Annotated in this window: 58 protein-coding genes (1 of these 58 running past the window's edge); 19 read left to right on the top strand and 39 right to left on the bottom strand. The window is 56.5% G+C overall.

Going from position 1 to position 55,179, the window contains the following annotated elements; translation table 11 throughout:
• Positions 1 to 4: 4 nt before the first annotated feature.
• From IMQ56_RS12215 to IMQ56_RS12170, 10 genes are all read right to left on the bottom strand, one after another.
• Positions 5 to 1,915 carry a PRD domain-containing protein gene (locus IMQ56_RS12215; protein WP_017383912.1) on the bottom strand — a complete coding sequence of 637 codons (1,911 nt, stop codon included), beginning with the start codon at positions 1,913 to 1,915 and terminating at the stop codon, positions 5 to 7.
• Between the two features lie 19 nt (positions 1,916 to 1,934).
• The gene (locus IMQ56_RS12210) at positions 1,935 to 3,071 is read right to left on the bottom strand and encodes a lactonase family protein (RefSeq protein ID WP_196064028.1); all 1,137 of its coding nucleotides are present in this window, start codon (positions 3,069 to 3,071) and stop codon (positions 1,935 to 1,937) included.
• Between the two features lie 115 nt (positions 3,072 to 3,186).
• Complete coding sequence (locus IMQ56_RS12205; RefSeq protein WP_017694646.1) at positions 3,187 to 3,927, bottom strand: KDGP aldolase family protein; 741 nt, start codon at positions 3,925 to 3,927, stop codon at positions 3,187 to 3,189.
• Positions 3,924 to 5,042, bottom strand: a complete 1,119-nt coding sequence (locus tag IMQ56_RS12200; RefSeq protein ID WP_023295814.1) for a DgaE family pyridoxal phosphate-dependent ammonia lyase — start codon at positions 5,040 to 5,042, stop codon at positions 3,924 to 3,926. Before IMQ56_RS12200 ends, IMQ56_RS12205 begins: the two co-directional genes overlap by 4 nt.
• Entirely contained in the window at positions 5,026 to 6,159 is a 1,134-nt protein-coding gene (locus IMQ56_RS12195) for an amidohydrolase/deacetylase family metallohydrolase (RefSeq protein ID WP_023302980.1), read from the bottom strand. The genes IMQ56_RS12200 and IMQ56_RS12195 overlap by 17 nt, the downstream gene beginning before the upstream one ends.
• A gap of 42 nt (positions 6,160 to 6,201) precedes the next feature.
• Entirely contained in the window at positions 6,202 to 6,843 is a 642-nt protein-coding gene (locus IMQ56_RS12190; protein WP_047364826.1) for a DUF4310 family protein, read from the bottom strand.
• Between the two features lie 13 nt (positions 6,844 to 6,856).
• Positions 6,857 to 7,633, bottom strand: a complete 777-nt coding sequence (locus tag IMQ56_RS12185) for a DUF4311 domain-containing protein (RefSeq protein WP_006810337.1) — start codon at positions 7,631 to 7,633, stop codon at positions 6,857 to 6,859.
• 22 nt (positions 7,634 to 7,655) lie between these two features.
• A complete protein-coding gene (locus tag IMQ56_RS12180) occupies positions 7,656 to 7,955 on the bottom strand; it encodes a DUF4312 family protein (RefSeq protein WP_006810338.1) in 300 nt (99 codons plus the stop codon).
• Between the two features lie 2 nt (positions 7,956 to 7,957).
• Positions 7,958 to 8,320, bottom strand: a complete 363-nt coding sequence (locus tag IMQ56_RS12175; protein ID WP_006810339.1) for an SFCGS family glycine-rich protein — start codon at positions 8,318 to 8,320, stop codon at positions 7,958 to 7,960.
• A 10-nt stretch (positions 8,321 to 8,330) separates the two neighbouring features.
• On the bottom strand, positions 8,331 to 8,669 hold the full coding sequence (locus tag IMQ56_RS12170; protein ID WP_026080657.1) for a PRD domain-containing protein: 339 nt from the start codon (positions 8,667 to 8,669) through the stop codon (positions 8,331 to 8,333).
• A 416-nt stretch (positions 8,670 to 9,085) separates the two neighbouring features.
• Here IMQ56_RS12170 and IMQ56_RS12165 point away from each other — a divergent pair, with 416 nt between their 5' ends.
• Positions 9,086 to 9,241, top strand: a complete 156-nt coding sequence (locus IMQ56_RS12165) for a Hok/Gef family protein (protein ID WP_017383916.1) — start codon at positions 9,086 to 9,088, stop codon at positions 9,239 to 9,241.
• A 70-nt stretch (positions 9,242 to 9,311) separates the two neighbouring features.
• Here IMQ56_RS12165 and cybC read toward each other — a convergent pair whose 3' ends face one another.
• A complete protein-coding gene (gene cybC, locus IMQ56_RS12160) occupies positions 9,312 to 9,698 on the bottom strand; it encodes a cytochrome b562 (RefSeq protein ID WP_032652320.1) in 387 nt (128 codons plus the stop codon).
• Positions 9,699 to 9,740: 42 nt separating this feature from the next.
• Positions 9,741 to 11,093 (bottom strand): metalloprotease PmbA, encoded by a 1,353-nt coding sequence (gene pmbA, locus IMQ56_RS12155; protein WP_015572506.1) that lies wholly within the window; start codon positions 11,091 to 11,093, stop codon positions 9,741 to 9,743.
• 95 nt (positions 11,094 to 11,188) lie between these two features.
• Here pmbA and yjgA point away from each other — a divergent pair, with 95 nt between their 5' ends.
• The gene (gene yjgA / locus IMQ56_RS12150; RefSeq protein WP_017383918.1) at positions 11,189 to 11,740 is read left to right on the top strand and encodes a ribosome biogenesis factor YjgA; all 552 of its coding nucleotides are present in this window, start codon (positions 11,189 to 11,191) and stop codon (positions 11,738 to 11,740) included.
• Between the two features lie 104 nt (positions 11,741 to 11,844).
• Here yjgA and mpl read toward each other — a convergent pair whose 3' ends face one another.
• Positions 11,845 to 13,218, bottom strand: coding sequence for a UDP-N-acetylmuramate:L-alanyl-gamma-D-glutamyl-meso-diaminopimelate ligase (gene mpl, locus IMQ56_RS12145; RefSeq protein ID WP_032608369.1), 1,374 nt, complete (start codon positions 13,216 to 13,218; stop codon positions 11,845 to 11,847).
• Positions 13,219 to 13,397: 179 nt separating this feature from the next.
• Here mpl and fbp point away from each other — a divergent pair, with 179 nt between their 5' ends.
• Positions 13,398 to 14,396 (top strand): class 1 fructose-bisphosphatase, encoded by a 999-nt coding sequence (gene fbp, locus IMQ56_RS12140; RefSeq protein ID WP_003856070.1) that lies wholly within the window; start codon positions 13,398 to 13,400, stop codon positions 14,394 to 14,396.
• 37 nt (positions 14,397 to 14,433) lie between these two features.
• Here fbp and IMQ56_RS12135 read toward each other — a convergent pair whose 3' ends face one another.
• The 5 genes from IMQ56_RS12135 to ytfQ all read right to left on the bottom strand — a co-directional run bounded on the left by IMQ56_RS12135 (position 14,434) and on the right by ytfQ (position 20,682).
• The gene (locus IMQ56_RS12135) at positions 14,434 to 16,002 is read right to left on the bottom strand and encodes a methyl-accepting chemotaxis protein (protein ID WP_015572503.1); all 1,569 of its coding nucleotides are present in this window, start codon (positions 16,000 to 16,002) and stop codon (positions 14,434 to 14,436) included.
• Positions 16,003 to 16,095: 93 nt separating this feature from the next.
• Positions 16,096 to 17,097 (bottom strand): galactofuranose ABC transporter, permease protein YjfF, encoded by a 1,002-nt coding sequence (gene yjfF, locus IMQ56_RS12130; RefSeq protein ID WP_017383921.1) that lies wholly within the window; start codon positions 17,095 to 17,097, stop codon positions 16,096 to 16,098.
• Positions 17,084 to 18,109, bottom strand: a complete 1,026-nt coding sequence (gene ytfT / locus IMQ56_RS12125) for a galactofuranose ABC transporter, ATP-binding protein YtfT (protein WP_162270633.1) — start codon at positions 18,107 to 18,109, stop codon at positions 17,084 to 17,086. The genes yjfF and ytfT overlap by 14 nt, the downstream gene beginning before the upstream one ends.
• Positions 18,110 to 18,119: 10 nt before the next feature.
• The gene (gene ytfR, locus IMQ56_RS12120; RefSeq protein WP_017383923.1) at positions 18,120 to 19,622 is read right to left on the bottom strand and encodes a galactofuranose ABC transporter, ATP-binding protein YtfR; all 1,503 of its coding nucleotides are present in this window, start codon (positions 19,620 to 19,622) and stop codon (positions 18,120 to 18,122) included.
• Positions 19,623 to 19,725: 103 nt separating this feature from the next.
• Positions 19,726 to 20,682, bottom strand: coding sequence for a galactofuranose ABC transporter substrate-binding protein YtfQ (gene ytfQ, locus IMQ56_RS12115; RefSeq protein ID WP_017383924.1), 957 nt, complete (start codon positions 20,680 to 20,682; stop codon positions 19,726 to 19,728).
• A 309-nt stretch (positions 20,683 to 20,991) separates the two neighbouring features.
• Here ytfQ and ppa point away from each other — a divergent pair, with 309 nt between their 5' ends.
• A complete protein-coding gene (gene ppa / locus IMQ56_RS12110; protein WP_006810347.1) occupies positions 20,992 to 21,522 on the top strand; it encodes an inorganic diphosphatase in 531 nt (176 codons plus the stop codon).
• A gap of 157 nt (positions 21,523 to 21,679) precedes the next feature.
• On the opposite strand, the gene IMQ56_RS12105 is transcribed toward ppa, so the two are convergent.
• From IMQ56_RS12105 to tamA, 3 genes are read right to left on the bottom strand one after another with little or no spacing between them, the layout of a single operon-like run.
• Positions 21,680 to 22,024 (bottom strand): gamma-glutamylcyclotransferase, encoded by a 345-nt coding sequence (locus IMQ56_RS12105; RefSeq protein WP_017383925.1) that lies wholly within the window; start codon positions 22,022 to 22,024, stop codon positions 21,680 to 21,682.
• 2 nt (positions 22,025 to 22,026) lie between these two features.
• Positions 22,027 to 25,803 (bottom strand): autotransporter assembly complex protein TamB, encoded by a 3,777-nt coding sequence (gene tamB / locus IMQ56_RS12100; protein WP_196064027.1) that lies wholly within the window; start codon positions 25,801 to 25,803, stop codon positions 22,027 to 22,029.
• Positions 25,800 to 27,533 (bottom strand): autotransporter assembly complex protein TamA, encoded by a 1,734-nt coding sequence (tamA, locus tag IMQ56_RS12095; RefSeq protein WP_017694656.1) that lies wholly within the window; start codon positions 27,531 to 27,533, stop codon positions 25,800 to 25,802. The genes tamB and tamA overlap by 4 nt, the downstream gene beginning before the upstream one ends.
• A gap of 223 nt (positions 27,534 to 27,756) precedes the next feature.
• On the opposite strand from tamA, the gene msrA reads away from it, so the two are divergent.
• Together msrA and IMQ56_RS12085 are read left to right on the top strand one after the other, a co-directional pair.
• Positions 27,757 to 28,398, top strand: coding sequence for a peptide-methionine (S)-S-oxide reductase MsrA (msrA, locus tag IMQ56_RS12090; RefSeq protein ID WP_006810351.1), 642 nt, complete (start codon positions 27,757 to 27,759; stop codon positions 28,396 to 28,398).
• A 211-nt stretch (positions 28,399 to 28,609) separates the two neighbouring features.
• Complete coding sequence (locus IMQ56_RS12085) at positions 28,610 to 29,947, top strand: hemolysin family protein (RefSeq protein ID WP_006810357.1); 1,338 nt, start codon at positions 28,610 to 28,612, stop codon at positions 29,945 to 29,947.
• Between the two features lie 76 nt (positions 29,948 to 30,023).
• On the opposite strand, the gene IMQ56_RS12080 is transcribed toward IMQ56_RS12085, so the two are convergent.
• Positions 30,024 to 30,230: a DUF1107 domain-containing protein gene (locus tag IMQ56_RS12080; RefSeq protein WP_003856054.1), complete on the bottom strand. Its 207-nt coding sequence runs from the start codon at positions 30,228 to 30,230 to the stop codon at positions 30,024 to 30,026.
• 324 nt (positions 30,231 to 30,554) lie between these two features.
• Between IMQ56_RS12080 and IMQ56_RS12075 the strand changes: the two genes are divergently transcribed.
• A complete protein-coding gene (locus IMQ56_RS12075; protein WP_017383934.1) occupies positions 30,555 to 31,112 on the top strand; it encodes a YtfJ family protein in 558 nt (185 codons plus the stop codon).
• On the opposite strand, the gene cysQ is transcribed toward IMQ56_RS12075, so the two are convergent.
• Positions 31,106 to 31,846, bottom strand: coding sequence for a 3'(2'),5'-bisphosphate nucleotidase CysQ (gene cysQ / locus IMQ56_RS12070; RefSeq protein WP_015572488.1), 741 nt, complete (start codon positions 31,844 to 31,846; stop codon positions 31,106 to 31,108). The genes IMQ56_RS12075 and cysQ overlap by 7 nt on opposite strands.
• Positions 31,847 to 32,036: 190 nt before the next feature.
• Between cysQ and IMQ56_RS12065 the strand changes: the two genes are divergently transcribed.
• Positions 32,037 to 33,980 (top strand): bifunctional 2',3'-cyclic-nucleotide 2'-phosphodiesterase/3'-nucleotidase, encoded by a 1,944-nt coding sequence (locus IMQ56_RS12065; protein ID WP_060460249.1) that lies wholly within the window; start codon positions 32,037 to 32,039, stop codon positions 33,978 to 33,980.
• 93 nt (positions 33,981 to 34,073) lie between these two features.
• Here IMQ56_RS12065 and IMQ56_RS12060 read toward each other — a convergent pair whose 3' ends face one another.
• Entirely contained in the window at positions 34,074 to 34,460 is a 387-nt protein-coding gene (locus IMQ56_RS12060; RefSeq protein ID WP_032671494.1) for a helix-turn-helix domain-containing protein, read from the bottom strand.
• Positions 34,461 to 34,544: 84 nt separating this feature from the next.
• Between IMQ56_RS12060 and IMQ56_RS12055 the strand changes: the two genes are divergently transcribed.
• The 3 genes from IMQ56_RS12055 to IMQ56_RS12045 all read left to right on the top strand — a co-directional run bounded on the left by IMQ56_RS12055 (position 34,545) and on the right by IMQ56_RS12045 (position 37,340).
• Positions 34,545 to 35,393, top strand: a complete 849-nt coding sequence (locus IMQ56_RS12055; protein ID WP_032671495.1) for an SDR family oxidoreductase — start codon at positions 34,545 to 34,547, stop codon at positions 35,391 to 35,393.
• An 81-nt stretch (positions 35,394 to 35,474) separates the two neighbouring features.
• Positions 35,475 to 36,299: an AraC family transcriptional regulator gene (locus tag IMQ56_RS12050; protein WP_196064026.1), complete on the top strand. Its 825-nt coding sequence runs from the start codon at positions 35,475 to 35,477 to the stop codon at positions 36,297 to 36,299.
• 75 nt (positions 36,300 to 36,374) lie between these two features.
• Positions 36,375 to 37,340 carry a DMT family transporter gene (locus IMQ56_RS12045; RefSeq protein ID WP_017383939.1) on the top strand — a complete coding sequence of 322 codons (966 nt, stop codon included), beginning with the start codon at positions 36,375 to 36,377 and terminating at the stop codon, positions 37,338 to 37,340.
• Positions 37,341 to 37,419: 79 nt separating this feature from the next.
• Here the strand turns inward: IMQ56_RS12045 and IMQ56_RS12040 are convergent, their stop codons facing one another.
• Positions 37,420 to 39,069, bottom strand: a complete 1,650-nt coding sequence (locus tag IMQ56_RS12040) for a methyl-accepting chemotaxis protein (RefSeq protein WP_039271950.1) — start codon at positions 39,067 to 39,069, stop codon at positions 37,420 to 37,422.
• A 245-nt stretch (positions 39,070 to 39,314) separates the two neighbouring features.
• On the opposite strand from IMQ56_RS12040, the gene ytfE reads away from it, so the two are divergent.
• On the top strand, positions 39,315 to 39,977 hold the full coding sequence (gene ytfE / locus IMQ56_RS12035; RefSeq protein WP_017383941.1) for an iron-sulfur cluster repair protein YtfE: 663 nt from the start codon (positions 39,315 to 39,317) through the stop codon (positions 39,975 to 39,977).
• 86 nt (positions 39,978 to 40,063) lie between these two features.
• On the opposite strand, the gene cycA is transcribed toward ytfE, so the two are convergent.
• Together cycA and fklB are read right to left on the bottom strand one after the other, a co-directional pair.
• Positions 40,064 to 41,473 carry a D-serine/D-alanine/glycine transporter gene (gene cycA / locus IMQ56_RS12030; RefSeq protein ID WP_015572483.1) on the bottom strand — a complete coding sequence of 470 codons (1,410 nt, stop codon included), beginning with the start codon at positions 41,471 to 41,473 and terminating at the stop codon, positions 40,064 to 40,066.
• 314 nt (positions 41,474 to 41,787) lie between these two features.
• Positions 41,788 to 42,408, bottom strand: coding sequence for an FKBP-type peptidyl-prolyl cis-trans isomerase (fklB, locus tag IMQ56_RS12025; protein WP_008502892.1), 621 nt, complete (start codon positions 42,406 to 42,408; stop codon positions 41,788 to 41,790).
• Between the two features lie 231 nt (positions 42,409 to 42,639).
• On the opposite strand from fklB, the gene IMQ56_RS12020 reads away from it, so the two are divergent.
• Positions 42,640 to 43,278 (top strand): OapA family protein, encoded by a 639-nt coding sequence (locus tag IMQ56_RS12020; protein WP_062938338.1) that lies wholly within the window; start codon positions 42,640 to 42,642, stop codon positions 43,276 to 43,278.
• Between the two features lie 46 nt (positions 43,279 to 43,324).
• Here IMQ56_RS12020 and IMQ56_RS12015 read toward each other — a convergent pair whose 3' ends face one another.
• From IMQ56_RS12015 to rpsF, 5 genes are all read right to left on the bottom strand, one after another.
• Entirely contained in the window at positions 43,325 to 44,254 is a 930-nt protein-coding gene (locus IMQ56_RS12015) for a DMT family transporter (RefSeq protein ID WP_032646988.1), read from the bottom strand.
• Between the two features lie 152 nt (positions 44,255 to 44,406).
• Positions 44,407 to 44,856, bottom strand: coding sequence for a 50S ribosomal protein L9 (gene rplI, locus IMQ56_RS12010; RefSeq protein ID WP_006810372.1), 450 nt, complete (start codon positions 44,854 to 44,856; stop codon positions 44,407 to 44,409).
• Positions 44,857 to 44,897: 41 nt separating this feature from the next.
• Positions 44,898 to 45,125 (bottom strand): 30S ribosomal protein S18, encoded by a 228-nt coding sequence (rpsR, locus tag IMQ56_RS12005; protein ID WP_000135199.1) that lies wholly within the window; start codon positions 45,123 to 45,125, stop codon positions 44,898 to 44,900.
• Positions 45,126 to 45,129: 4 nt separating this feature from the next.
• Entirely contained in the window at positions 45,130 to 45,444 is a 315-nt protein-coding gene (gene priB, locus IMQ56_RS12000) for a primosomal replication protein N (RefSeq protein ID WP_003856035.1), read from the bottom strand.
• Between the two features lie 6 nt (positions 45,445 to 45,450).
• A complete protein-coding gene (gene rpsF, locus IMQ56_RS11995) occupies positions 45,451 to 45,846 on the bottom strand; it encodes a 30S ribosomal protein S6 (RefSeq protein ID WP_003856034.1) in 396 nt (131 codons plus the stop codon).
• A 340-nt stretch (positions 45,847 to 46,186) separates the two neighbouring features.
• Between rpsF and yjfY the strand changes: the two genes are divergently transcribed.
• On the top strand, positions 46,187 to 46,462 hold the full coding sequence (gene yjfY / locus IMQ56_RS11990) for a DUF1471 family protein YjfY (protein ID WP_017383944.1): 276 nt from the start codon (positions 46,187 to 46,189) through the stop codon (positions 46,460 to 46,462).
• A gap of 135 nt (positions 46,463 to 46,597) precedes the next feature.
• On the opposite strand, the gene IMQ56_RS11985 is transcribed toward yjfY, so the two are convergent.
• Genes IMQ56_RS11985 through ulaA form a run of 6 tightly spaced genes read right to left on the bottom strand, consistent with a single transcriptional unit; the run spans position 46,598 to position 51,005 of the window.
• Entirely contained in the window at positions 46,598 to 47,284 is a 687-nt protein-coding gene (locus tag IMQ56_RS11985; protein WP_032620832.1) for an L-ribulose-5-phosphate 4-epimerase, read from the bottom strand.
• Positions 47,277 to 48,137, bottom strand: coding sequence for an L-ribulose-5-phosphate 3-epimerase (locus IMQ56_RS11980; RefSeq protein WP_015572478.1), 861 nt, complete (start codon positions 48,135 to 48,137; stop codon positions 47,277 to 47,279). The genes IMQ56_RS11985 and IMQ56_RS11980 overlap by 8 nt, the downstream gene beginning before the upstream one ends.
• Positions 48,138 to 48,146: 9 nt before the next feature.
• Positions 48,147 to 48,797, bottom strand: coding sequence for a 3-keto-L-gulonate-6-phosphate decarboxylase UlaD (gene ulaD, locus IMQ56_RS11975; RefSeq protein ID WP_017694667.1), 651 nt, complete (start codon positions 48,795 to 48,797; stop codon positions 48,147 to 48,149).
• A gap of 12 nt (positions 48,798 to 48,809) precedes the next feature.
• Positions 48,810 to 49,277 (bottom strand): PTS ascorbate transporter subunit IIA, encoded by a 468-nt coding sequence (gene ulaC / locus IMQ56_RS11970; RefSeq protein ID WP_017694668.1) that lies wholly within the window; start codon positions 49,275 to 49,277, stop codon positions 48,810 to 48,812.
• Positions 49,278 to 49,286: 9 nt separating this feature from the next.
• Positions 49,287 to 49,592, bottom strand: a complete 306-nt coding sequence (ulaB, locus tag IMQ56_RS11965; protein WP_003856022.1) for a PTS ascorbate transporter subunit IIB — start codon at positions 49,590 to 49,592, stop codon at positions 49,287 to 49,289.
• 12 nt (positions 49,593 to 49,604) lie between these two features.
• The gene (ulaA, locus tag IMQ56_RS11960) at positions 49,605 to 51,005 is read right to left on the bottom strand and encodes a PTS ascorbate transporter subunit IIC (RefSeq protein ID WP_017694669.1); all 1,401 of its coding nucleotides are present in this window, start codon (positions 51,003 to 51,005) and stop codon (positions 49,605 to 49,607) included.
• Positions 51,006 to 51,364: 359 nt separating this feature from the next.
• Here ulaA and ulaG point away from each other — a divergent pair, with 359 nt between their 5' ends.
• Positions 51,365 to 52,429: an L-ascorbate 6-phosphate lactonase gene (gene ulaG / locus IMQ56_RS11955; RefSeq protein ID WP_006810379.1), complete on the top strand. Its 1,065-nt coding sequence runs from the start codon at positions 51,365 to 51,367 to the stop codon at positions 52,427 to 52,429.
• Positions 52,430 to 52,539: 110 nt separating this feature from the next.
• Positions 52,540 to 53,295: an HTH-type transcriptional regulator UlaR gene (gene ulaR / locus IMQ56_RS11950; protein ID WP_003856014.1), complete on the top strand. Its 756-nt coding sequence runs from the start codon at positions 52,540 to 52,542 to the stop codon at positions 53,293 to 53,295.
• Here the strand turns inward: ulaR and yjfP are convergent.
• The gene (gene yjfP / locus IMQ56_RS11945) at positions 53,292 to 54,014 is read right to left on the bottom strand and encodes an esterase (RefSeq protein ID WP_023302960.1); all 723 of its coding nucleotides are present in this window, start codon (positions 54,012 to 54,014) and stop codon (positions 53,292 to 53,294) included. The genes ulaR and yjfP overlap by 4 nt on opposite strands.
• Before the next feature lie 137 nt (positions 54,015 to 54,151).
• Here yjfP and bsmA point away from each other — a divergent pair, with 137 nt between their 5' ends.
• The 3 genes from bsmA to IMQ56_RS11930 form a co-directional block, all read left to right on the top strand.
• Complete coding sequence (gene bsmA, locus IMQ56_RS11940; protein ID WP_032670720.1) at positions 54,152 to 54,481, top strand: biofilm peroxide resistance protein BsmA; 330 nt, start codon at positions 54,152 to 54,154, stop codon at positions 54,479 to 54,481.
• A gap of 148 nt (positions 54,482 to 54,629) precedes the next feature.
• Entirely contained in the window at positions 54,630 to 54,905 is a 276-nt protein-coding gene (yjfN, locus tag IMQ56_RS11935) for a DUF1471 family protease activator YjfN (RefSeq protein ID WP_003856009.1), read from the top strand.
• A gap of 170 nt (positions 54,906 to 55,075) precedes the next feature.
• Positions 55,076 to 55,179, top strand: partial view of a methyl-accepting chemotaxis protein gene (locus IMQ56_RS11930; RefSeq protein WP_063407832.1) — the beginning only. It continues 1,828 nt past the right edge of the window; only the first 104 of its 1,932 coding nucleotides appear in the window; the start codon lies at positions 55,076 to 55,078; its stop codon lies beyond the right edge, outside the window.

The following is a 55,179-nucleotide window of genomic DNA, read 5'->3' as shown; positions in this document are numbered from 1 at the left end:
AACGTCAAAACCGACTCAAACTCTCCATCGCCTCAGCCTTAAACGCCGCAAAATTCTCGCACTGGCACAGGCGCGCCATCGCGCGTTCACGCAGGAAGGTGACAAAGATGTCGTAAATCGCCATTGCCTCTTCGTACTCGCTTTTGCTGATGGCGAGCAGGAAGATGACATGGGCGGTTTCATCTCCCCACTGAATGCCCTGCGGCGCCAGCACGGTGTAGACCACCGTTTTTTGCGCCAGCAGCCCGAGGGAGTGCGGCAGCGCGATGCCGTCGCCGAGCATGGTGCTGACAATGGCTTCACGCTCGATAACCGATTCCAGAAACTCCGCGCCGACAAAACCTTCCCCTTCAAGCTGCCCGCACAGTTCGCGGAACAGCGTTTGCTGGTCGACAGGCTTGTCGAGAATGCGGAAATGGGCCGCGTCGAAGTATTTTTCCAGCATCCACGGGCGGGTGCGATCCACCAGCACCAGCTTGCCGATCTGCTCTAACTGATAATCGGTCGGGAACGGGGCGATCATCACCACCGGTTTGGATTTTTCGCTCACGCGGGCGGTGGAGATCACGAAGTCTTCGCCAATGGCATCGGCAAGCTCGTACTCACGAAGGGTGAGCGTGCGCGTCACCTCAATCTGCGGATATTTACGCTGAAGTACCGCCTCGATCATGCGCACCATCGCGTTACCGGCATCGCATACCAGCAGCACCCGCGGCTGGCGCTGGTAGCCGATATTGTAATGGCGCTCCAGCCCGACGCCGATATGCAGCACCAGAAAACCAATTTCGTTTTCGCTGATCACATACGGGGTGTATTTGCCCCAGCTCGACACCGCCGCGAGGGTCATATCCCACGCCATCGGGTAGTGCTGCTTGATGTTATCCAGCAGCGGATTGGGGATCATGATTTGATACCGCACGCGGGTGATCATGGTTTTGATGTGCGTGAGCAGATCTGCATGCAGTTGCTCATCGCTCAGCAGGTTGTAGTTATAGTGGGTGTTGATGTAGCGCAGAATGTAGTTGACCAGCGCTTCATCGTCGTCGGCGTTAATCGCGCTGGGGGCGATCTCCTGGATCTGCCGCGCCGCAATGTGCACACACAGCCAGCTCTCTTCTGACGGCGAAAGCGCTTTGCCCGCCAGCTCCTGGATAGCCACCGCGATATCTTTCGCCGCCTCACGCACGTTCTCTTCCACGTCCTCCGCGTGGAATTCCGGCAGCGGATACCCCTCGCTGATGCGCCGCACCGACACCGCGCAGTACAGGCGCAGGAACAGCTCGCCTTCATCGGTCAGGCGAATGTGATGGCGCGTCAGCGCATCGTGCAGCACCGGCACCATCTTTTCCGCCACCCCCGCGTTCAACGCCACGTCGGTCACCAGCGGGTTCAGGCTGTCCTGCTGCGCCAGCTCCCACAGAAGGTCGGTCAGGCAGGCGCGGATCGCCATCTCGCTGCCAAACAGCTTCATCCCGTGGCGCGGGCGGGTTTCCAGCGTCAGGTTGTAACGGTGAAACCACTCACGCACTTCCACCATGTCGCTCTGCAACGTGGCCCGGCTGACGAACCACTCATCGGCCAGATCCTCCAGCTTGAGGGAAAAGGCTGACGTCAGAAAACGCACCACCAGATAGTGCACGCGCTCCGGTCCGGTTCGCGGAATACGCAGCGCGCGCGGGTGGGACGCCTGCAATTGTTGATAGCGCACCACATCATTAATTTTGAGCTGATAGCCGTTGCCCCGGCTCAAAATGAACTGCGCGCCGTGGCTGGCCAGCAGCGCGTTCAGGGCGGTGATATCCGCCCGGACGGTTCGCGTGGAGACCGACAGCCGCTGCGCCAGCTCGTCCTGCGGCAGCGTCTCGTTTTGCAACAGATCGAAAAGTTGCGCTAAACGTTGGTTCGGAAATCGCACGTCGTTGTCCTCTTACTGCTCAGGGTGAAATGACCATCTGGGATGGGCTGCCGACCGGGGTATAGTCTGGCTCGGCGCTCAGCTTGCCGTCCGGCGCCACGCGGAAACGGGTAATGTTGTCGCTGCGCTGGTTCATGACGTACAGCCAGCGACCCTGCTTATCCAGCGTCAGGGTGCGCGGATAGTCGCCGCGCGTCCAGACATCATTCTGATGCGTCAGCGTACCCTCTGCCGTTACGGTAAAGTGCCCGATGCTGTTATGCAAACGGTTAGCGACATACAGCTGTTTCCCGTCGGCGCTTAGCGCCAGCCCGGCAGCAAAACTGGTGCCTTTATAACCGTCCGGCAGGGCTGAAACCGTTTTACCCTCTTTCAGCCTGCCATTACTGTCCAGCGCATAATGGGTGAGCGTAGACGCCTCTTCGTTAATCAGCCACAGGGCATCGCCTTTCGGCGTAAAGACGAAGTGGCGCGGCCCGGCCCCTTTTGAGGAGGCGCTGATAAATGGCGGATCGTTAGGAGTCAGCTTCCCGGTTTGATCGTCAAAACGGTACTGATAGATGCGATCCAGCCCCAGATCGGTGGAAAAAACGTATTTCCCGTCCGGATCGGCGGCGATCATGTGCGCATGTGGGCCGTTATGATCGCTGATGGCGAAACTGCCCTCGACGGCAGCTTCCGGCTTCGCCGCGCCCGGTTCGCCTTTGTCCTGATGGGTGTCCGTAGCATCGCCCAGGCTGCCGTCTGCGTTAACGGGCAGCACCGCGACAGTTCCGCTGACGTAGTTTGCCACCAGCAGATGTTTGCCGTTCGGCGTCAGGGAAAGATACACCGGCCCCGCGCCGCCGGAGGACACCTGATTCAGCTCGCTCAGCGCGCCGTTATCACCGATGCGCAGCGCCTGCACCACGCCCTGCTCCACTTCGCTTGCCAGATACAGCGTTTTGCCGTCGTGTGAGACGGTTAACTGCGCGGCGTTCGGCAGTTTGCTCACCAGTGTTTTATCGTTCAGCGCACCGGTTTGCGGATCGACGGTAAAGCGGTACAGCCCTTCACCGTTCGGATTATAGGTACCCACCCAGGCGTACTGGGTTTGAGCGATTGCAGAGGTAGCAAGTAAAGAGAGTGAAGCGACAAGCAGGGTACGGGTGTGCATGGTGGCTCCTTCGGGTGTGTGCGGTTTGTTTCCCCTCACCCCAGCCCTCTCCCAAAGGGAGAGGGGGTAAAGGTTCCCTCTCCCGGTGGGAGAGGGTTAGGGTGAGGGGCAGGTTCTACTTAACCAGCTTCTTCGTCATCGCCAGCAGCGTACGCACATCTTCCGGACGCGTATCACCGCTGGCTTTATCGATAATCGAGCTGTAGATATGCGGGATGATTTTGCTCACGCCCGCATCCAGGGCGATCTGCAAGATCGCCTCGAAGTTCTCCAGATCGATTCCCCCGGTCGGCTCCAGCCAGAAGTCGTGACGGGCGCAGGCTTCCGCCACCGCCTGGTATTCGTCACGGCATTTCAGGCCGCCCATCGGGAAGTACTTGATGGAGCTGCCGCCGAAATCTTTCAGCAGGGCGATAGCGGTTTCAACCGGCACTATGCCGTCCGGCGCTTTGCTGCTCAGCGGGCCGGTGGAGATTTTCACCATGCCGACGGTGCCGGTCGGGGAGACCAGACCGTTGACCACGGACTCATTCTGCCCCAGCAGCGCGCGGCTGGTGGCCACGCCGGTAAAGACCTGGTTAACGTGCTGCGGCTGCACCTGGCGGGAGATTTCACTCACCATCGCTGACTGGTTCGGGTCGCCCGCGCCCAGCCCCACGGAGAGCGCATTATCAATCAGGGCTGCGTATTCGCGCATGTCCGCAACCGCGCTCGCCACGTCCGGGTAATTTTTGGAGAGCACGCCCACCAGCACATGACCTTCCGCCGCCTCGTAAATGGCGCTGGCGTTGGCCTTTGAGCCTGCCAGCACGTTCAGGCAGACGCGGTCACGGTAAAAGTTGGGGGTCAGTTTCATGCTTTTTTCTCCTGTCCTAATACTTCGCTAATGCGGCGGTACACGATGTTCAGCTGGTCAGCATTCACGCTGCGCACGTCCGCCTCGATAATCCCTTCGTTGGCCTTATAGCCACGGAAGTAAATGGCGTATTCGCCCTGTTTCAGCGCGTTCACCAGTTCACCGGTGCCGACGCCGGTGGTGGCTTCGTCAAACTTAATCTCGGTGCGGGCGATGTCACGCCCGGCGCTGTCCCAGACCACGCGCGCGGTCACGCCGTTCAGGGTGTTCAACGCGTCGATAAACGGCGTCATCTTCGCCACCATCTCGGCCCCGCTCTCTTTGGTCGCCGTCAGGTAGTGTTCGATGGCGCAGGTCAGGCCCAGGATACCCTCTTTGCCCACTTTCATCGCGCGACCAATGCCCGCCGTCTGGCGCTTCACCCACTCAACGTACTGGGTTTTGCCGATCACCAGCCCGCTGGTTGGCCCTTCGATCGCCTTCGCGCCGCTGTAGATCACCAGATCGGCACCGGAGCGGTAGTAGGCGTGCAGATCTTCTTCCGCCGCCGCATCGACGATCAGCGGGAGATCGTGCTTGCGCGCCACGACCGCCGCCTGCTCGACGCTGAGCATGCTTTTCTGCACGCAGTGGTGCGATTTGATGTAGAGGATCGCCGCCGTGCGCGGAGTGATCGCCGCCGCCAGCTGATCGGCAGAGCATTCGTTGGCGTAGCCCGCCTCCACCAGCTTGCCGCCGCCCAGCGCCACCATGGTGCCCACCGGCGCGCCAAAGTTCACGTTGTGGCCTTTCGGCAGGACGATTTCGTTGTTTTCAATCGGTGTGACGTGCAGGTTTTCCAGCAGCCAGTCGCTGTCTTTCACCAGCACCGCCGCCACGGACTGGGCAATGCCCGCCGACGCGCAGGAGACCACCGTCGCCCCTTCCACCTCCAGCAGCTTCGCGATGTATTCCCCGGTTTTATTGACCAGATCCTTCATCTCGAAATAGTGATTCATGCCGTCCATCGCCGCCTGCACCACTTCCGGGCGCGGCGTGGAGACACCCAGCGCCGTCATGCGGCCAGAGGTGTTGATAACCTGCTTTAAGTTGTACTTCTCATAAATCGAAGGCATGTTCCGTGCTCCCTTGTTCGGTCATGTAGCCCTTGCCCGCGCGGATCGCGGCAAGCGGCATCAGAATGTGTTCAGCCTGTAGGCTGTCGTTTTCGGCATCCGTCAGCACCGTCGGCTGGCGCTTGAGCGTAAACAGCGTCAGATCGGCGTCGAGGCCAGGCTGAATGCGGCCTTTGCGCGCCAGGCGCAGGCCGTCGGCGGCGTTGGCCGTGACACAGTCAATCACCTGCGGCAATGACATGCCGATGGCGAGGAATTTCGACATCACGCTCGCCAGCGAGCCGACCGGGCCGTTGATGCGGTTGCGGCAGTAAATATCCGAGCTGATGGTATGCGGCAGAATGCCCATCGCAATGGCGCGCTTCGCCACTTCAAAGCTGAAGCTCGCCGTGCCGTGGCCGACGTCCAGGCGCACGCCGCGCTTCAGTGCAGACGTAATGGAGGCGCGTAGCTCGCCGGAGGGCGTCAGAATGCGGTTAGGCTTGCCGTTGTAGCAGTGGGTGATGATGTCGCCGGAGCTCAGCAGTTCGGCAATCTCATCGAGGTTAGGCGGGTTGTTGCCGATGTGCACCATCAGCGGCAGGTCGCCGTTCTCTTTCTGAATCGCTTTCGCGCGCTCCAGCGGGGTGATGCCGTTTTCACCGACCACGCTGCTGCTCATGCGCGCCTTCAGGCCAACGATAAAATCCGGGTGGCGCGTCACCGCCTGCTTCACCGCATCGGCGTCAATGTTCGCCATGTTGGCCAGCTCGTTCTGGGCGATCAGCCCCACGCGGGAGATGTTCAGCAGGGCAAACACCTCGGTGGAGGCTTTGCGGGTGATGGCGTAAAAATCGTCCACGTCGTCGGCTCCGGTACTGCCCGCGTCCACCACGGTGGTGACGCCGGTGGCAATGCCCACGCTGTCCGGCTCGTCGTGGTAAATCGGGGAGTTCGGGTAGCAGTGGACGTGGGAGTCAATCCAGCCCGCGCTGACGAACACGTCGCCGTTCAGCTCAACCGTTTTGCGGGCGGGAGCGTCAATGTCGCCTGTCGCGGCAATCTTCCCGTCCTGGATGGCGATATCGGTCAGGGTATCGTCGGCGAGGCGCGCACGGCGCAGGAGTAAATCAAACATGAGGATCTCCTGATAAAGCGGGCACCGAAGCGCCCGCGGGTATTAAAGGGCGACCGGGAACAGCCAGCCCAAAATCATTGCGCCGAGGATGGCGCCACCGGTAATCGGCTTCTGCCAGATGTAGAACAGCAGCGCGCCTGCCAGGGAACCGACGCCGATTGGAATGGAGGCGGTCATGGCGCTGAGGATAATCAACGGCCCGAGGAAGCGGCCGGAGGCGTTACCCGCGCCCATCATCACATCTGCGCCGTAGGTGGAGTTGCTCTGATTGATGGTGAACTTACGCGCCAGGATGATGACGTAGCCAATCGCCAGGCCAATCACCAGGCCGGTAATCAGCGCGGCAATGAAGTTGGTCACCGGGAACATGATCCCCGCGCCCAGCAGCAGCGCCGGAACGCCGAGGCCCACGCCGGTCTGGATCGCACCGCCGATATCGAGAATACCCACCAGCGAGCCTTCGATAATACGGGCGAACAGGAAGCTCGCGCCAAATGCCGCCACCGCGCCGTAGACGCCGGTATCGATTCCCGCTTTCAGCATCGCCACGAAGGCCACTTCGTTAAACGCGCCGATGCCGTAGAGGTAGTACATGTGCGTCCCGGCGAAGACGCCGGAGGAGAGCAGGCCAACGAAGATCGGGAACGACCAGTCGGCATACCAAAAACCTTTATTCTGTTCCATTTAGAGGCTCCTGTTATTTACCGCTGAGCGAGTTGTGGATCATGTCGAGCCAGTTCGGCACGGTCAGATGGAAGGATTCGATCATCTTCATGTCGAAACCGCGGAAGAAGCCGCTCAGCACGAAGAGCAGGACGATCGCCGCCATCATCACTTTGGTGACGTGGTTCCAGCCACTCTCTTCAACACCTTTACCAATCAGAATACCCAGTACCAGACCCGGTACGGCGTTACCCATGATCAGCTGTGCCGCGCCGCCAAAGATGGTGGCCCAGAAGCCCGATTTTTTACCCGCGTCGATGGCCGCCAGCCAGAAGATCACCGGCATCACGGTGTTGACCAGCAGGTTCGCCGCCGGTACCAGCACCTTCACGGCGGTCACCTGAAGCGCTGCCGGAACGGAGGAGGCGGTCAGGTTAAGGAAGGTCACGACAATCATGCCGATGATGCCGCAGGCAATCGCCATTTTGCGCGGGTCATGCAGCGTTTCACCGACGTTACGGTTTTTAATCATCAGTGCAGCAGCACCCCAGTTCGGGATGATGCGGTGGTCAACGTCCTGTGTGAAGGCACCTGCGGCCACGGAAGAGGCCCAGGCGTTAAAGAAGAAACCTAACCCAAAGGAGAAGTGGGACGCCGGATCCCCTTCGCAGGAGTTCAGTTCCCCCAACGTACGAAACGCGCCCATACCCTGAGTGGTAGGCGCATGAAACATGCGTGCAGCCCCGGCGCCAACACCGACGCCAACCAGGCCGCCAATGATGAGCGATTTTATTAATATAATTAAGAACATCAGTCTGCCCTTTTATGAATAATCAGCGTTGCGTGACGAAATCCACCTGGTCGAGATTGATGGCGGTCACGTTGACGGTCACATCCAGCTCCACGCTGTAGGTGCGTCTTTCCCGGCGCAAAAAGAAGAACAGAAACGCTTCTTTTCGCACCGCTTCTTGCGCCTGAACAACCTGCACATCCTGTGGCTCAATACGCAGTAAGATATGCGGTGAGGCTTTCATCACCGCAGCCTGAACGTGGTTGAGGGCGTCGGCAAAGGCGCGCGCTTTGGCGTCGCCCTTCCCCTTCACTCTCACCGTGGTTGTGAACTGTTCTTTCATGCTTACGCGCCGTATTTCTTCTGCCACGCCTGTACCAGACGCTCGCCCAGCTCTTCTTTATCCATAAAGCCAAAGCCCAGCACGTTGCAGCCTTCGTTGATGGCGGTCACCCCCTCATCCACGGAGCGCATGCCGTATTTGGCCTTGTAGCCATATTTGGTCTGAGCGGTGATGGCGCCCGCGCCGCCGCTGCCGCAGAAGGAGATCCCGAAGGTGGCGTTTTCTGCTTTCATCACGTCACCGAGCTTCATATCCGCTGCCATGCCCGGTACGACAACCGCGCGTCCGCCGGCTTTTTCCACACCCGCAGCCACTTTCTGACCTTTACCCAGGCGATCGCCAATCACGACTGTAATCTGTTCCATGTGTTGCTCCTTAAAGGTTGTCTTTCGCGACTTCGAAGTGAACGGAGAGCAGCCAGGCCTCTTCATCAGGAAGGTTGCCGAACTGCGCTACCACTTCACGGGCGAGTTGCATTGAATCTGGTGAAATTTCGTCGAACAGCTCTGCTTCAACCTCCGGCAGCGGCTCGCCGGTCACGGACCGGTGCGCCATTGCGCGAACGTGGGAGGTCAGCATCTGCTCCTGTACCGCGTTGGGAATGATGTTGTGCCGGGCCAGCAGGGCGTAGACCTGCTGAAGCATGGTGTTCGCGAGCTGTTCTGTTTGCACCGCCTGTTCCCCAACGTCGTTCATTACCGCTCCGTTAATCACTCGTCTTACCCCGTTAATGGCTCTGGAATAAAACTAACGTCGAGGGGGAATTGTTTGTAGCGAGTTGTTTTCCACTTCGAAGTGGAAAGGCGAGCAGCGGCAGTGATCTGTGCCACATAAATGCGGTGAATCTGTATAAATCGCTGGATTTACGTGATGAATATCACGCTATTACGCGGCATTAGACTGGTAAGCGGAGTGGAAAAGATTACGAGCAGGCTCGTAGAAATGTGACGTGGATAAGGTTTTCTTATGGGGATCCGCTAGAGTGGCGGCGGGTGCTTGAGACTGACCGTCTCAGGCATGGGACGGAAAGTGGAAAGCCCCGCCTGATAAAAAATCAGGGCGGGGGCTCGAAACGACACGTCACACCGTGGAGTTCGCTACCTCGCCCGCTTAAAAGCAAGGAGGCATCCATGAAACGCAGAAACCCAAGTATCGGGGTTTTGATGATTATTTCTTTGACAATAATCATCTTAACGCTGGTGACGAGGAAAACACTGTGCGAGATCCGTTTTCGTAACGGCTCGCTTGAAGTGACAGCGCGGATGGATTGTCGCTCCGGCAAGTAGGGAGCAACGATGCGGGGGCGCATCATGCGCCTCCGCATACGGGGAGAGGACGTACAGCTCAGGCACCCAATTAACGATACTTTTTGTGGTACGTGTTGCGGGTCGCGACAAACTGATCGGCTGCCGCCTGGGCTTCTTTCACTTTGCCTTCGTTCGCCAGCTTCAGCGCGCCGTCAATCTGGCCGAGCAGCACGTCAAAACCGTGGCGGTAGTCTTTCATCTCGGCGCTGTCTGCCGCTTTGCTTTCCAGCTTCGGCGGCGTCGCTTTTTGCGCATCCAGCGCGGCTTCACGCATTTTAGTCAATGCGTCTTTCATGTCCGCCGCATTGTCCGTTTTCTGCACCACCTTCAGGTTTTCACTGAGGATGTCCATGTTGTCTTCGAGATCGGCAGCAAACGCAGATGAGCCAAGAACCAGCGTTGAAGCCGCGACGATCGCTAACAGGTGTTTACGCATTGCTCACTTCCTTTTTTATTATTAATCAGGCTTTTACGGGGATTATTGCCCGGCGATTTTCATCTCCGGCAGTAATACAGAACCACACTGAATATTGCTGCGTGTTTCAATATCGTTACCGACCGTAACAATATTGCGCCACATGTCCTTGAGGTTGCCGGCGATGGTGATTTCACTCACCGGATACTGAATTTCACCGTTTTCGACCCAGAAGCCCGCCGCACCGCGAGAGTAGTCGCCGGTGATACCGCTCACGCCCTGCCCCATCAGCTCGGTGACCACCAGGCCGGTGCCCATCTCTTTCAGCATCTGTTCAAAATTCAGGCCCTGTCCGGCAATGCGCCAGTTATGAATGCCGCCCGCGTGCCCGGTGCTTTTCAGCCCCAGCTTACGCGCGGAGTAGTTGGTCAGCAGCCACTGGGTCAGAATGCCGTCTTTCACGATATCACGACGTTCCGTGCGCACGCCTTCGCTGTCGAACGGCGTAGAGGCCAGCCCTTTCAGCAGGTGTGGGTGCTCTTCGATGGTCAGCCATTCCGGCAGGATCTGCTTGCCCAGCGAGTCGAGCAGGAAGGTCGATTTACGGTACACCGAACCGCCCGCAATCGCTCCCACCAGATGACCAAACAGGCCGGTTGCCACTTCGTTGGCAAAAATGACCGGCGCTTTCATGGTGGAGAGTTTACGCGGCGAAAGGCGTGACAGCGTGCGTTCGGCGCACGCTTTTCCCACCCACTCCGGAGACTGCAAATCTCCCAGCGCGCGGCCAATGGTATACGCGTAATCACGCTCCATATCGCCGTTTTCTTCGGCGATGACGCAGCTGGAAAGCGAGTGGCGGGTTGAGCAGTACCCCTGCAACATGCCATGGGAGTTACCAAACACTTTAATGCCGTAGTGGCTGTTAAAGCTGCCGCCTTCGGTATTGGTGATGCGTTTGTCAGCCTGCAAAGAGGCCTGCTCGGCTCGCGCGGCCAGCTCAATGGCTTCATCCGGCGTCACTTCCGCGGGATGGAACAGATCGAGATCCGGCGCGTCAAACGCCAGCAGCTCTTTATCGGCCACACCAGCGTAAGGGTCCGGGGAGGTGTAACGCGCGATATCCAGCGCCGCCTGCACCGTACGGGCGATGGCATCCGGGCTCAGATCGGTAGACGACGCGCTGCCTTTACGATTCTGGTGATACACGGTGATCCCCAGCGCGCCATCGCTGTTAAATTCTACATTCTCCACTTCGCCATAGCGGGTGCTCACGCTAATGCCGGTGGTTTTGCTGACCGCCACTTCGGCGCCATCTGATTTACCTGAAGCGAGCGTCAGCGCGGTGGAGACGGCTTCTTCCAGGATCTTACGCTGCGCTTCAACTTGTGAGGTTACTTTCATCGCAAATGCCATACTGTAAGAGAGAGTTAAGTGAAGTCTAACAGAGAACCGTTTTTCAGTGCGCGTCTTAACTGGTAACATTAGCCTCTTTTTTTAAGGAGCCTGACATGACTAAGCAGCCCGAAGACTGGCTCGACGACGTTCCCGGTGATGACATCGAAGACGAAGATGATGAGATCATCTGGGTCAGTAAAAGTGAAATTAAACGTGACGCCGAAGAGTTAAAACAGCTTGGCGCAGAAATGGTAGAACTGGGTAAAAACGCGCTGGATAAGATCCCGCTCGACCAGGATCTGCGTGATGCCATTGAACTGGCACAGAAAATCAAGAAAGAAGGGCGTCGCCGCCAGCTTCAGCTTATCGGTAAACTGCTGCGTCAGCGCGACGTGGAGCCGATCCGTCAGGCGCTGGACAAACTGAAAAACCGCCACAACCAGCAGGTTGCGCTGTTCCATAAGCTGGAGCAGATCCGCGATCGTTTGATCGACCAAGGTGATGACGCGGTACCTGAAGTGCTGAACCTGTGGCCGAATGCCGACCGCCAGCAGCTGCGATCGCTTATCCGCAACGCGAAGAAAGAGAAAGAAGGGAATAAGCCGCCGAAGTCTGCGCGCCTGATTTTCCAGTATCTGCGCGAGCTGTCTGAGAACGAAGAGTAATCTGTGCGGGTTTGCGCCGGATGGCGGCGTAAACGCCTTATCCGGCCTACAAGGTCGTGCGAAAAAATTTAGGCCCGGTAAGCGCTAACGCCACCGGGCTTTTTTTACTCTGCGGCCGCGGCTTTCTTCGCCAGACCGTCCAGCAGCTTCTGATGGATCCCACCAAACCCACCGTTGCTCATCACCAGAATGTGATCGCCAGGCTGTGCGGCTTTCACCACCATATCCGCTAAGACATCCACGTCCGCACTCCAGTGCGCCGGCTGAATGCAGGCGTCTGCCACTTCGGCCACCTGCCACGGAATATGCTGCGGTTGCAGCAGGAAGACCTCGTCGGCACGCCCTAAGGACGGTGCGAGATCGTCTTTGCAGATGCCCATTTTCATGGTGTTCGAACGTGGTTCCAGCACGGCCAGAATGCGCGCGGTGCCGCCAACTTTGCCACGCAATGCGGCAAGCGTCGCCAGAATGGCCGTTGGGTGGTGCGCGAAATCGTCATACACCGTCACACCGTGGGCTTCGCCACGCAGTTCAAGACGGCGACGGGCGTTGATAAACGTGCCCAGCGCATTGGCGGCATCCGCAGGCAGTACGCCCACGTGACGCGCCGCGGCGATCGCCATCAGGCCGTTGTGCATGTTGTGTTCGCCCACCAGGCCCCACTTCACCTCGCCCACTTTCTCACCGTCGAGCAGCACTTCCCATTCGGAGGCATCAGCGTTGAGCTTTTTCGCCTGCCAGTGCCCCTGCTCGCCCACCAGCTCCTGCTCGCTCCAGCACCCCATCGCCATAGTCTGCTTCAGGTTGATGTCGTTCTCCGGCAGGATAATGCGGCCCTGACCCGGAACAATGCGCACCAGATGGTGGAACTGTTTCTGAATCGCTTTCAGGTCGTCAAAGATATCCGCGTGATCGAACTCAAGGTTGTTGAGGATCAGCGTGCGTGGGCAGTAATGCACGAACTTGGAGCGCTTGTCGAAGAACGCGCAGTCGTATTCATCCGCTTCAATCACAAAGAACGGGCTGTCGCCCAGACGCGCGGAGACGTCGAAATTCCCCGGTACGCCGCCGATCACGAAGCCCGGCTTGTAGCCGCAGGCTTCGAGGATCCAGGTCGCCATACCGGCGGTGGTGGTTTTGCCGTGCGTCCCGGCAACGGCGACAACCCAGCGGTCGCGCAGGACAAAATCATGCAGCCACTGCGGGCCAGACATGTACGGGATATTGCGTTCCAGCACCGCTTCAACGCATGGATTCCCACGGGTCATGGCGTTACCCACGATCACCAGATCCGGCTGCGGCTCCAGCTGGCTGGCGTCATATCCCTGAATCAGAGAAATTCCCTGCTTCTCGAGCAGCGTGCTCATCGGCGGATACACATTGGCGTCCGAACCTGTCACTTCATGGCCCAGCGAGCGCGCCAGCATTGCCAGTCCGCCCATGAAAGTGCCACAAATCCCCAATATATGAATGCGCATACGTCACTATCCTTCTTCAATGTGGCGCACATTTTACTCACATGTCAGCGGCTGTGAAACGCATTTCAGGTAAATCCGTATTTTGCTGGCGCGATTCACCTCTGCGCTAATATTTGAATGTTTGTTAAGATTGTTGGACATCAACCGCTTTACTCAACATAAGATGCAGGGAAAGTGTTATGAAAACGTTAGGTGAATTTATTGTCGAGAAGCAGCACGAGTTCTCTCATGCTACGGGTGAGCTCACTGCTTTGCTGTCGGCAATAAAGCTGGGCGCTAAGATCATCCACCGCGATATCAACAAGGCCGGTCTGGTCGATATCCTGGGTGCCAGCGGTGCCGAGAACGTTCAGGGTGAGGTTCAGCAGAAACTCGACCTGTTCGCCAATGAAAAACTGAAAGCTGCACTGCGCGCGCGCGACATCGTTGCGGGTATCGCCTCTGAAGAAGAAGATGAGATCGTCGTATTCGAAGGGTGTGAACACGCGAAATACGTTGTTCTGATGGATCCGCTGGACGGCTCCTCCAACATCGACGTTAACGTTTCTGTCGGTACCATTTTCTCCATCTACCGTCGCGTCACGCCGGTTGGCACACCGGTGACGGAAGAAGACTTCCTGCAACCGGGCAGTAAACAGGTTGCTGCCGGTTATGTGGTGTATGGCTCGTCCACCATGCTGGTGTACACCACCGGCTGCGGCGTACACGCCTTTACCTACGATCCGTCCCTGGGCGTGTTCTGCCTGTGCCAGGAGCGTATGCGCTTCCCGGAGAAGGGCAACACCTACTCCATCAACGAAGGCAACTACATCAAATTCCCGAACGGCGTGAAGAAGTACATCAAATTCTGCCAGGAAGAGGATAAAGCCACCCAGCGCCCGTACACCTCGCGCTACATCGGCTCGCTGGTGGCGGATTTCCACCGTAACCTGCTGAAGGGCGGTATTTACCTCTACCCAAGCACCGCCAGCCACCCGGACGGAAAACTGCGTCTGCTGTACGAGTGCAACCCGATGGCATTCCTGGCCGAACAGGCAGGCGGCAAGGCGAGCGACGGTAAAGAGCGTATTCTGGATATCGTGCCGGAAAGCCTGCACCAGCGCCGTTCATTCTTCGTCGGCAACCGCCATATGGTGGATGACGTTGAACGCATGATCCGCGAATTCCCGGACGCGTAACGCACGAAAAGGGGAGCCAGGCAGGCTCCCCTTTTTTTCAGGCCGTTTGCATCGTCAGCTTGAAGGAGGCCATCGCTTCCATCAGCTCGCGCGACTGTTCCTCCAGGGAACGAGTTGCCGCAGATGATTGCTGGACCAGCGCCGCATTTTGCTGCGCCGTTTCATCCATCTGATTGACGGCGATATTCACCTGCTCAATACCGCGGCTCTGCTCCTGGGACGCCGTCGCAATTTCACGCATCAGTTTGGTCATACGCAGTACTTCGGTGGCGATCTCGTCCATCGTCTCACCGGCCTGCTGCGCCAGCTCGCTGCCCTCGTTCACGTGGGTTTGCGAATCGCTGATAAGCGAGCGGATCTCTTTCGCCGCATCAGCACTGCGGCTGGCGAGATTACGCACCTCACCCGCCACGACCGCAAAACCTCGCCCCTGCTCACCCGCACGCGCCGCTTCAACGGAGGCGTTCAGCGCCAGAATATTGGTCTGGAAGGCAATGCCGTCGATGACGCTCAGGATATCGGCGATGCGCGCCGAACTGCCGGAGATGTCGCGCATCTTCTCAATGACATAGCAGACCATTTCACTGCCGTGATCGGCGGTATCGGAGACCGACTTCGCCAGCTGGTGCGCCTGCTCGGCGTTATCGGCGTTAAGTTTCACCGTGGCGGTGATCTCTTCCATGCTGGCGGCCGTCTGCTCCAGCGAGGTGGCGGTGGATTCCGTGCGCTGGGCCAGGTTCATATTCCCGGCCGTCAGCTCGCGGCTGCCGGTATCAATCTGCGAGCTGGCGTCACGCACCCGCAGAACCGAGTCCATCAGCGACTGGCGCATCCCTTCGATCGCCGCGTTAAGGCGATTAAATTCCTGGCTCGCCGGCGCGTTCAGGGTATGGGTTAAATCCCCGGCCGCCACATGTTCCAGCTGGGCAATCGAGGCTGAAAGCGGCTTGAGCAGCATATGGCGCAGCACCAGCCAGGCCAGCACGATAATGCCAGCCGTCAGCAGCGCCGCGACGATAATCAGGATCAGCACGCGGGTTTTACTCGCCTGCACGGCGCTCACCTCCGCTTTACCGCGCGCCTCGCTCCATGCCTGGAACGCCTGCATATCGTTATCAAACTGCTTCGCCACCGGGACCAGCTTGTTTTCCAGCAGATCGTAATAGCTGTCCGCGCTTTGCTCGTTCAGGGCTTTCAGCATCGGGCTGATACCCTGCTGGTTGTACACCGCCAGACTCGCGGCAACGTTATCCAGCAGCTTTTGCCCCTGCTCATCCGCCACGCCGCTGCCGATCACGTCCTTCAGCGTTTTCTGTGCCAGCGCCACTTCCTGGTTAATGGTTTTGACCGCCCTGGCCGCATCGTCCAGCAGGCCGACCTCCATCATGCGGACGGCCTGCCCCGCTTCGTTACGCGCGCGCAGGATCAGCGTATAGCCGGCATTCAGCTGCACCATCTGTTCACCCTGAAGATGATTGATGCGCTGGAGAGAAGCGGAACTTTGTGTAAGGGCATAAATGCCGATGCCGCTGACAATCAGCAGCAGAAGGGTCATAACGGCCAGTAAAGAGAGCAAGCCGGTACGAATCGATAGCGTTTTAAGCATGATGTTATTTCCGGTAGCGAGATATTTCTGGGCATAAAAAAAGAATATCGGCCGCTACCGGAAAATGTTTAGAGTTTAAGCAATTTCAGCATGTTATCGCTCTGTTAAAGATGTATTCACCCGGGTAACAGGCGAGCTCTGCCGGTTCTCCCACAGCACCGTCAGGCCGCGCTGGAGCGCGATAAAAATAAACAGCAGAATGCCGATGGCGATTTTGGTCCACCAGGAGCTGAGCGTGCCGTCGAAGTTGATATAGGTCTGAATCAGCCCCTGGATCGCCACGCCAAACAGCGTGCCGAGGACTGTCCCCACTCCGCCGCTGAGCAGCGTACCGCCAATCACTACCGAGGCAATGGCGTCCAGCTCAACGCCCACCCCCGCCAGGGCATAGCCTGCCTGGGTATAAACCGAGAATACAATCCCCGCGAGGGTGGCCAGCCCGGTCGAAAGCATGTAGATGCGAATAGTCGTGCTGCGCGTGGAAATTCCCATCAGGTTCGCGGACGTGGCGCTGCCGCCAATGGCATAAACCTGGTTACCAAATCGGGTACGGTGGGCGAGGAAAATCCCGATCACCACCACGCCCAGCATCAGCAGCCCCATTGCGCTCAGGCGCCCCCCGCCGGGGATTTTCCACGCCAGACTGGAGAGCGTGTCGTAGATCGGATGGTTAATTGGAATTGACTCCTCCGACACCAGATAGCTCACGCCGCGCAGGAAGAACATCCCGGCGAGGGTGATGATAAAGGCCGGGATTTTCAGCGCATCGATCAAAAGCCCCATAAAGGCGCCGAACGCGCAGCCCATGACCAGCACCAGCGGAAAAGCCAGCAGCGGCGAAATCCCCCAAAAGCCAATCGCCTTGGCAAGGAACACGCCGGTAAAGGCGATCACCGACCCAACGGAGAGGTCGATCCCGCCGGAGAGGATCACAAACGTCATGCCGACGGCGATAATGCCTAAAAAGGCATTGTCGGTCAGGATGTTGCAGATCACCCGCGTGGAGGCGAAGCCCGGGAACTGGGTCAGGCAGTAGAGGTACCCCAGCACGAACACACCCAGCGTGATCATTAACGGCAAATTACGTTTTATCATGACCGCGGAACCCCTTAATGAGAGTGATAAAGCGCGGCGACTGCACGATAAGCACGATAAGCACCACGACCGCTTTGACGACCTGATTCAGCTCCGGCTGGAACCCGGAGAGCAAAATACCGGTATTCATACCCTGAATAATCAACGCCCCCACCACCGAGAGCAGCAGATTAAAACGTCCGCCCATCAGCGATCCACCGCCGATAACCACCGCGAGGATCGCATCCAGCTCGAGCCAGAGTCCGGCGTTATTGGCATCCGCTCCGCGAATATCGGCGGCCACGATCACCCCGGCAATCGCAGCACAGACGCCGCTCAGCACGTAAGTCAGCATCACCATCAGCCGCGTATTTACCCCGGCGTTTTTCGCGGCCCGAATGTTAATCCCCACCGCTTCGATGAACATCCCGAGCGCCGTTTTGCGGGTGAAAAGCCAGAACACCACCAGCGTCACCAGCGCGACGATCACCGGCGTCGGGAAGAACAGAAAATTACCGCTGCCTATCCACGCCAGGCTCGGGGAGTTAAAGGTGACGATTTGACCGGAGGTGATAAGCTGCGCCACACCGCGCCCGGCCACCATCAAAATCAACGTCGCGACAAACGGCTGGATCTTGAGCACCGCAACCAAAATGCCGTTCCACAGCCCGGCAAGCACGCCGGAACCCAGCGCGGCCAGCAGGACCACCGGCAGGCTGTGCCCGGCGACGGTCATCGAGGCGGCGGTGGCGCCCGCAATCGCCATTACCGCACCGACGGAGAGGTCGATCCCGCCGGTGGCAATGACCAGCGTCATACCAATCGCCAGCAGCGCCACGGGCGCGGCACGGTTTAAAATATCGATCGGGCTACCAAACAGGCGGCCATCCTGCACGACGATCTGGAAAAAATGCGGAGCCACCAGGCTATCCACCAGCAGCACCAGCAGCAGCGCCACGATTTGCGGCGTGCCGGTCGGCCAGGTGAAGCGGCGCTTCGCTTCGCCAGTTTGCGAAAGAGAACGGGACATCACATTTGACTCCTTACGCCGCGATGGCATTCATGATCGCCGGTACCGACAGTTTATCCAGCGGGATCTCTGCCACCTGCCTGCGATCGCGCATGATGATGACGCGATCGGCATAGCCGACCAGTTCCTCCAGCTCGGACGAGATCACCAGCAGCGCCAGACCGTCCGCGCAAAGCGTTTCGATAAGCCGGATGATTTCGGCATGCGCGCCCACGTCGATACCGCGCGTGGGCTCGTCGAGGATCAGGAACTGCGGCTTGGTGAGCAGCCAGCGCGAGAGGAGAACCTTCTGCTGATTACCGCCCGAGAGGAACTCGATGGGCTGTTCCGCGCTCGGGGTACGTATACCGAGCTGGCGGATGAAGCGCTCGGCAATCGCGTTCTGCTCGCGCTTAGGGATCGGACGCAGCCAGCCGCGCTGGGCCTGTAGCGCCAGAATGATGTTTTCCCGCACCGAGGCGGCGGCAATAATCCCGTCCGTTTTCCTGTCCTCCGGGCAGAAGCCCACGCCGAGGCACGACGCCTGATGCGGTGAACGTAGCGTTTGTGGTTTGCCTTTGATCAGCGCCGTTCCGCTGTCGGCAGGTTTGATCCCGAAGATGACTTCGGCGGTTTCGGTGCGCCCGGAGCCTAACAGCCCCGCCAGACCCACAATTTCACCGGGGCGTACCTCGAGGTTAAACGGCGCGATGGTCCCTTTTCTGCCGTAATCGTGAAACGCGGCGATCGGTTTTTCGCTCAGCAGCGTACGGCCCGCGCGCTGAAGCGCGTTGGTCTCGAGCTCGCGGCCCAGCATCATTTTGACCAGCTCTATCTGCGGCAGCTCGCGGGTTTCCCGGCAGCCGACAAAGCTGCCGTTGCGCAGCACCGTTATACGGTCGCTCACCTCGTAAACCTGATCGAGGAAATGCGTCACGAAAATCAGGCTGACGCCCTGATTACGCAGCTGGCGCATCAGGGTAAAAAGCATCTCCACTTCCTGGGTATCGAGGCTGGCGGTGGGTTCATCGAGGATCAGCACTTTCGCCGAGAGATCGATAGCGCGACAGATCGCGACGATTTGCTGCATCGCTACGGAAAAACGGTTCAGCGGTTCGCGCACGTCGAGAGAGAAGCCATACGATTCCATCAGCTTCGCGGCGCGCGCTTCCATCTCTTTGCGGCGCAGCAGGCCAAAACGTCTGGGTTCGCGGCCAATAAACAGGTTATCCGCTACCGACATGTTTGGCAGCAGGTTCACTTCCTGGTAGACCGTGCCGATCCCCAGTTGCTGGGCATGCGCGGTGTTTTTGGGCGAAATGGCGTTACCTTCCAGCCAGATAGCGCCGCGATCGGCGTGATAGACCCCGGTCAGGGTTTTAATCAGCGTCGACTTCCCCGCCCCGTTTTCGCCGAGCAACGCCATGATCTCCCCACGCCGCAGGCTGAAATCAACGTTATCCAGCGCCTTAACGCCAGGGAAAAATTTACTCAGGCCCTCTGTGCGGAGGATTTCCTGGTGTTGTTCGGTGGTCATGGTTTCCCCCTGCATCAGGCCGGATGACGCTACGCTTATCCGGCCTACAAAAGAGCGTATCGTAAGCCGGGTAAGCGCAGCGCCACCCGGCAATTTCACTGGATCAGTAGCCCATATTTTTCTTCTTCTCTAACTCTTCTTTCGCCGTGTCCGGCAGGTAGAGCGTGGATTTGGTGATGGTCAACTTCTCAGGCTGGGTGCCGTCTTTCTTGAATTTCTCCAGCGCATCGAATGCCGGGCCCGCCATATTTGGCGTCAGCTCCACGCTGGCGTTCGCTTCGCCGTCAATCATCGCTTTGTAGATGTCCGGTACGCCGTCGATCGAGCCGGTGAGGATATCTTTGCCCGGCTTCAGGCCCGCTTCTTTGATGGCCTGGATGGCGCCGATCACCATGTCGTCGTTGTGGGCGTAAACCATGCAGATATTTTTGCCGTTATTTTCTGCCTTGATGAAGCTTTCCATGACCTCTTTACCCTTACTACGGGTGAAGTCGCCGGACTGAGAACGGATGATCTTAATGTTTGGTGCTTTGGCGATGGCCTCCGCGAAACCTTTCTTACGGTCGATAGCCACGCTCGCCCCGACGGTGCCCTGCAACTCAACCACGTTACACGGCTTGCCATCCACCTGCTTCACCAGCCAGTCACCAATCAGTTTGCCTTCCAGCACGTTATCGGCGGTGACGGTGGTCATATAGAGAGATTTGTCTTTTACGTCGATGGAACGGTCGAGCAGGAAGACCGGAATTTCAGCATCTTTGGCTTCCTTCAGCACCGGCTCCCAGCCCGTGGCGACAACCGGGGCAATAAAGATGGCATCCACGCCCTGAGCGATAAACGAGCGCACCGCTTTAATCTGGTTCTCTTGCTTTTGCTGACCATCGGCGATTTTCAGCGTAATACCGCGCTTTTCGGCCTCACTTTTCGCCACATTCGTTTCAGCGGCGCGCCAGCCAGATTCAGATCCGACCTGCGAAAATCCAACGGTTAAGGGTGCGGCCATCGCCATAGACGACATGGCTGCCGAAACTGCTGTAACAAGAAGTAAGCGCTTCCACATATGAACGTCCTCGTAGGGTAGGTTATTGTTGGTTAAAAGATGTTCCGCGGATGAACTATAGCCAATGGAATATGTTACGGATTGCGTTACATCACACTTCAGAAAAGTGAATAAAACGTTAATCACAAGTTTGTAATCGCTTTCATTTCAACATTTAAAATGCGGCTGAGTTTATGGATTATCCTGTCATGGAAACGGTCTGAAAAGTGAAGGCGCGAGGGAGAGAAGACGAAAACAGGCGGAGACTTTCAGCGCCAGTTGGCTATAATACCTGCCACTTGTTTACCATCCATTTTAAAGGACACCGACATGAGCTTACTCAACGTCCCTGCGGGTAAAGAACTGCCAGAAGACATCTACGTTGTGATCGAAATCCCGGCCAACGCAGATCCAATCAAATACGAAATCGACAAAGACACCGGTGCGCTGTTCGTTGACCGTTTCATGTCTACCGCCATGTTCTATCCGTGCAACTACGGCTACATCAACCACACTCTGTCTCTGGACGGTGACCCGGTTGACGTACTGGTCCCAACGCCATATCCATTGCAGCCAGGTTCCGTCATTCGCTGCCGTCCTGTTGGCGTGCTGAAAATGACTGACGAAGCGGGTGAAGATGCGAAACTGGTTGCCGTACCGCACACCAAGCTGAGCAAAGAGTACGATCACATTAAAGATGTGAACGACCTGCCAGAGCTGCTGAAAGCGCAGATCGCCCACTTCTTCGAGCACTACAAAGATCTCGAAAAAGGCAAATGGGTTAAAGTTGAAGGCTGGGATAACGCAGAAGCGGCGAAAGCAGAAATCATCGCCTCTTTCGAACGTGCTGCTAAGAAGTAATTCTTACTGCTGAGACTAAGCCTCGCGCGTCGGGGCTTTTTTGTGCCTGTCGCTCCTGGTAACCCGTGCGATTGAGGAGTATCGCCCGGCGGCGCTACGCTTGCACGGGCCTACGGCGCAAAACGACAACGCCACCTTACGGTGGCGTTGTCGTTTTTCAGAACTGGTCTCTGTCTAACCAGTTACCGCTTTCAATCAACGTTAACCCGTCGACCGAACGTTGGTACACGTACATCCATGCACTGCCGTAAGGCGTCTGGATCAACTGGCGAGCGTATTCACCGCCCCTGGTGCGCAAGGCATCAAGTTCGGCCAGCGTGGCATTATCAATACGATAAACCTCACCCTGTACCGTTCCGTTCCCCGGAACCGCGCCTGGATAGTGGCCCAGACTGTACAACTGGTAGTTTTCGATTGTGTAATTTCCCAGCAACTGGGCGTTGGTCATCCAGTGGCTGTTGCCTTGCCTGGTTCGTAAACTGCCGTAAACAAATATTCGCATTGCTAAAACTCAAACTGATAGAGCAGATCAAGTGCCTGGTCTACGCCGGACACTGCTTCCAGATATAGCTTAGGCATCAGGCGATAACGTAACGTGAGTGTAGCCAGTGAGTCAAAGATCCCCACGCCATATTTTACCTGTAGACCCGGCAGTACATAGCCGCTGACCACTACCTGCGAAGAGTCACCCACGCCCTGAGTGTCCAGCGCCAGATTGCTTACGCCAAACGTCTCGCCGATTTTACCCACAACCTGACCACTTTGTGCAACCCCCAGACCGACTAACATTGATGTCATTGCCGCACCATCGCCCTGTTGGCTATCCAGACCCTGGCCGCGAAGGAGGTAAGAGAGCGCTTCCTGTTGCGACATGGCCGGGTCAGAGAAGATCTCTGCCTTAGGTTCATCGGCGGAGCCCGTCACGCGCACGCCTGCAATCACATCATCTTCGGTGGCTTCCGGGTTACGGATCGCTTCGATATTGAGTACCGGCTGATCCGGTGGACCGGAGAACAGCAGCTCGCCTTTACGCACAATCAAATCCTGCCCGTAGGCATGGAAGCGCCCTTCAGGAATATTGATTTGTCCATTGAGGCCAAGTCCCTGTTGATCCTGCGCCACTTTCAGGTCACCCGTGAGTCTCGCCTTCAGCCCAAACGCGTCCAAACGCACGTTATTCCCCACGTGCACGATAAGATTACTATTGATCGGTATGCCAGCGCTCTTCTGTTCAACAGGTTTCAGATTTTCATTGAGCATAACTTCGTCACTGGCGACGCCAACCGCGCTTTCCGGCACCTCGTGAACCACGATGCGCGCCCACGGTACGTCAACACGGCCGTCCAGGGTGAAGAGACTCGGCGTTGCCTCAAAGACCACGTCTGGCGACACGTCCAGGCGCACCATCGGCGGTACCGTGATACGCACCCTGCTGCCCTTGGCCGCAATACGGGCGCGCCAGTTGTCGAGCTGGCTCCAGTCTGCGTCACCGCTCAGGTTGATTTGTCCCTGCTGCGTCAGCACTGAGCCACTGAGGGTTGAGCTTTGGCCGTTAAAGTTCATCGTCAGCTGGCTTGGCTGCATATCGAACGGCATAAAGTTACCGTCAATGTCCACGCCGTTTAACCGCATCTGGCCAAACAGCTGTGGGCTTTGCGCATCCCCCGCCAGACGCAGGTTGGCGCTGAGCATCCCCGCCGCCTTTTCTCCCCGCGAGAAGATCGGATTCACCATCGCCAGGTTGAAGTTGCGAATATTGACGTTGCCGCCGAGATTGCGCCGCCCTTGCGGATCGGTAATTTGCACCTGTCCGTCAAACTGACCGTTGTTGGTCAGGCGGATCAGCCATCCCAGTTCCGCACGATTGTTACGCAGGTCAGCGTTCACATTCAGGGTGTCGAACGCCACCGGCAGCGGCGCGTCATTGACCTCCTGCGTCACCTTCACGTTACGCCCGGAGAGGGTAACGCTGCCCTGCGGCAGTCCCTCTTTGGTGATGTCCCACGCGACGTCCGCTTTGCCGCTGAAGACCCCGCTGGCCTGGGTGGTTTCCGGCATAAACGGTTTCAGCATCGCCAGGTCGAAACGGTTGAGGTTGATCTGCGCATGTCCTTCCGCGCCCGCATCAATGGTCTGCGGCACGCACAGCTCAGCATTCGGGTTGGTCCAGCAGTGTGGCCCAATGCTGATCTTTTGCTCCGCGTTGCGGTAATCCAGCGCGACAGACCGCGACAGCACCAGCGGGCCGACCGGCGTGCTGAAGCGGGTGTTATCCAGCACGCCTTTCCAGCGCGTCGCCTGGCGGTCAAAACTGCCCGTCAGGTGCAGCTGCCCGGAGACCGGCTCGCCCTGCACGCGTAGCTGGAGATCGTGCTGCTTTTCGTTACCTTTTGCCGCCAGCGTGACCAGACTGATGTTCACGTCCGGCTGAGAGATACGCTCCACGCGCAGATTCAGGTTTCCGCCGATCTGATCGGTGGATTTCACGTCTCCCTCGACACGTACGCGGGCAATAGAAAGTTCCTGCCAGCGCAGGTTATTGGCGGTGATGTCCGCCAGCAGCTGCGGCGCCTCCACCGTACCGCGAACCTTCACTAACCCCTTCGCCGTGCCGCCAAGACCCGGCAGGGCGTTATCGAGATTTGGCGCGTCGATGGTGGCATCCAGATTGAGGTCTTTCACGCCCAGCTCGCCTTTAATATCCGCCGTGTTGCGACCCAGCGCCACGTGCAGGCCCGGGATCACCCACTGGAGATAGCTGTTGCCCTTAAGCGAGCCCTCTACGTTGACTTTGTTCTGCTTCACGTTGCCGGTGAGCTTGAGTTCCGGCACGTCCATCTGCCAGGTGCCACCGTACAGGCTACCGCGGGTTTTGATCAGGCCATCCAGTTTTGACGGCCAGTCCGGGACCTCTTTAGCGGTGTTGATCCCGGTCAGCTTCAGCTCGCCGCGCCAGCTGATCGCCTGCTGCCAGTCGAGCAGCGCGGTCAGCTCGGTTTTTCCTTCCAGCGCCGCCACGGTCAGCTTGTCGAGGTTAACCTGCAACTCGTTACCCTTCGCATCCAGGGTGATATCGGCGGGCGGTACCCCCTGCCCCTTCACTGCTGTGCGGAACGACAGCGTGTAGTCGGTCATTTTGCCACTCAGCTTCAGCTTCAGATCGTCAGCCTGGAACTGTTTTTCGCCGGTGAACGGCCAGTAAAGCTGCTTGCTGACAACCTCAAGGTTGAGCGGTAAACCGGCCTCTGCCAGCTGGGTTTGCCCGCGCAGCACCATATCCACCGGTCCGGAGAGGTTCACGCCGAACTCCAGCTTCTCGCGCAGCGCGCCGCCGACTTTCACCTTCACCTTTTCGCCTTTCAGCGGATCGATGTTCAGGGCGCTGTTCAGCGTAATATCTACCGGCCAGTTGTCGCGCAGCAGCGCATTGCCTGAGGCGTTGACCGACCCCTGGTTAGTATCAATATCCAGCGCGTCGAGCTTCATGTTGCCGTCGATACTGCTGACTTTAAGCAGCATGTTGAAGACCGTCAGATCGGTATCGCCGGTCAGACGCAACTGCTCGCCCTTAAACTCTTCGATATTGAGGTTCAGCGGCAGATGCACATCGGTCATCTCCGGCAGAACCGATTTCGAGAAGAGATCTTTCAGCGTTTCGCCCAGCGGTTTTTCTTCCGGCTGCGGGTTCTGGATCTTCGGCTCGACGATCTCTTCCTGCGCCACGTCGGCCACCTTCGGTAGCGCAATCAGCAGCCCTTGCAGGGAGGTTGGGGTCAGGGTGAGGTTTTTCTCCTGCCAGCGCAGACCGGAGGTGAAATCCATCACGGATACCGTCGTGTCGTCGATTTTGATATTCACGTTATCCAGTGCGACCCGGTAAAGCGCAATCGGGTACGGCGTGGAGAGGTTCAGCGGGCCGCTGTCCTCTTCTTCGACAGGCTCGGACTTCGGCATTTTTTTGGAATCTATCGCCACGCTAACGTCTTTTAGCGACAGATCGTTTACGCACAGCTGGCTGTCCCGCAGGCAGCCGAGCTTGACCGCCAGATGAAACTCGCCCGCGTTCACCGCCACGCCGGGCTGTTCATAACGGATATTTTTCAGGCGCAGATCGCGCCAGCCGCCCGTTACCTGGCCGATTTCCAGCCCCGGCACCCAGCGGTTCGCGGCGTTAAACAGCAAATGCAGGCCCGTGGTGGTGCCCACCAGAAACGCCACCGTACCGAGCAGTAATACGATAAAAATCAGCACCCCGAGGCTTATCTTCTTCCATAAACTCATAATTCAGGCCCCAGACCGATGTAAAACTGTAAACCGTGTTCGTCTTTGTCGCCCACCGGAACGGCGAAATCGAGCTTGATGGGCCCGACCGGTGACTGCCAGCGCACGCCTACGCCCGCGCCGGTTTTGAAATCGCTGCGGCGGATATCGTTCACCGCTTCACCGCCGTCAACGAACATCGCTCCCCACCACTTGCCGCTGACGTTGTACTGGTACTCCAGCGAGCCAGTCGCCAGTTTTGACGCCCCGGTCAACTGGCCTTTGTCGTTTTCAGGTGAGATCGATTTGTACTTATACCCGCGAATGCTGCGGTCGCCCCCGGCGAAGAAGCGCAGATCCGGCGGGACGCGTTCGAAATCACCGGTTTCGATCCAGCCGAGATTACCGCGCATCACAAAGCGGTGTTTGTCGTACAGCGTGCGGATCCAGACGTTTTGCGCCTGAAAGACGGAGAAGTCTACGTCGGAGCCCCAGGCGGTGTTGGAGTAATCGATGGAGTAGCGCTGAGAATCGCCCCAGGTCGGCATCAGGCCACCGCGCGAGCGGGTACGGCTGATCATCACGCCCGGATAAAGCAGCATGGTGGTGTTGGTGACGTTTGCCTGGGTAAAGTGGTCGAGGCTCCAGCGCAGGTTAATGGCGCGCTGCCAGCCGCTGGAGAGATCCCAGAAGCGTGATACCGCAAGCGTCGTCGAGTCCTGCTCGGTATCGTTCAAATCGGTACGCTTAAAGCCGCCCTGCACGAGGTAGTATTGCTCAAGCGGATTTTTCAGCAGCGGCATTTTATAGCTGAAGTCCAGCTGCTGTTCAGGCGCAGACAGGCTGACGCTGGTGGTCAGGCTGTGGCCGTAGGAGTTCATCCACGGTTTTTTCCATGAGGCTTTCACGCGCGGGCCGACGTCCGTGGAGTAGCCGACACCGGTCTCAATGGTGTTCTCGGTGCGCGGAGAGACCACGCCATGCAGCGGTAACACTTTCGTTTTACGGGATTTATCAAATTCCGGCGCTACCACCACGGAGTTAAACCAGCCCGTCGCGGACAAACGACGGTTCAGCTCGCCCAGGTCGCTGGACTGGTAGTAGTCGCCCTTTTTAAACGGCACCAGATTTTGCAGATACTCGTCACGGATTTGCGATCCTTCGAAGGTCACATCGCCAAACCGGTAGCGCTCGCCGCTGTCGTAATCGATATCCCAGAATGCCTGACGTCGCTCAAGCGCAACGCCCAGCTGGCTTTTGTTGAACCGGCTGTCGAAGTAGCCTTTGCGCAGCGAAACGCTGGTTAAGGATTTTTTAAAACGATCGTAATCCCCGTGATTGAGCACGGTGCCCACTTTCGGACGGGTGCTGAGCAGATCCAGGTAGTCCCGATCGGTGCGCGCACCGCCGCGCAACACCACGTTCGTGCCGCCAATCAGGACGGGTTCGCCCGGCGAGACGCGGGCAATCAACACCTGGCGTCCTTTCGCCGGCGGCGGGCGTAAATCGAAATCGATGGTGGGTTCGTAGTACCCCAACGCCTTTAAGCCTTCGCGGATGGCGTCATCCACGCGCGCGCGAAAACGCCGATCCGGCGTGACCTCATCGCTCTGGATGGTAGAAAGCTGCGCACGCACGTTTTTTTCCAGCGCCCCGGATAACCCCTCAACCTGCAAACGGACATTCGCCGCGCTGGCAATCCCGCTGGTCAGCATTAAACTGACTAAACATAACTGGCGGATCTTTGTCACGTTTTCTCCTGAATTCCCTGTTTCCACCCTGGAAGCAAATGCAGTGCCGCTCCGCGGCAAAATACGGCCTGAAAGCCAAAAACCCAAATTACGGGTTGAAAAAGGGTGTAACACCCAAATATTTCTTATGATTAAATCTAGACTCATTCATCGCATTTATTGTGTTCAATTAAACGCTTCGTGACAACCTTAACCGAAACAACGCTACCCGGGAGGCCCCACCGTGAGTTTATTCGATAAAAAGCATCTGGTATCACAAGCCGATGCGTTACCGGGACGCAACACCCCTATGCCAGTGGCAACATTACACGCCGTAAACAACCATTCAATGACAAACGTTCCTGATGGAATGGAGATCGCCCTGTTTGCCATGGGCTGCTTCTGGGGCGTAGAACGCCTGTTCTGGCAACTGCCGGGCGTGTACAGCACCGCTGCGGGCTACACCGGAGGATATACGCCTAACCCAACCTACCGCGAAGTCTGTTCCGGTGAGACCGGTCATGCTGAAGCGGTGCGTGTGGTGTATGACCCGAGCGTCATTAGCTATGAACAGCTGCTCCAGGTGTTCTGGGAAAACCATGACCCGGCGCAGGGCATGCGTCAGGGTAACGATCACGGCACCCAATACCGTTCGGCCATCTACCCGCTCACCCCAGAGCAGGAGGCCGCCGCCCACGCCAGCCTGACGCGTTTCCAGGAAGCGATGCAGGCGGCCGGTGATAAACGTCAGGTCACGACGGAAATCGCTACCGCGAAACCGTTCTACTATGCCGAAGACGACCACCAGCAGTACCTGCATAAAAATCCGTACGGCTACTGCGGTATCGGCGGCATTGGCGTTTGCCTGCCTCCCCAGCAGGCCTGATTACTGCATCAGCGCCACGCGAGCCGCGTGGCGCACAGCCTCTCCCTCCCGCCACGTTTTGCCGAAAACGTGACCTCTGGCAGGTTTACACGTCTTTACGCTATACTACCGCTGAAATAATCGGCTCAACGCTACGAGCTGAGTTCAATGTGTCTTCACACGAATGGTATCAACTCCCCTTCTGAGGATCTGGCGAGAAGCCGGATAAACTATGTTAAACAGTATTTTAGTAATACTTTGTCTTATTGCCGTCAGTGCATTTTTCTCGATATCGGAGATCTCGCTGGCTGCCTCCCGTAAAATCAAACTGAAGCTGCTTGCCGACGAGGGCAACATCAACGCATCACGCATTCTGAAAATGCAGGAAAACCCCGGCATGTTCTTTACCGTGGTGCAGATTGGCCTGAACGCGGTCGCCATCCTTGGCGGTATCGTGGGCGATGCAGCGTTTTCTCCGGCGTTTTATAGCCTCTTTGTTAAGTACATGTCCGTAGAGCTGGCCGAGCAGTTGAGCTTCATCCTCTCCTTCTCCCTGGTCACCGGCTTGTTCATTTTATTCGCGGACCTGACCCCGAAACGCATCGGTATGATTGCGCCAGAAGCTGTGGCTTTGCGTATCATCAACCCGATGCGCTTCTGCCTGTATGTCTTCCGTCCGCTGGTGTGGTTCTTTAACGGCCTGGCGAACGTCATTTTCCGCATCTTCAAGCTGCCGATGGTGCGTAAAGACGACATCACCTCCGACGATATTTATGCGGTGGTGGAAGCCGGGGCGCTGGCAGGCGTGCTGCGTAAGCAGGAGCACGAGCTGATTGAGAACGTTTTCGAACTGGAATCCCGTACCGTGCCTTCCTCCATGACCGGCCGTGAAAACATCATCTGGTTCGATCTGCATGAAGACGAGCAGAGCCTGAAGACCAAAGTGGCGCAGCATCCGCACTCCAAGTTCCTGGTCTGTAACGAAGATATCGACCATATCATCGGCTATGTGGACTCCAAAGACCTGCTGAACCGCGTGCTGGCAAACCAGAGCCTGGCGCTGAACAGCGGCGTGCAGATCCGCAACACCCTGATAGTGCCGGACACCCTGACGCTCTCCGAAGCGCTGGAAAGTTTCAAAACCGCCGGGGAAGACTTCGCGGTGATCATGAACGAATACGCGCTGGTGGTGGGCATTATCACCCTCAACGACGTTATGACGACCCTGATGGGCGACCTGGTCGGCCAGGGGCTGGAAGAGCAGATTGTTCAGCGTGACGAAAATTCATGGCTCATCGATGGCGGTACGCCGATTGAAGACGTCATGCGCGTACTCGACATTGACGAGTTCCCGCAGTCCGGCAACTACGAGACCATCGGGGGCTTTATGATGTTTATGCTGCGTAAAATCCCGAAACGTACCGACTCGGTGAAGTTCTCCGGCTTCAAGTTTGAAGTGGTGGATATTGATAACTACCGCATCGACCAGCTGCTGGTAACGCGTATTGATAGCAAACCGACCGTGCTGGTGCCGAAACTGCCGGATGCGGAAGAGAAGGTGTCGGCGTAATCCTTTGTGTGCCCCACAAACATCAACGGCTCCCATCGGGAGCCGTCTTTTTAACTACTACTGCATAGCACGTTGGTTAAGCCATCTCAGTTTGCAGACGCATAACCTGACGGTTGACTTCGGACATCACAGACAAGTGCTGTTTGTCCTTCACTTTTGGGATAAGGATTTTGCCCTTATCGAACTCAAAAGCGCCAACATCCTTGATGTACAACCGTCCACGGAACAGGATCTTCACGTACTTCGCCACCTGAAGCGGGTTGTAGCGTTGGAAAATTTTCATTCTTGTATCTCCTGCGAATCATACGCTCTTGCGGTGCCACAATCGGCCCGACGGTCCTGAGCGCAAATTTTGATGCCCAATGACTATAGACCAGAACCTCGTACTTACCCAGTGTGCATAAGTTTATTTACCGTTTGATTACAATTATTCAGAATAATCTTTGCAAAGCGTGATACAGCGCAGTATATGCCGTCGTTTTTGCATGGATATGTGCGTTCGCCCGCAAACTGGCATCGGGATTGCGGGAAAAGCCTATTGATCGCACTTATGATTAAAAGCGCATGACCAAGTGGTCGGATCACCTGCTAACAATAAGGAAACACCATGACCCTACGTAACCTCCTGGCAGCAGCTTGCCTGTTGCTGCCGCTGATGGCTTCCGCACACAACATTGAAAAAGGACAACGTGTCCCGCCGGTCGGGATTGCTGACCGGGGAGAATTGATTCTCGACAATGATAAGTTTAGCTATAAAGCCTGGAATAGCGCGCAGCTTGCGGGCAAAGTGAGAGTTGTACAACATATTGCCGGACGTACATCCGCTAAAGAGAAAAATGCCACCCTCGTGGAAGCGATCAAAGCCGCAAAACTCCCGCACGATCGCTACCAGACCACCACCATCGTGAACACCGACGACGCGATTCCCGGCTCCGGGATGTTTGTGCGCTCAAGCCTTGAGAGCAATAAGAAGCTCTATCCCTGGTCGCAGTTTATTGTCGACAGCAACGGCGTGACGCGTAAGGCGTGGCAGCTGGAAGAAGAGAGTTCAGCGATTGTCGTGCTGGACAAAAACGGTCGCGTACAGTGGGTTAAAGACGGCGCGCTGACGCAGGATGAGGTGCAGCAGGTGGTTGCCCTGCTGCATAAGCTACTGACTCAGTAAAGTGATACCCGGAAGCCCGGATTCAGGAATGACTCGCGCGGGGTGTAGTCCAGTGGCTTACCCTGCCAGTCATGCACATGCGCGCCAGCGGCCGCCGCCACCGCATGCCCTGCCGCCGTATCCCAGACGTTCGTCGGCCCGAAACGGGGGTACAGCTGCGCCTGCCCTTCCGCCACCAGACAGAACTTCAGCGACGAGCCAATCGACGTCGTCTGGTGTTCACCCAGCTGTTGCAGATACTCCTCCAGCTCGCTGTCACTGTGCGAGCGGCTGATCACCACCAGCGGAGGACGAGCATCACGCACCTGGATCTGCTTACGCACGCCGCACTCTTCCTTCCAGGCTTTACCTTCCGCCGCGCTGTACATTACTTTCATCACCGGGGCGTAAACCACGCCAAGCACCGCTTTTCCTTTTTCAATCAGGGCGATGTTGACGGTGAATTCACCGTTACGCTTGATAAACTCTTTCGTGCCGTCCAGCGGGTCGACAAGCCAGTAACGCTGCCAGTGCTGACGTTCATCCCAGCTCTGGGGCGCTTCTTCAGAAAGGACCGGAATATCCGGCGTCAGGGCCTGCAAACCTTTCAGGATCACCGCATGCGCCGCGATATCCGCCGCCGTCACCGGGGAGTCATCCGCTTTGCTGACAACATCCATCGGTTTCGCACCGTCGTACACCTGCATAATGGCATCACCCGCATCCCGTGCGAGCTGACAAATTTTATCTAACATTCTCCACCTCTTCGTTAACGCAGTGGGCATAACTTATTGTTTTAGTTATATCGTAATGTGAACAATTCCGCTATCTGTGAAGCAATTCTAGTTTCAGCGCCCTTTTTTCTGGCAGCATTCACACTTCTGTAAGCAACAAATACTACATACATATTCTTTTGTGGCTTGGATCGAAAAAAGGACTCCTCAGATGATTAAGTTTAGCGCAACGCTCCTGGCAACGCTGATTGCGGCAAGCGTTCAGGCAGCGACGGTGGATCTCCGTATTCTGGAAACCACCGATCTGCACAGCAATATGATGGACTTCGATTACTACAAAGATACCCCTACGGAAAAATTCGGACTGGTACGCACGGCAAGTTTGATCAACGCCGCCCGCGGTGAAGTGAAAAACAGCGTGCTGGTCGATAACGGGGACTTAATTCAGGGCAGCCCGCTCGGAGACTACATGGCGGCGAAGGGGCTGAAAAAAGGCGAGATCCATCCTGTTTATAAGGCAATGAATACGCTGGACTATGCCGTCGGCAACCTGGGCAACCACGAATTTAACTACGGCCTGAAATACCTGCACGACGCGCTGGCAGGTGCAAAATTCCCGTACGTTAACGCCAATATCATCGACGTTAAGACGAAGAAGCCGCTCTTCACCCCTTATCTGATTAAAGAGACCGAGGTTGTCGACCAGGACGGTAAAAAACAGACGCTGAAAATCGGCTATATCGGTTTTGTGCCGCCGCAGATCATGACGTGGGATAAAGCCAACCTCGACGGGAAAGTGACCGTCAACGACATTACCGAAACCGCGCGCAAATACGTGCCGGAGATGCGGGCGAAAGGGGCGGATGTGGTCGTCGTCGTGGCGCACTCTGGCCTCTCGGCCGACCCGTATCAGGTGATGGCTGAGAACTCCGTGTACTATCTCAGCCAGGTGCCGGGCGTGGATGCGATCCTGTTTGGTCACGCCCACGCCGTCTTCCCGGGCAAAGATTTCGCTGATATCAAAGGCGCGGACATCGAAAAAGGGACGCTCAACGGTGTGCCATCGGTGATGCCGGGCATGTGGGGCGACCACCTTGGCGTGGTGGATCTGGTGCTGAATAACGACAGCGGAAGCTGGAAAGTCACGCAGTCGAAAGCGGAAGCGCGTCCGATCTACGACGCAGCGGCCAAAAAATCTCTGGCAGGGGAAGATAAAAAGCTGGTCGACATCCTGAAGCATGACCACGACGCGACGCGTGAATTTGTCAGCAAGCCGATCGGTAAATCGGCTGATAACATGTACAGCTTCCTCGCGCTGGTACAAGATGACCCGACCGTGCAGGTCGTCAACATGGCGCAGAAAGCCTATGCGGAGCACTATATTCAGGGCGATCCGGATCTGGCAAATCTGCCGGTACTGTCTGCCGCGGCGCCATTCAAAGTGGGCGGGCGGAAGAACGATCCGGCCAGCTACGTTGAGGTGGAGAAAGGCCAGCTGACCTTCCGTAATGCCGCCGATCTCTACCTCTATCCCAACACCCTCGTGGTGGTGAAAGCCACCGGGAAAGAGGTGAAGGAGTGGCTGGAGTGCTCTGCCGGGCAGTTCAACCAGATCGATCCGCACAGCAGCAAACCGCAGTCGCTGATTAACTGGGACGGTTTCCGCACCTACAACTTCGACGTGATCGACGGCGTGGAATATCAGATTGACGTTACCCAGCCCGCAAAATATGACGGCGAATGTCAGGCCATTAATCCGCAGGCAGAACGCATCAAAAACCTGACCTTCAACGGCAAAGCGATTGATCCGAATGCCACTTTCCTGGTGGTGACCAACAACTACCGCGCCTATGGCGGCAAGTTTGCCGGTACGGGTGACAGCCACATCGCCTTTGCCTCGCCGGATGAGAACCGTTCGGTGCTGGCGGCGTGGATCAGCGCGGAGTCGAAAAAGACGGGTGAAATTCATCCGGCGGTGGATAACAACTGGCGACTTGCGCCGATCCACAGCGACACTAAGCTGGATATTCGCTTTGAGACATCTCCGTCCGATAAAGCAGCCGCGTTTATCAAGGATAAGGCGCAGTATCCGATGCAAAAGGTCGCGACGGATGATATTGGGTTCGCGATTTATCAGGTGGATTTGAGCAGGTAGCGATGATTGTGCCGGGTGGCGGCTTGCGCTTACCCGGCCTACGCGCAATCCTCGATCCCGTAGGCCGGGTAAGCGCAAGCGCCACCCGGCATTTCATGCTGCACGCTCTTCCCGGTTTGCCATCACCTGCGGCGTATTGACCTCAATCCAGTCGGCCAGCGCGGCCACCTTCTCGCTTACCTCCCGCCCCAGCGGCGTCAGGCTATACTCCACATGCGGCGGCACGACCGGATACGACACGCGATCGACAAACCCGTCATGCTCCAGCGCCTGTAAAGACTGAGCCAGCATCTTCTCGCTGACGCCGCCCATCTTGCGGCGCAGATCGCTGAAGCGATGCGTCCCCTGACGTAACGCCACCAGGATCAGCACGCCCCAGCGGCTGGTTACGTGTTTGAGCACCTCCCGTGACGGGCACTGTTCCGCAAAGAGGTTGCCATCGCGCATTTGCTCGCTGAGCGTTGGTATTGTTGTTTTCATACTTACCTTTTTGTACGTACTTACTAAAAGTTAGTTATGGTGATAGTGTGCCACAACACCAGACAAACACGAAGGAGATTCATCATGATCGCGATTACCGGCGCAACCGGCCAGCTTGGCCAACACGTTATTGAAGAACTGCTGAAAACCGTTCCGGCCAGCCAGATCGTGGCTATTGTGCGTAACCCGGCGAAAGCCGAAGCGTTGCGTCAGCAAGGGGTCGTTGTGCGTCAGGCGGATTACACCGATGAAGCCGCATTAACCACCGCGCTGAACGGCGTGGATAAACTGCTGCTCATCTCCTCCAGCGAAGTGGGCCAGCGTGCCGTACAGCACCAGAACGTGATAAACGCCGCCAAAGCCGCCGGGGTGAAATTCATCGCCTATACCAGCCTGCTGCATGCTGACAAATCTCCGCTGGGTCTGCACGTTGAGCACGTCGAAACCGAAAATGCCCTGGCGGCCTCCGGCGTGCCTTACGCCCTGCTGCGCAACGGCTGGTACACCGAAAACTACCTGGCAAGCGCGCCGCCAGCGCTGGAACACGGCGTATTTATGGGTGCCGCAGGCGAAGGCAAAATTGCCTCTGCGACCCGTGCGGATTACGCGGCGGCGGCAGCGAAAGTGATTTCTGAAGAGGGTCATGCCGGCAAGGTGTATGAACTGGCGGGTGATAATGCCTGGACGCTGAGCGAACTGGCTGCGGAACTGAGCAAGCAGAGCGGTAAGCCGGTAACGTATCAGAACCTCAGCGAAGCCGATTTCGCCGCTGCGCTGAAGGGCGTTGGTCTGCCTGCCGGGCTGGCGGAGATGCTGGCGGACTCCGACACCGGCGCGTCCAAAGGCGGCCTGTTCGACGACAGCCGTACCCTGAGCAAACTGATCGGCCGCCCAACCACATCACTGGCGGAAAGCGTCAAAGCCATCCTGTAGTTGTTAAAAATTGGTTATTTTTTGTGGCATCCCCTCGGGTCATCTCTGATAATGAAGCGATGACCCACAAGGAGGCTCACCGTGCAAGGCGTACCGGAACAGTTCACTGATGAGAGAGACAGCGCGCGCTTTCGCCATCTGGCGCAGCTGCCGGGCCTGGAGCTTTATCACGCCCATATCTCTGACTACGCCTTTGAGCCTCACACTCATGAAGCCTTCGGTATCGGCACCATCGAAACCGGTGCCGAACGCTTCCGCTATCGCGGTACCCAGCATCTTGCCGAGGAAAAATCCGTCGTGACCATGAACCCGGACGAGATCCACACAGGGGAATCCGCCACCGAAGGCGGCTGGCGCTACCGGATGGTCTACATCGAACCCGACCTGCTGGAAGAGGTCACCGGCCTGCGTCACTGGTGGTTTAATGACGTCACGCGCCACGACCCTTTGCGCTCGCAGCAGATTGGCCGGTTAATTTACGGCTTGTGGCACACCAACGATCCGCTGGCGCAGAAGGGGCTGCTACTGGATTTGATTCAGACTTTTCAGCCACTGGCCCATCATGCGCCGGTGGTGCAGGAGGCCGCGCACCGCTTCGAACGCGTTCGCGATTATCTGCACGACAACTATATGCGCTCGCTGACCCTGGACGAGCTGGCTAACGTTGTCTCGCTCAGCCCGTACCATTTTCAGCGCCAGTTCAAAGCCCATTTCCACGTTACGCCCCACCAGATGCTGATGGCCATCCGGCTGTGGCGCGCAAAAGCATTCCTCACCCACGGCATGCCTGCCGCCGAGGTGGCCGCCGCGACCGGGCTGACCGATCAGTCGCATTTAACCCGCGCATTCACCCGTCGCTACGGCATCACGCCCGTGCGCTACCAGAAACAGGTTATGCCGCGCTAATGCGCAACCTCATACAATACGCGCGCGTTTTGCCCTCCTACACTGATCGCAAAGTGAATCAAGATGGATGGAAAAATGATTAGCGGCGTGTTGTATGCCCTGCTTGCGGGTTTGATGTGGGGGCTGATTTTTGTCGGCCCGCTGATTGTGCCGGAGTACCCGGCAATTTTGCAGTCGACCGGACGTTACCTGGCGCTGGGGCTGATTGCCGTGCCGCTGGCGTGGCTGGGGCGCGCGCGTCTGCGTCAGCTGGGCCGCCAGGACTGGCTCACCGCGCTGGCGCTGACCATGATGGGTAATCTGATCTACTACGTCTGTCTGGCGAGCGCCATTCAGCGCACCGGTGCGCCGGTGTCGACCATGATTATCGGCACGCTACCGGTGGTCATCCCGGTTTTCGCGAACCTGCTTTACAGCCAGCGTGACGGCAAACTGGCGTGGTCAAAAATGGCGCCCGCTCTGGTCTGCATCGCCGTGGGGCTGGTGTGCGTGAATATTGCCGAGCTTCGCCACGGCCTCGAAAACTTCAGCTTGTGGCGTTACGGTTCAGGGATCTTTCTGGCGTTTATCTCGGTTGTCTGTTGGGCCTGGTATGCCCTGCGCAACGCACGCTGGCTGCGGGAAAACCCGGATAAACATCCGATGATGTGGGCGACGGCGCAGGCGCTGGTCACCCTCCCTGTCTCGTTGCTGGGCTATGTGGGCGCGTGTGTCTGGCTGGGTAGCCAGCAACCGGCATTTACCCTGCCCTTCGGACCGCGCCCGTGGGTATTCGTCGGGTTAATGGTCGCCATTGCCGTGCTCTGTTCGTGGGTGGGCGCGCTGTGCTGGAACATTGCCAGCCAGAAGCTGCCGACGGTGATACTGGGGCCGCTGATTGTCTTTGAGACGCTGGCAGGGCTGCTCTATACCTTCCTGATGCGTCAGAGCGTGCCGCCGCTGCTAACGGCCTGCGGGATCGCGCTGCTGGTCGTTGGGGTGGTGATTGCGGTGAGAGCGAAGCCGGAAAAACCGATGGTCGTTCCGGCGTCGGAGGGGTGAGCTTTTCGCCCAGCGGCGCTTCGCTTGCAGGGCCTACAAACCGTAGGCCGGGTAAGCGTCAGCGCCACCCGGCACAGTATCAGAACGTTTCCCAGTTCGCTTCAGACGCCGCCGCGAGGGGCTGCGCTTTAGGTGCATAGGTCTTAACCGGCGCGGCTTTCACCGCCTGGTTGCGGGTGATCTTAAACACCGCCACCGCGTCGTTCAGGCGTGCAGCCTGATCTTCCAGCGCCGCAGCTGCCGCCGCAGACTCTTCCACCAGCGAGGCGTTCTGCTGGGTGACGCGATCCATCTCCGCCACCGCCTGACCCACCTGGTCGATACCGCGGCTCTGTTCGTCGGAGGCCGACGCAATCTCACCCATGATGTCCGTCACGCGCGTAACCGCATTGACGATCTCCGCCATCGTCGCGCCCGCTTCATTTACCAGCTGAGAACCCGCGTTGACGCGTTCGCCGGAATCATCGATCAGCGCTTTGATCTCTTTCGCCGCCTGCGCGCTGCGCTGGGCAAGGGTACGCACCTCGCCCGCGACAACCGCGAAGCCACGTCCCTGCTCGCCCGCACGCGCCGCTTCTACCGCCGCGTTCAGCGCCAGAATATTGGTCTGGAAGGCAATGCCGTCGATCACGTTAGTAATTTGCGCGATTTTGCTGGAACTGGTGGCGATTTCATCCATGGTGCGCACAACGCCCTCGACCACGTTACCGCCCTTCTTCGCGGTGGAGGAGGCGTCCAGCGCCAGACGCGACGCCTGACGCGCGTTATCGGCGTTTTGCTTCACGGTGGCGGTTAACTGTTCCATGCTGGCTGCCGTCTCTTCCAGAGAAGCGGCCTGTTGCTCGGTACGAGAGGAGAGATCGTTGCTGCCCGCCGAGATTTCACCCGCGCCGGTGTAGATGGTATCTGCGCCTTCACGCACCACGCCCACCGTGTTGGCCAGCGCAGTCTGCATCTCCTGAACGTTGCGCGCCAGGATCGCCATTTCATTTTTACCCTCAGCCTGAATCGGCTGGGTTAAATCCCCTGCGGCAATGGCGCGGATATGGTTGATCACCTCTTCCAGCGGCAGCAGCAGCACACGGCGCATCGCAATCCAGCTGGAAATAATCACCGCGATCACCAGCAGCATCACCGCAGAAAGGATCCACAGAATGCGTTTGTAGTCGCTTTCATTGTCCTGGATACCTTTGGCGGCCAGCACGGCCTGCGCCTCACGCCACTCGCGATAAACCTTTTGCATCGCGGTCTGCTTCTGTTCGGCATTTTGTTTGAACATATCTTCCAGATTGCCCTGCCCCAGCAGAACGTTCATTTGCGTCAGCGTGGCGGAGTAGACGCGGTATTGCTCTTCCAGACGATCGGCCAGGTGCTCGTCCATACCCGGCGTTTCCGGCAGCGCGTAGTATTTATCGTAATGGGTCTGGGCATCGGCCAGCAGGTTTTTCGCGGTATTGACCAGCTCGTTCAGCTGCCCGCCGTTAATCTGCGACGCCATGCTGCTTTGCAGGCGCAGCATGCCGCGGTTGAGAGTGACGCGCGCCTGGTTCAGGCTGATCCAGGCGTCGGTAAACTCCGCGACGTTCTGGCTGGAAAGCTGAGAAACGGTGAAGTTCTCTTTATCGTTATTGAGTGCGTTAATGAAAATGCCAGCGGAGATCAGCTGCATGATGCCGAGCACAAGCAGCACCGAAATCAAAAGAGTAATGACTTTTATACGTTTAAACATGCGTTGCCTTTTTTATATACAGGTATTGTCTGACCTGTATCTATCGGCACGCGCGGCAGGTTGTTTACTGTTTCTCCACCTTTAAAAACTTTCGAAAGCCCTTTTCTGCATTCAATCAGCAAGTTAAAAGCACGCTTTTTTTGTGATCCCCTTCTCATTTTCACCCTTGCCTCTAAAGGGTTATAGTATCCACATAAAGATGCATTTAAAATGCATCTTATATTCCTGATGATGAGGTAACTGTTATGGCCTTCCGCGACCAACCCTTAGGCGAGCTGGCGCTCTCCATCCCTCGCGCTTCTGCGCTGTTCCGTAAATACGATATGGATTACTGCTGCGGTGGTAAGCAAACGCTGGCGCGCGCAGCGTCGCGTAAAGAGCTGGATGTGGAGGCTATCGAAGCGGAGCTGGCTCAGCTGGCTGAACAGCCTGTCGACAAAGACTGGCGCACCGCGCCGCTGGCTGAAATCATCGACCATATCATTGTGCGTTACCACGATCGTCACCGCGAGCAGCTGCCGGAGCTGATTTTACAGGCGACCAAAGTTGAACGCGTTCATGCCGATAAACCTTCCGTACCGCGCGGCCTGGCGAAATATCTGACCATGCTGCACGAAGAACTTTCCAGCCACATGATGAAAGAGGAGCAGATCCTCTTCCCGATGATCAAACAGGGCATGGGCAGCCAGGCCATGGGGCCCATCAGCGTGATGGAAAGCGAACATGATGACGCCGGCGAACTGCTGGAAGTGATCAAACACACCACCGACAACGTCACACCGCCGCCAGAAGCGTGCACCACCTGGAAAGCCATGTACAACGGCATTAATGAGATGATCGACGATCTGATGGAACACATTAGTCTTGAGAATAACGTTCTGTTCCCGCGTGCATTATCGGGTAAATAAAAAAGCCCGGTGGCGCTAGCGCTTACCGGGCCTACAACATCCGCGAACCTAGGCCGGGTAAGCGTCAGCGCCACCCGGCAACATGCTTAACGCATGCCCGCCATACGTTTCTTACCGATAAATAGCCAGCCCAGCCCCAGCGCGATAAACCACAGCGGCGTGACCATCAGCGCCTGTCGGGTATCTTCTTCCAGCGTCAGCAGCACCAGCACGAAGACGAAGAACGCCATGCACACCCAGCACATTAGCTTGCCCAGCGGCATCTTGTAGATCGACTTCTCGTGCAGGTGTGGACGCTGCTTGCGGTACACCAGGTACGAGCAGAGGATGATGGTCCAGACGAACATAAACAGGATCGCCGACACCGTGGTGATCATGGTGAACGCGCCGATTACGCTCGGGTTGACGTAGAGCATCACCACACCACCCAGCAGACAGATGCAGGAGAAGGTCAGCCCTTTCGCTGGTACCGCGCGTTTAGACAGTTTGGCAAACGCGCTCGGAGCAACGCCCTCCTGCGCCAGGCCGAACAGCATACGGCTGGTGGAGAAGACGCCGCTGTTCGCGGAAGAGGCCGCAGAGGTCAGCACCACGAAGTTAATCAGGCTCGCGGCAGCAGGCAGCCCCACCAGCACGAACAGCTCGACGAACGGGCTCTTGGTTGGCACCACCGAGCTCCATGGCGTCACGGACATAATGACGATCAGCGCGAACACGTAGAACATGATGATACGCAGCGGAATGGAATTGATCGCACGCGGCAGGGATTTCTCCGGATCTTTGGTTTCCGCCGCCGTGGTACCGACCAGCTCAATCCCGACAAACGCAAACACCGCAATCTGGAAGCCGGCAAAGAAGCCGCTGATACCTTTCGGGAACCAGCCGCCGTCATTCCACAGATGGGCAAACGAGGCCTGTACGCCGGTTGGCGACTGGAAGTGCGTCAGCACCATCACCAGCCCGACGACAATCAGCGCGATGATGGCGACGATTTTGATCATCGCGAACCAAAACTCCATCTCACCGAACATTTTAACGGTGGCGAGGTTCAGGCTCAGCAGCAGAACAATCACCGCCAGCGAAGCCACCCAGTCCGACAGGCCGGGGAACCAGAATTGGGCGTAGGCCGTAATAGCGACAACATCCGCCATGCCGGTGACCACCCAGCAGAACCAGTAGGTCCAGCCGGTAAAATAGCCCGCCCACGGGCCGAGCAGGTCTGACGCGAAGTCGCTGAAGGATTTGTATTCGAGATTCGAGAGCAGCAATTCACCCATTGCACGCATCACGAAAAAGAGCATAAAACCGATGATCATATAAACGAAGATGATCGACGGGCCGGCAAGACTGATGGTTTTGCCCGAGCCCATAAACAGCCCGGTGCCGATGGCTCCACCAATGGCAATAAGCTGAATGTGACGGTTCGTGAGATTTCGCCGTAGCGACTGTTCAGACGTCGCCTCTTCTGCGGCGGCGACTTTGACCTGATCTACCATGTGATATTTTCCTGTTTATGCCTGTCTGTGTTGTTAAGGCTCTTCTGGCCTTTATATACGCCAAATAAATGACGGACCCTGTGTAAGGACTAATCGATAGTAGGTAAGAATCGGCGGGATGAATACTATGATTTGAATATTATGTTAATAATATGTTGAAAGTGAGTGTCATATCACTCATACAGCGCGAAACAGCTCACAAAAATACACGTAACAGTTTCGTTTGCAATACAAAATGTTGATTTCGTCGTAACTCCGGGTTTTATCGCTATTTTCCTCTCCCCGATCGGAGAGAGGAAAATAAGAAAAACCGATTACAGGATTTCCAGCAGCTCGACTTCAAACACCAGGGTGCTGAATGGCGGAATGGACGCGCCAGCGCCACGCTCGCCGTAAGCCAGGTTGTGCGGGATAGTGAGTTCCCATTTGGAACCTACTGGCATCAGGGTCAGGGCTTCGATCCAGCCTGCGATAACGCCGTTGACCGGGAATTCAGCCGGTTCGCCACGCGCGACGGAGCTGTCGAACACGGTACCGTCGATCAGCTTACCGGTGTAGTGTACGCGAACGTGGTCGGTACGCGCCGGGATTGCGCCATCACCCTGATTGATTACGCGGAACTGCAAGCCGGACTCGGTGCTGTTCACGCCTTCACGCTCACGGTTCTCTTCCAGATATTTCACGCCTTCTGCCGCCATCTCTTCGAAACGCGCGCGACGTACGGCGTCAGCACGTTCGTGGATTTCACGCAGCGCACGGTGCACAACGTCAACCGGCACAGCGGGCTGCTTGCCTTCTAGCGCGTCAGCGATACCCGCCACCAGCGCTTCCGGTAACAGACCTTCCAGGCCGGATTCGCTCAGCTGCTGTCCTACCTGCAAGCCGATGCCGTAGCTTGCCTGCGCTTCGATAGTGTCAAAAGTCGGGGTGGTCATGGGTTTTCCTTCCATCACATTTAAAGTAGCGGGCAGCATATCAGCCATGCCCTTATGGGTAAAACTTTGTCTTAAGTAAAGGTGACAAACTGCGACGAAACGGAAACAATAGTAGCCGTCAGGATTTTCCCTAATATATGTCACGAAAGCTGGCTTTGTTACGCCCATCAGGCAGTTAGCAAACTACACTTCTCAGGACAGGATAAAAAGACGCGGAGCAGGAGGAGAGCCATGCCCGGGCGATTTGAACTGAAACCTACCCTGGCGAAAATCTGGCATGCGCCGGATAACTTTCGCATCATGGACCCGCTGCCGCCTTTGCACCGCAGAGGCATTATTATCGGCGCGTTGCTGATCGTCATCGGCTTCCTGCTTCCTTCCGGCAGTGACAACGTTGATACCGCGCCGGTCAGCCGGAATGCTGAGCTGGATATCCAGTCGCAAAGCCAGCCGCAGCCTGATTCACAGCCGATGCAGACGCAGCTGGTCACACCGTCTAACGATCCGGGCCAGGTTGCGCCGGTTGAACCTGAACCGGTTCAGGAAGATCAGGAGCAGGCCGCCGCCCCTTCAGAGCCACAGGCGCAACAGCCCACCGGCATTGAGCAGCAGTGGCGTTCGTATCGCGTAGAGCCTGGGAAAACTCTTGCCCAGCTGTTCCGCGACCACAATCTGCCAGCAACGGATGTGTATGCCATGGCGCAAGTCGAGGGGGCAGGCAAACCGCTCAGCAACCTGCAAAATGGTCAGATGGTGCAGATCCGCCAGAATGCCAGCGGGGTGGTGACCGGGTTAACGATCGATATCGGAAACGGGCAGCAGGTACTGTTTACCCGTCAGCCGGACGGCAGTTTCATCAGAGCACGTTAATGGCCCAGGCCGGGTAAGGCGATGCCGCCACCCGGCACTTTTGTTCTCAGGCACGCCGTTTATTCACCCACCAGATCCCCGAGCAGACCAGCACCAGCGCAATCGCGTATTTGATGTCCAGAATGTTTTCGCCGAGGAAGATGGCGGAGAGCACCGTCCCTGCTACAGGTATGACAAAGTTGAACGGGGCAATCATACTCACGCGGTTTACTTTCAGCAGCGCGCTCCACAGGGCGAACGCCACGGATGAGAGCAGCGTCAGATACCCCAGCACGGCGACGGCTTTCATGCTGTGCACCTCCAGCGTCCCGCCCGTGGCATAGCCTCCCGCAACCAGTGCCGCCCCGCCTATCCCCAGCTGCCAGCCAGTCATCACCGTCGGGTCAACGGTCTGGGAAATGCGTTTCCCGTAAAGCGTGGCCGCAGAGAGAATAAAGGCGGCCAGCACCACAAATCCGTCACCTTTCCAGACAAACTGGAACTCACTTAAGCCGCTGTGGAAGTTCACCAGCATAACCCCGGCAAAGCCCAGAACACATCCCAGCGTTTTGTTATAGCTGAGTTTGTCGTTGTGGTAGATAAAGTGCGCCAGCAGCACGCTGAAGAAGGTCCCGGTGGCATTCATGATGGAGCCGTTCACCCCGGTCGTGTAGGCCAGGCCGATATAAAAGAAGGTGTACTGGAGGGAGGTCTGGGTCAGTCCGAGGATCGTGAGCTGGCCAAACTGCGTGGGCGTGAGCCTGCCAATCGGCTTTCGCTGGGCCATGGCAAAAAGCAGCAGCAACGCGCCGGCAAACAGAAAACGGTATCCGGCAAAGACGACTTTGGAGGGGATATCATCGGTCGCGATCTGAAAGAGTTCGTAGCCACTTTTAATGGCCGGGTACGAGCTTCCCCAAAGCAGACAGCAGAGCGTGGCGCAGGCATAGGCCACATTGCGACGGGCAAAGACGGGCGTGGGCAGAGCAGTATCCATGACAAATCTCATAAATAAAATTGCGTTTCAATTTATTATCAGAGAATGCGTCAGGAATAGCGACCTTACAAGAGCAAAAGATGACGCAGGGTCACGCTAAAAAGCAAAACGCCGGCACAAGGCCGGCGCTTCGACGCGAGCAGAGTAAAAAATTACTCAGCTACTACGTTAACAACCAGTTTAGCGAACACTTCGCTGTGAACCTGGAAGTCAACTTCGTGCTCACCAGTGGTACGCAGAACGCCGTTCGGCATACGAACTTCGCTCTTAGCCACTTTAACGCCTGCCGCAGTTACTGCATCAGCGATATCGCGGGTACCGATGGAACCGAACAGTTTACCTTCGTCGCCAGCTTTAGACGCGATAGTAACGGTGCCCAGTGCGTTGATTGCTTCAGCGCGAGCGTTAGCAGCCGCCAGAACGTCAGCCAGTTTGGCTTCCAGTTCAGCACGACGTGCTTCGAAAAACTCTACGTTTTTCTTAGTAGCTGGAACAGCTTTACCCTGTGGAACCAGGAAGTTACGAGCGTAACCCGCTTTAACGTTTACCTGATCACCCAGGCTGCCCAGGTTTGCTACTTTATCAAGCAGAATAACTTGCATTACCTTATCCTCTTAAAGTCGTATTAATGGACCGTGCCCGATTACTGATGACGATCAGTGTACGGCAGCAGAGACAGGTAGCGAGCGCGTTTGATAGCGCGAGCCAGCTGACGCTGATATTTTGCACGAGTACCGGTGATACGGCTTGGGACAATCTTACCGCTTTCGGTGATGTAGTTTTTCAGCGTTGCGATATCTTTATAGTCGATCTCTTGAACGCCTTCCGCGGTGAAACGGCAGAACTTGCGACGACGGAAATAACGTGCCATATGGCTAGTCTCCAGAATCTATCAAATCAATCTGCTCGGCATGCAGAACCATTTTGCTCAGGCCGTTCTTTGCCTTGTGGCAAGAAATGAACCCCTGAACGATTACTGCGCTACCGACCGTTAAACTGTGAGTAATGGCCTGGTTTTCGTGTCCGCTAATAATTACGGGCATTTGGCACCACGCCTGCCGGTGAAACCCGGCTTCCTCTTGCACAGAACGATGCTCAAGCACGAACTGGCAATGCGGAATTCCTGATGGGCTGACCTTTCGAAGGGGGGTCCTGCACACGGTGCCGGACAACACCAGACGGTTGGTCATCAGAAATTACTCTTCAGAATCCCCAGCATCAGAATCATCTGCGGTTTCGTTTGCGAAATCATCGCGACGCTCACGGCGCTCGTCTTTCGCTTTAACCATCGGAGATGCTTCGGTCACTGCGTGTTTGGTACGCATAACCATGCTGCGGATAACGGCATCGTTGAAGCGGAAGGTAGTTTCCAGCTCATCGATCACTTCCTGCGGAGCTTCAACGTTCATCAGAACGTAGTGTGCTTTGTGCAGTTTGTTGATCGGGTAAGCCAGCTGACGGCGGCCCCAGTCTTCCAGACGGTGGATCGTGCCTTCTGCACCAGTGATGGCAGCAGAGTAACGCTCGATCATGCCCGGAACCTGTTCGCTCTGGTCAGGGTGGACCATAAAAACGATTTCGTAATGACGCATCGAATTGCTCCTTACGGATTATTCAGCCTCCTGTCTGGGTCAGCCGAGGCCCGGGGAGGCAAGGAACGTGTTAAAGGTCGGCTGAAAAATTGACGCGTCATAATACTTGCGCCCCCCAGGAAACTCAAGCTGATTGCACAAATAATTCGCACAAAGGGTAAAGCTGTTCTAAGTGGGTGATTTAAAATCGCACTCATCAGAAGCGCTGTTTTTTTGAACAACACCATCAGAAATGGTCACCCATCGCAATCCGGGTAGCGATTACACTTTAATCAGAGACACTGAACAGAGAAGGAGAACATTACCCCGTATCACAGCACGCAGTCGTGGAGCGCATATCATGAAAAGAATCGCAATCGCCATTTTGGCTGCGCTTTTGCTCAGTGCAAACGCGATGGCAGCCATCAGAATAGACAGCCAACAGGCCAGAAACATGGATGATGTGCAGAGCTTAGGCGTTATTTACATCAATCATAACTTCGCCACTGAAAGTGAAGCAGATCAGGCGCTTAATGAAGAAACCGATGCGCAGGGCGCAAAATACTATCACGTCATGCTGACACGTGAGCCCGGCAGCAACGGTAATATGCACGCCAGTGCAGATATTTACCAGTAACGCTACATCGCTAGCACCAGGAAAGCCAACGAAAATCAAAGCCATATATAATTTGCCCCCTGCCCGGGGGCTTTTTTTATGAATGGCTCCGGAATACCACCGGTTACAACTGTTTCGGTATTCCAGAGCACTTATTCACTTCTGCCCGTAGTAAGCATTCGGGCCGTGCTTACGCATGAAATGCTTGTTCATCAGGTAATCATCAATGCCCTGAAGCTGTGGGTTAATGCCGCGCGCAATCCACGCCATTCTGGCCACCTCTTCCATCACCACCGCGTTATGCACGGCGTCATGCGCATCTTTACCCCAGGAGAACGGACCATGCTGGTACACCACAATACCCGGCGTATGCAGTGGTTCCGTCTCACCCAGCGTTTCGATAATGACCCTGCCGGTGTTAAGTTCGTACTCGCCTTCGACCTCAGCCTGCGTTAACGCTCGCGTGCAGGGAATATCGCCGAAGAAGTAATCTGCGTGCGTCGTACCCAAAGCAGGGATCGCCAGCCCGGCCTGTGCCCAGGCGGTGGCGTGCGTGGAATGGGTATGCACAACGCCCCCCAGAGACGGGTAACGCTGATACAGCGCCAGGTGGGTTGCCGTATCTGAAGAAGGGCGCCATTTGCCTTCAACGACGTGTCCTTCCAGGTCAACCACCACCATATCGTCCGCTTTCATGGCGTCATAGGCCACGCCGCTCGGCTTAATCACCACCAGCCCCTGCTCGCGATCGATGGCGCTTACGTTGCCCCAGGTAAACGTCACCAGTCCACAGCGCGGGAGATCCATATTGGCTTCATAGACCTGCTGTTTCAGCTTAAGCATGTTCCGCCTCCATCAGCCCTGCCCGCGCCATGCGCTCGCGCACCCAGTCCCGGGCTTTCGCCACTTCTGCCGCCGGGTCGTCCGCGGTTTCGCTCCACATCTCAATCAGGTAAGGCCCGCAATAACCTGTCTGTTTGAGCGTCTGGAAGCACCGTTCGAAATCCACCACCCCGGTGCCGAACGGTACGTTTTTAAACACGCCAGGACGGGTATCTTTAACGTGCACCGCCACGATATGCCCGATGCCCGCCTGAAGCTCCATCTGTACGTCGTTATCCCATGCCGACAGGTTTCCGATATCCGGATAAAGCTGGAACCATGGGTTGTTCAGATAGTGCGCATAGCCCAGCGCCTTGCTGATGGAGTTCATCAACGGATAATCCATGATCTCCATCGCCAGCGTCACCTGCGCACGGCTTGCCATCTCAACGCTCTCTTTCAGGCCCTCCCGGAAACGACGGCGCGTTTCATCGTTGGCTTCCTGATAGTAAACATCGTAACCCGCCAGTTGGATCACGCGGATGCCGACATCCTGTGCAAAGCGAATGGCTTTACGCATGATCTCCAGCCCTTCGGCGCGTACGGCATCATCTTCGCTGCCAAGCGGAAAACGACGATGAGCGCTCAGGCACATGGATGGCACGCGTACGCCGGTTTCGGCAATGGCGCTCACCAGCGCCAGACGCTGGTCGCGGCGCCAGTCCAGGCGAGAAAGACGCTCGTCCGTCTCATCCACCGACATTTCGACAAAATCGAAACCCAACTGCTTCGCCAGCTGTAACCGCTCCAGCCAGCACTCCCCCGCAGGGAGTGCCTTTTCATAGATGCCAAGCGGGACCTGTTTTGACAACATACCCGCTCCTTAACCCCAAAGCTGAGCGATTGAGCGTTTGAACTGACGCGCCGCTTCCACCGGAGACGCAGCATCACGAATGCTACGACCGGCAATAAAGACGTGAATCGGGATACCCTGGAACAGCGGCAGATCCTCCAGCGCCAGGCCACCGGTGACGGTCACTTTGAAGCCCATATCGGCCAGACGTTTGATCGCGCTGATATCGGCTTCGCCCCACGCCACGCCTGCGGCCTGCGCATCACGGCTACGGTGATAAACCACCTGCTGGATACCCGCTTCGCGCCACTCCTGCGCCTGCTCCCAGGTCCAGAAACCAGTCAGTTCAATCTGCACGTCGCCGTTGAACTCTTTCGCCACGTCCAGCGCGCCTTTCGCGGTGTTGATATCCGCACAGCAGATCACGGTGACCCAGTCGGCGTTGGCTTCAAAGCACATGCGAGAGAGGATTTTGCCCGCGTCGGCGATTTTGGCATCCGCCAGCACGATTTTATGCGGATAGAGCGCCTTCAGGTCACGAACCGCACGAACGCCTTCGCCCACGCACAGAATGGTGCCGACTTCGATGATGTCCACTTCTTCCGCAATCAGACGGGTGGTTTCGTAAGCGTGAGACAGAGTCTGGTTATCCAGCGCGACCTGCAACATTGGTAATGACATTTTCAATTCCTCTTAAACGGCCGCCGCAGTGGCGTTATCAATTAAATCCAGCACGTCCTGCGCGGTACGACAGGCGCGTAAACGGTCAAAATTAGCTTCATCATCAAACAGATTGACGATCTGCATGATCCCCACCTCCTGGTGGGTGTTGGCATCGACAGCCGCCATGGTGATCAGAATGTCGACCGGGTCGTTATCTTCGTGGTTGAACACCAGTGGTTTTTTCAACGTCACCAGCGCAAAACCGGTTTTCTTGACGCCCTCTTCGGGACGGCCATGCGGCATTGCCAGCCCCGGGGCAATCACAAAATAGGGTCCAAACTGCGCCACGCCATCCAGAATGGCCTGGTAATAATGCGGCTCGACAACGTCCGCCTTAACCAGCAGGTCCACGCCCAGCTTCACCGCTTCCTGCCAGGTGCTGGCTTCGGCCTGTAAAAGGATGGAGTTATTCTCTGCCAGCGAATCACGTAGTTTCATGTGGCATCCTTACTTCACGTCTTGTGGGAAGTGTTCTTTGATCACTTCCAGCAGCTTTGGCCCGAAATCCGCAGGCGACAGCATGTTGCGTACGCCTACCACGTATTTGTTGCCCGACACGCTAATCTCGCCGGCAATGTGCGTTGAGGCGATGATGATGTCCGCGCCGTTCAGTTCACTTTTGTATTCACCCACTGCGCAGCTGTTCACCGTGTGGTCAATGTTTGACTGGGTTAAAAACTGGTCCACTTTCATCTTCATGATCATGGAGCTACCTTGCCCATTGCCACACACAGCCAGGATACGTACGGTCATAATCGAAACTCCTTAATGAGCAGACACTTCTGCTGTTTGTTTTTCTGCATCTTCTTCAGCCCGCAGCGAACGGCCAGCGAAGAACATATAAGCCAGGGCAATCAGGATGATGACGGCCATAAAGACCAGCCCGACGGACGCAAAGCCCTGCATCATCGGCGGCGCCAGAATTGACCAGTCCGCCATGCCCATCCAGGCGCTCATGCCGGTGAGCTTGACCGCCCACACGCACCCGAAGATTTCAATCATGCCCATCACCAGGCAGATCTTGAGCGCTGCGCGCCATCCGCCGAAGTGGTTAGCAAATACGCCGATAGTGGCGTTGGAGAAGAACATCGGGATAAAGCCAGGAATAATCAGGATTGAGGAGCCACAGCCCACCAGGATGCCGACCGCAATCAGCTGGCCGATGGTGCCCCACATAAAGCCCCAGACGACGGCGTTTGGCGCAAAGCTATAGATAGCCGCACAGTCAATCGCCAGCACCGCGCCAGGGATCAGGCGCTGGGAGATGCCGTTAAACGCTTCCGACAGTTCGGCGACGAACATACGCACGCCCTGGGTGATGATGAAAATGGCCACCGCGAAGGAGAAACCGGTTTGCAGGATATAGACCGTCCAGTGGGTTTTACCCGCCATCGCCTGCACCACGTCAATGCCAAAGGAGAGCAGGATGGCACCGAAGAAGATGGTCATCACAATTGCCGTGGAGACGATGTTGTCGTGGAAGATATTCAGCCAGCCAGGCAATTTGAGGTCTTCAACACTCTCCTCTTTTTTGCCCAGGTACGGCGCAACTTTGTAAGCAATCCAGGAGGCGAACTGCTGCTGGTGACCGATGGAGAAGCCGCAGCCGTCCGTAACGTCCTGCGTTGGCTTATACATCATGTTGGAGGTGATGCCCCAGTAAAGCGAGACCAGTATTGCCGTGCAGATGACGGTGGTCCACATTGGGTAGCCGAAGATATAGAGAGAAACCGCAATCAGCCCCGCCTGCTGGAACATGATGTGCCCGGTGAGCATGATGGTGCGAATACCGGTGATGCGGCGCAGGAGCACGTAAATGATGTTCAGCGCCAGCGCGAGCAGTACCGCATACCCAACCCAGCTGTACGCATCCCCCATACGATCGATGGTGGCCATCATGGACGCGTAAGTGTCAGAGATGGCGCCGTTAATGCCGTACACCTCTGACATTTTGGCAACAACCGGCTTAAACGTGCTGGTCAGAATGCCAGACCCCGCCTGCAACAGCATAAAACCAATGATGGTTTTGATGGTGCCTTTGATAATCACGCTGACGCTTTTGCGCAGCAGGATGTACCCCAGGCACGTCACGATACCCAGCAACAGCGGGGCGTTGGTCATTACCTGATTAAAGAACACGGTAAAGACGTTGTAGAGGATCTCCATAACTCTCTCCAGAAAATGAGAACACGAGGGGCAATCCCTGTGTGGTTGGTGTCATCACTCTATTAATCACAAATAATCATCATAAGATTGCATTTGATTATTTGTGACGGATCACGCAATTTATTTCCATGGTATTAGTAATGATTTTCACTACCAATCCAAACAAATAAATAAATTCTTAAATTTCAATACATTAATCATTTATAATGGTTATCTTAACAACGTCATGAAGTTTTTTCTGTGAGGTGGCGAGGGGAATTTTCCGCAAATCAGCCATTGCAAATCGATTAAAACAGTGCCAACATTAATCACAACAAGTCATATAGTGATTGCTTTTGATTAAAACCAGGAGTCAAACGATGAGTAAAGTGAAAACCATCACCCGTGAATCATGGATTCTGAGTACCTTTCCGGAGTGGGGTAGCTGGCTGAACGAAGAGATCGAGCAGGAACAGGTTGCTCCTGGCACATTTGCGATGTGGTGGCTGGGCTGCACCGGGATCTGGCTGAAATCAGAAGGCGGCGCCAACATTTGTGTTGATTTCTGGTGCGGCACCGGCAAACAGAGCCACGGCAATCCACTGATGAAAAAAGGCCACCAGATGCAGCGTATGGCCGGCGTTGAAAAGCTCCAGCCGAACCTGCGCACCACGCCTTTCGTGCTGGATCCTTTTGCCATTCGTCAGATCGACGCCGTACTCTCTACCCACGATCACAACGATCATATCGACGTGAACGTGGCGGCAGCGGTAATGCAAAACTGCGCGGACGACGTACCGTTTATTGGGCCGCAGACCTGCGTGGATTTGTGGATTGGCTGGGGCGTGCCAAAAGAGCGCTGCATCGTGATGAAGCCGGGCGACGTAGTGAAAATCAAAGACATTGAAATTCACGCGCTGGATGCCTTTGACCGTACCGCGCTGATCACCCTGCCTGCCGACCAGAAAGCCGCAGGCGTACTGCCAGACGGGATGGATGAGCGCGCGGTGAACTACCTGTTCAAAACGCCCGGCGGTTCCCTGTATCACAGCGGTGACTCCCACTACTCCAACTATTACGCGAAGCACGGTAACGAGCATCAGATTGACGTGGCGCTTGGCTCTTACGGTGAAAACCCGCGCGGGATCACCGACAAAATGACCAGCGCAGACATGCTGCGTATGGCCGAAGCGCTGAACACCAAAGTGGTGATCCCGTTCCACCACGATATCTGGTCAAACTTCCAGGCCGATCCGCAAGAGATCCGCGTCCTGTGGGAGATGAAAAAAGACCGCCTCAAGTATGGCTTCAAGCCGTTCATCTGGCAGGTTGGCGGCAAGTTCACCTGGCCGCTGGATAAAGACAATCTTGAGTACCACTACCCGCGTGGTTTCGATGATTGCTTTACGATTGAACCCGATCTGCCGTTCAAATCCTTCCTCTGATTCTGAGGCCCAATCGCCAGACCTTGCGTCTGGCGATGTCATATTTATCTTAGTAATTTCACGCTATTTCAAATATCATCTTTTCAAATCAATTCTTATCGGAATAGCTCATGACGGAAGCGCAACGGCATCAAATTTTACTGGAACTCCTGGCGCAAACAGGGTTTATCACCGTCGAGAAAGTGATCGAACGTTTAGGGATCTCCCCCGCTACCGCGCGGCGGGACATTAACAAGCTGGATGAGAGCGGCAAGCTGAAAAAAGTCCGCAACGGTGCAGAGGCCATCAGCCAGCAGCGTCCACGCTGGACGCCGATGAACATCCACCAGGCGCAGAATCACGATGAAAAGGTGCGGATTGCCAGAGCGGCATCACAGCTGGTAAATCCTGGAGAAAGCGTGGTGATCAACTGCGGTTCGACGGCGTTTCTGCTGGGCCGTGAGATGTGCGGCAAGCCGGTGCAAATCATCACCAACTATTTGCCGCTGGCCAACTATCTCATTGACCAGGAACATGAAAGCGTGGTGATCATGGGCGGCCAGTATAACAAGAGCCAGTCCATCACCCTTAGCCCGCAGGACAGTGAAAACAGCCTCTACGCCGGGCACTGGATGTTTACCAGCGGCAAAGGTCTGACGGCGGATGGCCTGTATAAAACCGATATGCTCACCGCAATGGCAGAACAGAACATGCTTAACGTAGTGGGCAAACTGGTGGTGCTGGTCGACAGCAGCAAGGTCGGTGAACGCGCCGGCATGCTTTTCAGCCGCGCCGAGCAAATCAGCATGGTGATCACCGGCAAAAACGCCAACCCCGAGATCCTCAGCAAGCTGGAGGATCAGGGTGTCACAGTGCTGCGCGTTTAAAGGTGCTGACGGAAGAATTCCACGGTTGACTCCAGCGCGGCCGGGGTAATACGGTGCCGGACACCTGCTCCCCACAGGCAGGTCAGATTGCTGTCCAGCCCTTCACGCTGTAGCGCCTGTTGCAGGCGGAACGTTTCACCGGGCGGTACGACGTCATCGGCGTCCCCATGCCACAGAAGCAGCGGACGATCGGCCAGCTGCGAAAGCGCATGGCTGACGTCCCATTCAGACAACAGGGCCTCAATCTCCTGAGGGGCCTGCGGCGGGAACAGCGTCTTTGCCAGTGACGTAAAGTAGCCCGATCCCATCAGGCAAGCCACGGACGTCACCTCCGGATGCCTGGCCATGATCCCCAGCGCCGTCATTCCGCCCATTGATGCGCCTGCGACCGCCAGCCGTTTCCCCTCCACCAGCCCGGCCTGCAAGAGCGCGTCACGCAGCCCGGCGAACTCGGTCAGATTGCCGTGCAGCGTTTGCCAGAACAGCCCCAGCCGCGCCTGCTCATCGCCCGTAAAGCGTGCCCCATGATTCGGCGCATCAGGCATGACCACCCGGAAACCGGCCTGCGCCAGCGCGACGGCAAAATAGCTGTAGACCAGCTTCGAGGAGAGAAAGCCATGATAGAAAACTACCGTCGGCAGCGGCTGTTCACCTTTACCAGCCGAAAAAGCATGGATGATTTCATGCCCACTCAGCTGGCGAGTTTCAATTTCAATCATTGTCGATCCTGTGCTGATGAATGATTCATAATGTTGAGAGCTGGATTACGGTTTCACGATATTTTCATTCGAAATCTTCGTCCCAGATAACACTTCGGGAACATTCCCCCAAAACTAAATTCGCAGACAACTACACTATGGCTATCAGGAAAAGAGACAGGTTTATGCGCAGGCTTACGGCTTTATTGCTGGTCTCACTGCTCAGCGGATGTTCCATATTGCAGGGTACGCCAGCACCGGCGCCGCCGGTTACCGATCATCCTCAGGAAATTCGTCGTAATCAGACGGAAGGATTACAACGCCTGGGTACCGTATCCGCGATGGTTCGTGGTTCCCCGGATGATGCAGAAGACGCAATTGAAGCACAGGCCGTTGCCGCAAAAGCAGATTATTACGTCATCACGATGATTGATGAAACCATTATTACGGGACAGTGGTACGCCCAGGGAATTTTGTACCGTAAGTAAGCATCATCATTTGAACGACTTTTACACTGCTTTGCGTCCGTAGACATTTTCCTGTCCACAATAAACTCCATGCCAGCAACAATGGAAATGAGTTTATTCGCGAAGGATTGCCCGGCGGATACCGGAGACACGTGAAAAGGAGCTGACGATGAAACGAACCCTTGCTTTAACGACGCTATTGCTTTCAGCGGGCCTGCTGAGCACCACGGCGCAGTCGGCCGAATTTGCCAGCGCGGATTGCGTCACGGGCCTGAACGAGATTGGTCAGATCTCCGTCAATAATATCACGGGAAGTCCGCAAGACGTTGAACGTGTCGTCGCCCTGAAGGCCGATGAACAGGGCGCATCCTGGTATCGCATCGTCCAGATGCAGGAAGATCACCATGTTAATCACTGGCGCGTGCAGGCCATTCTTTATGCATAATCCCTTCCGATAAAAGCCACTTAATTTTAGTGGCTTTTCACTTTTGCAAATTTTTTATCTCTCCCGAAACCTAACGAAAACAAACATGTAACATTCAGTTACATTAAACAGGTAAACGTTATCTCTGCTCTGCCGTTGAACAGCCATCACTTTTCAATAATGAGCAATTTATGATCACCTTTTTCCACCGGGCAGGTCTGGGCACGAAGCTATCGCTGCTAACAGGTGCCAGTGTCGCCACGCTTTTTTTGCTGTTCACTTTTCTGTTGAGCCA

The organism is Enterobacter sp. Res13-Sevr-PEC09-46 (assembly GCF_015672585.1).
Lineage (GTDB): Bacteria > Pseudomonadota > Gammaproteobacteria > Enterobacterales > Enterobacteriaceae > Enterobacter > Enterobacter hormaechei_C.
This window is presented reverse-complemented; position numbering and strand designations above follow the sequence as displayed.

What these genes read in the sequence shown, in the direction of transcription:
- IMQ56_RS12210 (WP_196064028.1), bottom strand. Translation starts at nt 3,071, where the DNA reads ATGCACACCCGTACCCTGCTTGTCGCTTCACTCTCTTTACTTGCTACC.
- IMQ56_RS12205 (WP_017694646.1), bottom strand. Translation starts at nt 3,927, where the DNA reads ATGAAACTGACCCCCAACTTTTACCGTGACCGCGTCTGCCTGAACGTG.
- IMQ56_RS12200 (WP_023295814.1), bottom strand. Translation starts at nt 5,042, where the DNA reads ATGCCTTCGATTTATGAGAAGTACAACTTAAAGCAGGTTATCAACACC.
- IMQ56_RS12195 (WP_023302980.1), bottom strand. Translation starts at nt 6,159, where the DNA reads ATGTTTGATTTACTCCTGCGCCGTGCGCGCCTCGCCGACGATACCCTG.
- IMQ56_RS12190 (WP_047364826.1), bottom strand. Translation starts at nt 6,843, where the DNA reads ATGGAACAGAATAAAGGTTTTTGGTATGCCGACTGGTCGTTCCCGATC.
- IMQ56_RS12185 (WP_006810337.1), bottom strand. Translation starts at nt 7,633, where the DNA reads ATGTTCTTAATTATATTAATAAAATCGCTCATCATTGGCGGCCTGGTT.
- IMQ56_RS12180 (WP_006810338.1), bottom strand. Translation starts at nt 7,955, where the DNA reads ATGAAAGAACAGTTCACAACCACGGTGAGAGTGAAGGGGAAGGGCGAC.
- IMQ56_RS12175 (WP_006810339.1), bottom strand. Translation starts at nt 8,320, where the DNA reads ATGGAACAGATTACAGTCGTGATTGGCGATCGCCTGGGTAAAGGTCAG.
- IMQ56_RS12165 (WP_017383916.1), top strand. Translation starts at nt 9,086, where the DNA reads ATGAAACGCAGAAACCCAAGTATCGGGGTTTTGATGATTATTTCTTTG.
- cybC (WP_032652320.1), bottom strand. Translation starts at nt 9,698, where the DNA reads ATGCGTAAACACCTGTTAGCGATCGTCGCGGCTTCAACGCTGGTTCTT.
- pmbA (WP_015572506.1), bottom strand. Translation starts at nt 11,093, where the DNA reads ATGGCATTTGCGATGAAAGTAACCTCACAAGTTGAAGCGCAGCGTAAG.
- yjgA (WP_017383918.1), top strand. Translation starts at nt 11,189, where the DNA reads ATGACTAAGCAGCCCGAAGACTGGCTCGACGACGTTCCCGGTGATGAC.
- mpl (WP_032608369.1), bottom strand. Translation starts at nt 13,218, where the DNA reads ATGCGCATTCATATATTGGGGATTTGTGGCACTTTCATGGGCGGACTG.
- fbp (WP_003856070.1), top strand. Translation starts at nt 13,398, where the DNA reads ATGAAAACGTTAGGTGAATTTATTGTCGAGAAGCAGCACGAGTTCTCT.
- IMQ56_RS12135 (WP_015572503.1), bottom strand. Translation starts at nt 16,002, where the DNA reads ATGCTTAAAACGCTATCGATTCGTACCGGCTTGCTCTCTTTACTGGCC.
- yjfF (WP_017383921.1), bottom strand. Translation starts at nt 17,097, where the DNA reads ATGATAAAACGTAATTTGCCGTTAATGATCACGCTGGGTGTGTTCGTG.
- ytfR (WP_017383923.1), bottom strand. Translation starts at nt 19,622, where the DNA reads ATGACCACCGAACAACACCAGGAAATCCTCCGCACAGAGGGCCTGAGT.
- ytfQ (WP_017383924.1), bottom strand. Translation starts at nt 20,682, where the DNA reads ATGTGGAAGCGCTTACTTCTTGTTACAGCAGTTTCGGCAGCCATGTCG.
- ppa (WP_006810347.1), top strand. Translation starts at nt 20,992, where the DNA reads ATGAGCTTACTCAACGTCCCTGCGGGTAAAGAACTGCCAGAAGACATC.
- IMQ56_RS12105 (WP_017383925.1), bottom strand. Translation starts at nt 22,024, where the DNA reads ATGCGAATATTTGTTTACGGCAGTTTACGAACCAGGCAAGGCAACAGC.
- tamB (WP_196064027.1), bottom strand. Translation starts at nt 25,803, where the DNA reads ATGAGTTTATGGAAGAAGATAAGCCTCGGGGTGCTGATTTTTATCGTA.
- IMQ56_RS12085 (WP_006810357.1), top strand. Translation starts at nt 28,610, where the DNA reads ATGTTAAACAGTATTTTAGTAATACTTTGTCTTATTGCCGTCAGTGCA.
- IMQ56_RS12080 (WP_003856054.1), bottom strand. Translation starts at nt 30,230, where the DNA reads ATGAAAATTTTCCAACGCTACAACCCGCTTCAGGTGGCGAAGTACGTG.
- IMQ56_RS12075 (WP_017383934.1), top strand. Translation starts at nt 30,555, where the DNA reads ATGACCCTACGTAACCTCCTGGCAGCAGCTTGCCTGTTGCTGCCGCTG.
- cysQ (WP_015572488.1), bottom strand. Translation starts at nt 31,846, where the DNA reads ATGTTAGATAAAATTTGTCAGCTCGCACGGGATGCGGGTGATGCCATT.
- IMQ56_RS12065 (WP_060460249.1), top strand. Translation starts at nt 32,037, where the DNA reads ATGATTAAGTTTAGCGCAACGCTCCTGGCAACGCTGATTGCGGCAAGC.
- IMQ56_RS12060 (WP_032671494.1), bottom strand. Translation starts at nt 34,460, where the DNA reads ATGAAAACAACAATACCAACGCTCAGCGAGCAAATGCGCGATGGCAAC.
- IMQ56_RS12055 (WP_032671495.1), top strand. Translation starts at nt 34,545, where the DNA reads ATGATCGCGATTACCGGCGCAACCGGCCAGCTTGGCCAACACGTTATT.
- IMQ56_RS12045 (WP_017383939.1), top strand. Translation starts at nt 36,375, where the DNA reads ATGATTAGCGGCGTGTTGTATGCCCTGCTTGCGGGTTTGATGTGGGGG.
- IMQ56_RS12040 (WP_039271950.1), bottom strand. Translation starts at nt 39,069, where the DNA reads ATGTTTAAACGTATAAAAGTCATTACTCTTTTGATTTCGGTGCTGCTT.
- ytfE (WP_017383941.1), top strand. Translation starts at nt 39,315, where the DNA reads ATGGCCTTCCGCGACCAACCCTTAGGCGAGCTGGCGCTCTCCATCCCT.
- cycA (WP_015572483.1), bottom strand. Translation starts at nt 41,473, where the DNA reads ATGGTAGATCAGGTCAAAGTCGCCGCCGCAGAAGAGGCGACGTCTGAA.
- fklB (WP_008502892.1), bottom strand. Translation starts at nt 42,408, where the DNA reads ATGACCACCCCGACTTTTGACACTATCGAAGCGCAGGCAAGCTACGGC.
- IMQ56_RS12020 (WP_062938338.1), top strand. Translation starts at nt 42,640, where the DNA reads ATGCCCGGGCGATTTGAACTGAAACCTACCCTGGCGAAAATCTGGCAT.
- IMQ56_RS12015 (WP_032646988.1), bottom strand. Translation starts at nt 44,254, where the DNA reads ATGGATACTGCTCTGCCCACGCCCGTCTTTGCCCGTCGCAATGTGGCC.
- rplI (WP_006810372.1), bottom strand. Translation starts at nt 44,856, where the DNA reads ATGCAAGTTATTCTGCTTGATAAAGTAGCAAACCTGGGCAGCCTGGGT.
- rpsR (WP_000135199.1), bottom strand. Translation starts at nt 45,125, where the DNA reads ATGGCACGTTATTTCCGTCGTCGCAAGTTCTGCCGTTTCACCGCGGAA.
- priB (WP_003856035.1), bottom strand. Translation starts at nt 45,444, where the DNA reads ATGACCAACCGTCTGGTGTTGTCCGGCACCGTGTGCAGGACCCCCCTT.
- rpsF (WP_003856034.1), bottom strand. Translation starts at nt 45,846, where the DNA reads ATGCGTCATTACGAAATCGTTTTTATGGTCCACCCTGACCAGAGCGAA.
- yjfY (WP_017383944.1), top strand. Translation starts at nt 46,187, where the DNA reads ATGAAAAGAATCGCAATCGCCATTTTGGCTGCGCTTTTGCTCAGTGCA.
- IMQ56_RS11985 (WP_032620832.1), bottom strand. Translation starts at nt 47,284, where the DNA reads ATGCTTAAGCTGAAACAGCAGGTCTATGAAGCCAATATGGATCTCCCG.
- IMQ56_RS11980 (WP_015572478.1), bottom strand. Translation starts at nt 48,137, where the DNA reads ATGTTGTCAAAACAGGTCCCGCTTGGCATCTATGAAAAGGCACTCCCT.
- ulaD (WP_017694667.1), bottom strand. Translation starts at nt 48,797, where the DNA reads ATGTCATTACCAATGTTGCAGGTCGCGCTGGATAACCAGACTCTGTCT.
- ulaC (WP_017694668.1), bottom strand. Translation starts at nt 49,277, where the DNA reads ATGAAACTACGTGATTCGCTGGCAGAGAATAACTCCATCCTTTTACAG.
- ulaB (WP_003856022.1), bottom strand. Translation starts at nt 49,592, where the DNA reads ATGACCGTACGTATCCTGGCTGTGTGTGGCAATGGGCAAGGTAGCTCC.
- ulaA (WP_017694669.1), bottom strand. Translation starts at nt 51,005, where the DNA reads ATGGAGATCCTCTACAACGTCTTTACCGTGTTCTTTAATCAGGTAATG.
- ulaG (WP_006810379.1), top strand. Translation starts at nt 51,365, where the DNA reads ATGAGTAAAGTGAAAACCATCACCCGTGAATCATGGATTCTGAGTACC.
- ulaR (WP_003856014.1), top strand. Translation starts at nt 52,540, where the DNA reads ATGACGGAAGCGCAACGGCATCAAATTTTACTGGAACTCCTGGCGCAA.
- yjfP (WP_023302960.1), bottom strand. Translation starts at nt 54,014, where the DNA reads ATGATTGAAATTGAAACTCGCCAGCTGAGTGGGCATGAAATCATCCAT.
- bsmA (WP_032670720.1), top strand. Translation starts at nt 54,152, where the DNA reads ATGGCTATCAGGAAAAGAGACAGGTTTATGCGCAGGCTTACGGCTTTA.
- yjfN (WP_003856009.1), top strand. Translation starts at nt 54,630, where the DNA reads ATGAAACGAACCCTTGCTTTAACGACGCTATTGCTTTCAGCGGGCCTG.